Source organism: uncultured Ruegeria sp., from assembly GCF_947504215.1.
GTDB lineage: Bacteria > Pseudomonadota > Alphaproteobacteria > Rhodobacterales > Rhodobacteraceae > Ruegeria.
In genome coordinates this window covers 283,389-338,291 of sequence record NZ_CANNGO010000002.1, presented here as the reverse complement: position 1 = coordinate 338,291, position 54,903 = coordinate 283,389, and the positions used below count along the sequence as shown (strand labels likewise).

Here is a 54,903-nt window from a genome sequence, read left to right as displayed (position 1 = left end):
TTGGAGGCTGCAGGATGGGCAGAACCCGGAATTCAACTCGGTGGCGCATGACCGGTTGGAGCTGCCAACATCACTGACGCGCGAACGCATTCTGGATACTCTTGGGCAACAAGACTCGGTCTCGGTCTATGACCTCCCACAGCTGATATCGGATCTGCGCGAGGCCGGGTTTTCGACCAAGCAATACGAAGTCTGGCTGCAGGCCCAACTGGCCCGCCCCTTCTTCCTGGTCGCAATGGTCTTGATCGGAGCAGCCTTCACCATGCGCCATGTCCGTTTCGGTGGTACGGGAATTGCCGTGCTGACGGCCGTTCTGTTGGGCTTTGGTATCTATTTCATCCGCAATTTTGCGCAAATTCTCGGGGAAAACGGACAATTGCCCATCTATGTCGCTGCCTGGGCGCCGCCCTTTGCCGCAATCTTACTGGCTCTCGGCTTGCTCTTACATGCGGAGGATGGCTGATGCGGCACATTGTTGCTCTGCTGCTGACAAGCGCAATTGCCTTGTCGGTCGCCGCTGGTCTTGTTGCGCAAACGACAACGCTGCAGGCGCAAGGATCGCAGGAACAGCAGGAACCGGCTCTTCTGGTCGCCGACAAGGTGTTTATCACCTCAGATCGCGACCTTGTGGCCGAGGGCAATGTCGAGGCGTTCCAGGGCGACATCAAATTGTCTGCGCGGCGCGTTGTCTACAACCGGGAAACCGGCGAGCTGACACTAGAAGGCCCCATTCGCATCGACCAGGGTGGTCGGTCTACGGTTCTTGCCGATTCCGCACAGCTGGACAGCGGCATTCAAAACGGCTTGCTGAACGGCGCGCGGATGGTGTTTGACCAGCAAGTTCAAATTGCGTCGGTGCAAGCCAAAAGGGCATCGGGCCGCTATACGCAATTCAGTAAGGTCTCGGCCACCTCATGTCATGTCTGCGACAATGGGAAGCCGCCGCTGTGGCAAATTCGGGCCCGCAAGGTCACGCATGATCAGCTGGAACGACAACTCTATTTCGAAGGCGCGCAGCTTAGGGTGCTGGACTATCCGGTATTCTATTTCCCTTACCTGCGCCTGCCTGATCCGACACTAGACCGCGCGACAGGCTTTCTGGTCCCGTCGATCCGGACAACCTCGCAATTGGGCACAGGCGTGCAGGTCCCGTATTTCTTCAAGCTGGGAGATCACAAAGACCTGACGCTGACGCCCTACCTCTCGCCCAAAACCACAACACTGGGCTATAGATACCGTCAGGCGTTTGTGAACGGCCGCATCCAGATCGAAGGCGCCTATACACGAGATGATGTGCAGCAGGATCAGGACCGCGGCTATCTGTTTGCCAACGGCTGGTTCACCCTGAAGAACGACTACCGTTTTACCTTCAATCTTCAGACCGCGTCGGACGATGCATATCTTGCCGATTACGGCCTGCCGGATCTGGATCGCCTGCGCAGCGAAATTGCGTTAGAACGGATCAAGCGCGACACAGCGTTCAGAACCAGTCTCATTCACTACAAAACCCTGCGCGACAGCGAAAATCAGGACGAGATTCCGTCGCGCGTGTTTGATCTGAACTACCAGAAACGCTTTTTTCCAAGCACACTTGGGGGCGAAGTCCGGCTCAGCTTTATCGGTCACGCCCATGAACGTACCAGCGACGAAGATGTCGTCGGGCGGGACATAGCCCGGGCAACGTTTGATGCAGAGTGGTTGCGCAGCTGGACCTTTGCCTCGGGCCTGCGGGCAGATGCCCAGCTTGGGGCGTCGATTGACACGTTCAACATTCGCCACGACAGCAACTTTCCCACGGAAGTCACCCGTTCGACCCCGCGCGCGGCCCTCACCCTGCGCTATCCGATGACCCGGCGTGAGAAATCCGGCGCGACCCAATTCCTTGAACCGATTGCGCAATTTGGCTGGACAGATGTTTCTGACACCGACGTCCCCAATGACGAAAGCACCTTTCAAGACTTCGATCAGGGCAACCTACTATCGCTGTCACGGTTCCCCGCAGAAGACCAACGAGAAGATGGTGCGACAGCGGTCGTGGGCCTCAATTGGGCCCGGTATGCTGCAAATGGCTGGCAGGCGCTGGCTACGGTTGGTCAGGTGTTCCGGGCGGATGCCGATCCGAATTTCAATCTGACGTCCGGACTACAGGGCACATCGTCAGACCTGTTGTTGGCGGGCCAGATCCGCACCGCCAATGGCTGGTCACTTGCCGGGCGCGGCTTGTTGGATAGCGATCTGAGTTTTGTCAAAGCCGAGGTTCGCGGCGCTTGGGAGAAAGATGGTGCCGGCGTGTCAGGCAGTTACATCTGGCAGGAAACAGACCCCGCTGAAAATGCTACCGATGAGATCTCTGAGATTTGGCTGCTTGGGCGGTACCCAATCGATCAAAACTGGCTAACAGAAGCCGAAGCTCGCTATGATTTCGCCGAATCCGAACCCATCCGCCTTGGGCTCGGTGTGACCTACCAGAACGAATGTGTTCAGGTTAACATGTCCGTAACGCGACGCTTTACTTCAACATCAACTATTGAGCCTTCGACCGAATTCGGCTTTACCCTGTCGCTGACAGGTTACGCCCTCGAAGGTGGTGGCAAAACATACAAGAGAAAATGCAGTTGATATCAGGTTTCTTCAGGTTTCTTCGTTCCGGTTGGCTTAAACCGGTTGCTCCGGCTTTGATCGCCGCGTCGCTTAGCTTCGTTGCGCCGCATGTCAGTGCCCAAGGTTTGTTCTCACCTGCGATACGCGTCAATCAGGACATCGTCACGTGGTACGAATTGGACCAAAGGCTTCAGTTTCTGACTGTGCTGGGCATTCCCGGCGGCTCGGATGAGGAAGTCCGACAGGCTTTGATCGATGACAGGTTGCGTAAACAAGCGATGAACGAGGCTGGAATTCAGGTTGCCCCCGAAGATGTGCAATTGGGAATCGATGAATTTGCAGCGCGCGGACAATTGACGACAGAACAATTCCTGCAACTGCTCGGCGAGGCCGGCGTTGCACCTGAAACCGTTCGGGACTTCGTGGCAGATCAATTGTCCTGGCGCGACTACATCAGTTCTCGCTACCTGTCTCAGGCCCGCCCGACGCAAGACGAAATCAACCGCGCTTTGGGACAGGCAGGTGGTGGCGGGCTGCAAGTTTTGTTGTCCGAGATCATTATTCCCGTAAACCCCCAGACTTTGGCCCAGACCGAGCTTTTGGCAGAAGAAATTGCCCAATTACAGGGGTTTGATGCGTTTTCTGCCGCAGCCGCGCAATATTCCGCAGCGTCCACCCGCGACAATGGCGGACGCCTGGATTGGCTCAATATCTCCAACCTGCCACCTGCTCTGCAACCGGTGATTCTGGGCCTGCAGAATGGCGAGGTCACTGATCCGATCTCTCTGCCAAATGCCGTCGCTCTGTTTCAGCTACGTGGTCTACGCGAAGTTGCAACAGGCGCACCCAGATACTCCAAGATCGACTACGCCATTTACTACCTGCCCGGCGGCCGCAGCGCCGACACGCTGGCAACTGCTGCGCGTTTGAAAGAAGAGATCGACACTTGCGATGACCTCTATGGCATCGCGAAGGATCAGCCGCGCGAGGTTCTGGATCGCATCGACGCAGCCCCGTCCGAGATTCCCCGCGATGTGGCCGTCGAACTGGCCAAACTTGACCGAAACGAAGTGTCGACAACGCTAACCCGCAACAATGGCCAAACGCTGATGTTCCTGATGCTGTGCAACCGAACTCGCGACCTGGGTGAAGACACGTCACGCGAAGATGTGGCCAATGCCCTGACCCAGCAGCGCCTGCAAGCCTTTGCCGACAGCCTGCTGGAACAGCTACGGGCCGACGCAACCATTACCGAGCAATGACGGCTCCTATCGCGCTTAGCTGCGGTGATCCGGCTGGAATCGGCCCGGAAGTCGCAGCCAAAGCGTGGAATCACCTGCGTGACGCCTGCCCGTTTGTCTATATCGGCGATGCCGCTCACCTGCCGGATGAAACGCCCACGCAAGTGATCGAAGACCCGTCGCAAGCGTCACGAGTCAGTTCAACCGCCTTGCCAGTGCTGCAACTAGAGTTCCCGTCCGCGAACAGACCCGGCGATCCCGATCCAGCAAACGCACCGTCGGTCATTGATGCCATCGAACAGGGGGTTGCTTTGGTGCAATCCGGCAAAGCTTCGGCGCTGTGCACCGCCCCGATCCATAAAAAGGCGCTCATCGACGGGGCCGGGTTCGCCTATCCCGGCCATACCGAGTTTCTCGCCGCGCTGGCCGGGCGTAACCGCGTGGTGATGATGCTCGCCAGCGATCAGCTGCGCGTGGTTCCTGCGACCATCCACATTCCGTTGTCACGCGTTCCTCAGGAACTCACCCCAGGGGTGTTGCGCGAAACTATCGCGATCACCGCTGAAGGCCTGCGGCAGTATTTCGGCATCCCTCACCCGCGACTTGCCGTCGCCGGTTTGAACCCCCATGCCGGCGAGGGAGGCAAAATGGGCACCGAGGAGCTGGATTGGATCGCGCCGCTGCTGTCGGACCTGACCAGCGACCACTACACGGTTACCGGCCCGCTGCCTGCGGACACCATGTTCCACAGCGCCGCCCGCACCCGCTATGACGCGGCGATTGCGATGTATCACGATCAGGCCCTGATCCCGATCAAAACGCTGGATTTTGACCGCGGTGTCAATGTGACGCTGGGTCTGCCCTTCATACGCACCTCACCTGACCACGGCACTGCACTGGATATCGCGGGAAAAAACATCGCCAACCCCACCAGCCTGATCGAAGCTCTGAAACTCGCCCAACGGATGGCACAGACCCCTTGATGCTTCATCTGGTCAAAAATATCCCCGCCGGAGGCAAAAAACCTCTGGCACCACGCTGCCTTTCCGCGCCACGGTAGTCGGATCATGAGCGCCATCGACACACTTCCCCCATTGCGCGAGGTTATCGCGTCACACCAACTGTCCGCCCGCAAGTCGCTGGGTCAGAACTTTTTGCTGGACCTCAACCTGACTGCCAAGATCGCCCGCCAGGCCGGTGATTTGCAAGACTGCGATGTTCTGGAAATCGGCCCAGGCCCCGGAGGTCTGACACGCGGCTTGTTGTCCGAAGGCGCGCGCAAGGTTGTCGCCGTGGAAAAAGACACCCGGTGTATCGCCGCCTTGAATGATATTGCCGCGGCCTATCCCGGCAAGCTTGAGGTGATCAACGGTGATGCGCTGGAAATCGAACCTCTGGCTCATCTGACGCCGCCGATCCGGGTCGCAGCCAACCTGCCATACAATGTCGGAACCGAGCTTTTGGTGCGTTGGCTGACGCCACCAGAATGGCCACCGTTCTGGCAAAGCCTGACGCTGATGTTCCAACGCGAGGTGGCCGAGCGCATCGTTGCCCAACCCGGCAGCAAAACCTACGGGCGTCTGGCCATTCTTGCTCAGTGGCGCGCCGAGGCGCGTATTGCCATGTCCCTGCCGCCGGGCGCGTTCACTCCGCCGCCCAAAGTCTCCAGCTCGGTCGTTCATCTGACTGCCCTGCCCGAGCCGCGCTATCCTGCAGATGCCGCCACTTTGTCCCGCACAGTTGCTGCGGCCTTCAACCAGCGGCGTAAGATGCTGCGCGCGTCCCTGAAGGGCGTCGCCCCGGACATCGAAGACCGCTTGGTCGCCGCCGGTATCAAGCCTACAGACCGCGCCGAGCAAATCTCGCTCGAAGCGTTTTGTGCATTGGCCCGCGAAATTCGAAAAACCTGATACAATAAAAAGAAAACCCCGGCGCATATACCGGGGTTTCTTAACTCAAAGCCTGTTGGGCTGACTATTCAGCAGCCTCAGGCGTATCGCCATTGTCACCGGTCGTTTCCGGTTTGGGTGCCGGTTTCGGCTTGCGGGCGCGAGGTTTGCGCGCTGGCTTTTCCTTGCGCTCTGGCGCCTCGGAACCTTCTGCAGGCGCATTGCCCTGGCTTTCGGGGGTTTCGACCAGCCCGCTTTCAGGCGCAGTTGCCTCGGACCCGAAATCCATGACGTCGGGCTGCGGCGTCTCGGCCGGATCAGACTGACGGGCGGCTTCGCGTTCCTGACGCTCGGCGCGTTCACGATCGCGTTCTGCCTGGCGTTCGCGGTTCTGGCGCTCCTGCTCTTCGCGGCGCGCTTCCATCTCTTTCTGCGCTTCGCTGAGCAGTCGCAAGTAATGCTCAGCATGTTGCTGAAAGTTCTCGGCCGCAACGCGGTCATTGCTGAGCTGGGCATCGCGCGCCAACTGATTGTACTTATCTATGATTTGCTGCGGTGTGCCACGCACCTTTCCTTCCGGACCCGAGCTGTCAAAAACCCGGTTTACGACGTTGCCGCCAGAAGGACGATTGCGGTTATTCTTGGCCCGCGAGCGGGATTTGGAAGATCTCATCTACTTTACGTCAGCCTTGTCATTCGCTGTCGATCAACCCGTACCTTACGCTGCTCAGAGGCTTGTGCCGTAACGCGTCATCGACTTTTTGGGCTTGGCGTCAGGGGCGCGCTGAAACAGCGTCTACCTCGCCGACTAATCCTGAGTAAACATGTCCTGCGCGTACAGACAAGAGGATTCTCGGAATTTTCTCAGCTTTTTTACCGAGATCGGCGTTTTTCGGCCTCAGTTTTGCGTTTACCCTGGCATTCTGGCACCAACCACGCGGTCGCGCCTATCCAGATCGGGGATTATCCGGATGTCAGCCAGACCTGATGCATCCAAAAGGGCGGACACTTGCGCGGCTTGTGTGGGGCCAATTTCAACCAATATACGCCCACCAGGCATCAGAAAGTCAGGCGCGCCTGCGGCAATGTGGCGATACGCGCCCAACCCATCGCCCTCGTCCGTCAAAGCCAACCGGGGTTCGTGCTCACGAACCTCCGGCGATAATTCGTTCATCTCGGCCAACGATATATAGGGCGGGTTCGACACGATCAGATCAAACGCGCCGTTAACGCCGTCAAACCAATTGGATTTGCGAATATCGATCCGCTCCTGAACATTGTGTTTCACGGCATTTGCGCTGGCCTGCAGGCAGGCGGCTTCGCTCACATCTACACCCACCCCTGTTGCACTGGTACGCTCAGCCAGCAAAGTGACCAGGATACAGCCCGAGCCTGTTCCCAGGTCCAAAACATGATCAAAAGGCTCGCTCAGCGCCGCCTCGATCAAGGCCTCGGTCTCAGGCCTTGGGTCCAAAACATCACTGCTGACGCGGAATCCGCGGCCATAGAATTCGCGTTCACCCAATAGATGCGAAACCGGCACCCGGATGGCGCGCAGTGAGATCAACTGATCATAACGCTCAGAAATCTCAGGCGACAGTTCTTCGGGCGCGATCAACGTAACACGGCTGGCTTCTATCCGGGCGGCATGAGCCAGCAACACACGCGCGTCCCGCGCCGGATCGTCCACACCAGCTGCGCGCAGCCGCGCCGTTGCGGCCACCATCGCGTGCGCGGCTGTCTGCATTCCTGTCATTGCGCCATCTCAGCAAGCAAACGCGCCTGATCGTCGGCGGTCAGCGCGTCGATCACCTCATCCAGATCGCCCTGCATCACCTGATCCAGCTTATAAAGCGTCAGGTTGATACGGTGATCGGTCATGCGGCCTTGCGGAAAATTATAGGTTCTGATGCGCTCGGACCGATCACCCGATCCCACCTGACTGGCCCGATCGGCCGAACGTTCGCTGTCAATCCGCTGACGTTCCTGATCATAAAGGCGTGTTTTCAGCACCTGCATGGCAATTTCACGGTTGCGGTGCTGCGACTTCTCGGAACTGGTCACCACCAGACCACTGGGCAAATGCGTGATCCGCACCGCCGAATCGGTGGTGTTCACATGTTGCCCGCCAGCGCCTGACGATCGCATCGTATCGATCCGTATGTCATTGGCGTCGATCTGGATGTCTACGTCTTCCGCCTCGGGCAGGACCGCAACCGTCGCGGCTGAGGTATGAATGCGCCCGCCGCTTTCGGTTTCAGGCACCCGCTGCACCCGGTGCACGCCGGATTCGTACTTCATCCGGGCAAAGACATTTTCGCCTTTGATATGGGCCACAACCTCTTTGATACCACCCAGATCAGAGGCCTGTTCCTCGATGATCTCGAATTTCCAGCCGCGCGCCTCGGCATAGCGCTGATACATCCGCAGCAAATCTCCGGCAAACAGAGCGGCCTCATCCCCGCCGGTTCCGGGCCGGATTTCCAGCATCGCTGGCCGGGCATCCGCGGCATCTTTGGGTAAAAGCACCAGTTGCAGCGCATGTTCTGCCTCCGGGATACGCGACTGCAACGCAGGAATTTCTTCCTCGGCCAGTTCTTTCATATCCGGGTCGGTCAGCATAGCCTCGGCATCGGCCAGATCGGTGACCAGCTGACGCCAGGCCATGATCTGATCGACCACCGGTTTCAGATCAGAATATTCTTTCGCCAGCGTCGCGATGTCTCCGCCCGAGGCACCATCGGCCATGGCTGCTTCGAGGTATTGAAAACGCTGGGTGATCTGTTCAAGTCGTTCTTCGGGGATCATCCGGGCGGTGTCTATCAATCCGGGGCTATGGTCAAGGCCCCGCCTTATGCTAACCTGATCATATGAAACGGCTCATTCTAGCCCTGACCCTTTGCGCAACCCCTACCTTGGCCGATGTATTTGGCCCCGGAGGCAAGGTTCAGGATTGCTATTGCACTGACAAATCCGGCAGCCGGATCGAATTGGGTGAGATGATCTGTCTGCAGGTCGATGGGCGCATGTTCACAGCGCAGTGTCAGATGTCCCTGAACGTCCCCATGTGGCGCGAGGTTCAGGAAGGGTGTTTGTCGTCAGGGCTAGAACAAAGCAAGCCACCCGTCGACCCGGTGTCGATTGACGTCAAAATCCTTCCGGCCAAAACGTAACCGGCCGTAAATGCGTAGAATGTCACCGTCCTGCTGCACCGTCGTGTAGTCGGGAAAGCCGATCCATCTTGTGCGCGTGACGTAAGTGATCATCCCCTCATCGACCGAACCGGCCAGAACCGAGGTGCGCGGTGAAACACGCGCGATCTTGTCCAACTGAGCCAGACCCTCAGGGCCTGTTTCGACCAAACGGTAAACGCCGCCCTTCATATCGCGGTTTACGTCACCGTTCGGGGGCACATGCCAAAGATCGGGATCAGATGGGGCAAGGCGGATATAGCCACCGACCAAAATGACCAACGCGACCAGCAGCCAGATCATATATTTCATTGCCCCATACCTTCTTTGACCCAAAACCTAGCTGCTACGAACAGTCAAACAAGCCATTGCGACGGCCCCTACCGCAACGTCACGCCGGGAAGAATGCACAACATCTCGAACAACAGATTGGCGGCCGTCAGCGCCGTGTTTCCCGACGGATCATACGGCGGAGATACTTCGACCAAGTCGCAGCCCACCACATTGACCCCACCCAGGGCATGGATCAGTTGCAAGGCCTGCGGCGTTGTAAGCCCGCCAATCTCCGGTGTGCCGGTGCCCGGGGCAAAGGACGGGTCCAGGCTGTCAATATCATAGGTGATATAGACCGGATGATCGCCGATCGTTTTGCGGATTGTCGAGCCAATCTGGGTCAGGTTCTGCTGCCACAACTCCCACGCCGGGAACTGACGAAAACCCCAGCCCTTGGCCTCGGTAAAGTCAGACGCCGCATAACCGGACCCTCGGATGCCGATCTGAAAGGCCTTGTCAGGCACAATCAGTTGCTCTTCGTAAGCGCGGCGAAACACGGTGCCGTGGGTCTCACGCTCGCCAAACATTTCATCATTTACATCCGCATGGGCGTCTACATGGACCAGCGCCACGGGCCCGTGTTTTGCGGCTATCGCCCGCAGGATCGGCAGGGTGATCGAATGGTCACCACCCATGGCAACCGGCGTGACGCCTTGCGTCAGAATGGCATCATAGCTTTCCTTGATGATCTTCAGACTGTCCGCCAACGAAAACGTATTGATCGCCAGATCGCCAATATCGGCAATCTGAAGCTTATCAAATGGTGCTGCGGTTGTGGCCATGTTGTACGGCCGGATCATCGCGCTTTCAGACCTGATCTGCTTTGGTCCAAATCGCGTCCCGGACCGCCACGAGGTACCGATATCCATAGGGATGCCCAGAACCGCGACATCCAACCCGACAAGCGAGGCCGCCTGAGGCAAGCGCATAAAGGTATTCGGCCCCGAAAAACGGGCCAGATCATTGCCGCTGATCGGTTGGTTGAAATCTGTCATGCCTGTTGTCTCTCCCATCCGGTCACTTGGTTAAGCACATATCGGAGGTATGGCTAATCAATAGTTAACGTCAGACCAGCTTGCTCCATCCCAACAGGCAAATGATCTGAGTCGCCACATGTGCACCCGCAATGGCCGTCGCACCGGATGTGTCAAACGGGGGCGATACCTCGACCACATCGCCACCCTTGATATTGATCCCGGCAATATCGCGCAGGATGATTTGCGCCTGAATGGACGAAAGCCCACCCCAAACAGGCGTGCCGGTTCCCGGGGCAAAAGCCGGGTCCAGCCCGTCGATATCAAAGCTCAGATAGACCGGGCTGTCGCCGACGATTTCCTTGATCCTTTGCGCCACGGCGGCCGGACCGGCCTCATACACCTCGCGCGCGTCGATTATGTTGACGCCCAGCGTGTCTTCGTTGGTTGTTCGTATCCCCACCTGAACCGATCGCTTGGGATCCACGATCCCGGATTTCACGGCCTTGTAGAACATCGTCCCGTGATCTACCCGGGACATGTCATCATCGGCCCATGTGTCGGTATGCGCATCGAATTGCACCAGGGACATCGGTCCATATTTCTCGGCATAAGCTTTGAGGATCGGAAAACTGATGTAATGATCCCCGCCCAGCGTGACAGAGGCGACATCCGCCGCCAAAATCGTCCGAATATGATCGGTCAGCGTGTCGGGAAAAGCTGGGATATTGGCATAGTCAAAGGCCATGTCGCCATAGTCCACGATGGCCAGCTCGCTTAACGCATCAAAAGGCCAGCCATACGGTTCGTCCGGGGATTGCAGTGTACTGGCTTCTCGGATCGCACGCGGGCCAAGACGGGTGCCCGGACGGTTGGTGACCGCCTGATCGAAGGGCACGCCTGTCACTGCAATATCCACATCCTTCAGGTTCTTGGTATAAAGGCGGCGCAGAAAAGATGTTGCCCCACCAAACGTATTCTCGTGAGAAACCCCTTTCAACTCGGGGTTCGTAAACGCCTCATCCACGAAGTTCTTTGAATCTTCCAAAGCCATTTGGTCCGCTCCCCCTTTGGTATTTTCAGCTCAGCGGCTGCGCTTTTTCGACAACCCGCGCAAAGAACGACGCGCCGACTGGCGCAATGTCGTCATTGAAGTTGTATTTTGGGTGATGCAGCCCGGCACCGTCGCCCTGCCCCAGAAACAGATACGCGCCCGGTCGTGCCTGCAGCATGTAGGAAAAATCCTCGGCCCCCATATCGCGCCCTATCGAATCCACCACGCGATCTTCACCGGAAACTTCCCGCGCAACATCAGCCGCAAAGGCGCACTTGTTGGCGTCGTTGATAGTCGCAGGATAACCGACGTCATACACCAGTTCTGCCTCAACCCCGTATGAAGCCGCCTGACCTTTTACGATCTGTTCCATCCGTTCCATCACCATCTTCTGAACCGCAGGATCGAAGGTCCTGACAGTTCCGTTCAGATAGGCGGTATCGGGGATCACGTTGTTGACCGTCCCGGTGTGGATCTGCGTGACCGAGACCACAAGATCTTCAACCGCATAGTGATTGCGGCTGACGATCGTCTGAATGGCCTGGGCAATCCCACAGGCCGCCATCACCGGGTCGCGAGTCTGATGCGGCATCGCCCCGTGGCCTCCGACCCCTTGAATATGGATGTGAAACGTATCCACGGCCGCCATGATCGGCCCCGGTGTCGTATAGAACGCGCCTTCGGGATTGCCGGGGTCGTTGTGCAACGCGTAAACCTCAGAGATATCGAACCGGTCCATGATGCCTTCTTCGACCATCACGCCTGCGCCGCCGCCCTCTTCCTCGGCGGGCTGAAAGATCAGCGCGACGCGGCCTTTGAAGTTGCGCGTCTCGGCCAGATAGCGCGCCGCGCCCAGCAACATCGTTGTGTGCCCGTCATGCCCGCAGGCATGCATCTTCCCGGCGTTTGTCGAGGCATAGTCCAACCCCGTTTCCTCGGGGATCGGCAGCCCGTCCATGTCGGCGCGCAGGCCAATTGTCGGCCCGTCGCCCTGACCTTTGATGATCGCAACGATTCCGGTTTTGGCAATGCCTTCATGCAGCTCGTCCACGCCAAATTCACGCAGCCGCTCGGCCACAAATGCCGCCGTTTCGTAGCATTCGAACTCGAGTTCAGGGATCGTATGCAGATGCTTACGCCATGTCGCCATGTCAGCGGCATAGTCGGCAATACGGTTCACAACGGGCATATGGGGTGGACTCCTGATCCAAGCTGCGGGATGTCTGCATCAGACACTGGAACAAGGGGCTTCGCAATGGCTGAAAATCCACTGATCCACGACCCGGACGCCGGGATCGAACGCTTGCTGGAAATCATGCGCCGCCTGCGCGACCCACAATCCGGCTGCCCCTGGGATATCGAACAGGATTTCGGCACCATTGCGCCTTACACCATCGAAGAAGCGTATGAGGTCGCAGACGCCATCGAACGGCAGGCCTGGGATGAGCTGGAGGGTGAGCTGGGTGATCTGTTGTTTCAGTCGGTGTTTCATGCGCAGATGGCCGAAGAGGCCGGCCATTTCGCCTTTCAGGATGTCGTGCGCACAATGTCCGACAAGATGGTGTCCCGCCATCCGCACGTCTTTGGTGATGAATCCCGTGACAAATCGGCCGACCAGCAGACGCTGGACTGGGAAACAGTCAAAGCAGCCGAGCGTGCCGGCAAAGAGCAAAAAGGCGCGTTGGACGGCGTAGCGGCCAACCTGCCCGCCCTGTTGCGGGCGCACAAGCTGCAAAAACGCGCTGCGCGTGTGGGCTTTGACTGGCCTGACGCCAGCCATGTCCTTGCCAAGATCACCGAAGAAGCGGCTGAGTTGGAAGAGGCGCGTGATCGCAAGGATGCCGATTCGTTGGAAGATGAATTCGGCGATCTCCTGTTCGTGATGGTCAACCTTGGCCGCCATTTGGGCATTGAACCCGAGGCCGCCCTGCGCCGCACCAATGCCAAGTTCACACGCCGCTTTGCGCAGGTCGAGGCACGTCTTGCTGACCGTGGCAAAACCCCCTCGGAAAGCGATCTGACCGAGATGGATGCGCTGTGGGATGAGGTGAAGATTGCAGAGCATCGCGCCAACGGCAAACTCCCGCCTGTGGACGCCGCAACCAGCGGCTGAAACTGCTGGACAAGTCCGACGACACTTGCCAGTGTCCGCCCTTCACGACCCCGGAGGCCTGCAATGTCAGCGCGCAAGATCATAATCGATACCGACCCCGGACAGGACGACGCTGTCGCAATCCTGCTGGCACTGGCCAGCCCGGACGAGATCGATGTGCTGGGTATCACGGCCGTTGCGGGCAACGTTCCGCTGGCGCTGACCGCCAAGAATGCGCGTATCGTCTGTGAACTGGCCGGCCATACCGAAATACCGATTTATGCCGGATGCGACCGCCCGCTGACCCGCCCGTTGATCACCGCGGAACATGTGCATGGTAAAACTGGGCTCGACGGTCCCGATCTGCCCGACCCGCAAATGCAGCTGACCGACGGACACGCGGTCGATTTCATCATCGACACCCTGCGCGCGCATGAGCCTGGCTCCGTCACGCTCTGCCCGCTGGGTCCGCTGACCAATATCGCCACTGCTTTCCAGAAAGCCCCCGATATCGTCGACCGCGTTCAGGAAATCGTCCTGATGGGTGGGGCGTATTTCGAAGTTGGGAACATCACGCCCACGGCTGAGTTCAACATTCACGTCGATCCCGAAGCCGCTGATATTGTGTTTAAATCGGGAAGACCAATTGTGGTCATGCCTTTGGACGTCACTCACAAGGCGCTGGTCACCAAGCCCCGCAACGATGCGTTCCGCGCCCTGGGCAACAAAGCTGGCATTGCCACCGCACAGATGACGGACTTCTTCGAACGTTTCGACAAGAACAAATACGGCAGCGAAGGCGCGCCGCTGCACGACCCCTGCGTGACCGCCTACTTGATCCGACCCGAGCTGTTCTCGGGCCGTCACGTCAATGTGGAAATCGAAACGACATCAGAACTGACGTTGGGCATGACCGTCGCTGACTGGTGGGGTGTCACTGAACGCGCGCCGAACGCGCTGTTCGTCGGCGACCTCGATGCCGATGGTTTCTTTGCCCTGCTCACTGAACGTCTGGCCCGGTTATGAGCGCCGCACTTCGCCTTGCCCGCCCGGACGACCTTGACCGTTTGATGAGCCTTGTCGGGGCTTTTCATACCGAGACAGGCATTGAACAAGACTCGGATCAACGGCGCGATGCACTGCTGCCGCTGCTCGAAGGTCTCCCGCATGGGTGTATCTACCTGATTGGCCCTGGGCGCGCGCCACTGGGTTACATCATCCTCACCTTCGGCTGGTCAGTCGAGTTTGGCGGCATGGATGGATTTGTGGACGAGATCTACATCCGGCCCGCTGTTCGGGGTCGCGGCATCGCGACTGAGGTCTTGTTGGATCTGCCCAAAGCGCTGGCAGGTGCCGGTCTGACGGCTTTGCACCTGGAAGTCGATCGCACCGATGAGGCAACACAAAAACTGTACCTACGCACCGGGTTCAAAGCCCGCGAGCGTTACATGCTGATGAGCCGGAAGCTCTGATCCGATATTTGTTAATCATCGATCTGGTTTCAGCGACCAAATCTCTGTTTTCTAAGACCTTTCCCCTTAGCGGGCTTTTCTGTTGCGACTTTCCCCCTGATCAGCATTCCTTTCAGCACCTAGGCAAGGCGGTGCAAATAAAACAGAAAATTCCAGAGTTACGAAAACGGAACAATTGATCGGGTAACTGGTCGGTGGTCCACTCAGCGGCATCGGAGGCGGAAAACGCGTCAGGGGCTGAACATCTTGAGCATACCTAGAAAACGGGGCCATCGGTCCCCGTTTTTTAGCACTCGGCTTCTAGGTTCATTTCAAAAAAGACCAATCCGTCCAGAATTGACTTTGGCAACGCGCTGTAGGGTCCGCGCGGCACAAACCCCAGCGACTGGTATAGCTTCTGGGCCGCCGTCAGTGCGCTTCCTGTGTCCATGAGTATCCGCCTGAACCCCAGTGCCCGACAATCAGCGATCAATGCCTCCATCAGCGCGCGCCCAGCCCCAGTTCCGCGCGCGATGTCGCGCACGAAAACACGCTTAATCTCGGCGGTCTGGTCGCCAATGCGCTGGAACATGCCGCACCCAACCGCTGACCCATTCACCAGCGCAAGTCGAATGCCCCCATCGGGCGGCGCATGCTGGGCCTCCAACGATTGCATCAACCTTTCGAACTTGTCCTGAGGATAGGCATACAACACGACCTCTGCATCCCGGCCACCCAGGCTGACCAGAAAATCCCGATATTCCCAACACAAAGCTCTAACGGTATCAAATTGTTCGGGTGTTTTCGGCCTAACAATTGTCAGCATGGTCACCCCCTTTTTCAGCAGATGACCATAACATGGTTCGAGACCTTAACGAAGGATCGACGACCCAGCATATTCCGCTACTTCACCCAGCGTTTCTTCAATGCGAATCAACTGGTTGTACTTGGCCAACCGGTCAGAACGCGCCAGCGAACCGGTTTTGATCTGCCCGCAATTGGTCGCAACTGCCAGATCGGCAATTGTTGCGTCCTCGGTCTCGCCCGAGCGGTGGGACATAACATTGGTGTACCGCGCGCGGTGGGCCATATCGACGGCGCGCAGGGTTTCGGTCAGCGACCCGATCTGGTTCACCTTGACCAGCATCGAGTTGGCACAGCCACGCTCGATCCCCTCGGCCAGACGTACAGGGTTGGTCACGAACAAATCGTCACCGACCAGTTGCACCTTGTCGCCAATCGCATCGGTCAGGGCTTTCCAGCCATCCCAGTCATCCTCGGACATACCGTCTTCGATCGAAATGATTGGATAGTCTTTGACAAGCGCCGCCAGATAGGCTGCGTTTTCTTCTGAACTCAGGGTCTTGCCCTCACCGGACAGAACGTACTTGCCATCCTTATAATACTCGGTGGCCGCGCAATCGAGCGCCAGGTGGATCTCTTCGCCCGGTTTGTAACCCGCTTTCTCGATTGACTTCAGGATGAAGTCCAACGCCTCGCGAGTGGATGCGATATTGGGGGCAAAGCCACCTTCATCGCCGATGCCTGTGTTCAGGCCAGCGGCAGACAGCTCTTTCTTCAGCGTGTGGAATACTTCTGAACCCATGCGGACCGCTTCGCGGATATTGCTGGCCGAGACCGGCATGATCATGAATTCCTGAATGTCGATCGGGTTATCCGCGTGCTCGCCGCCGTTGATGATGTTCATCATCGGTACCGGCAGAACGCGGGCCGAAGTGCCGCCAACGTAGCGGTACAGAGGCTGCGTGGTGAAATCCGCCGCAGCTTTGGCAGTTGCCAGCGAGACACCAAGTATAGCGTTCGCGCCCAGACGGCCTTTGTTTTCGGTCCCGTCCAACTCGATCATCGCGGCGTCGATGGCCACTTGCTCGGTCGCGTCAAAGCCGACCAGCTCTTCGGCGATTTCGCCGTTGACCGCCGCCACAGCCTCCAACACGCCTTTGCCCAGATAGCGTGCCTTGTCGCCATCGCGTTTTTCCACCGCCTCGTAGGCGCCTGTCGATGCGCCCGAGGGCACTGCAGCACGGCCCATGGTGCCGTCTTCGAGGATCACGTCCACCTCGACCGTCGGGTTCCCCCGGCTGTCCAGGATTTCGCGTGCGTGGATGTCGATGATGGTGCTCATGATACCGGTTCCTAAAGATGCCTTCGGTTGCAAGCCTCATACCAGCCCGCGCCGAAAAGTAAACCAGCTCCGTTATCGCTAACACTCATATTTTCCGGCGTTTAGGGCTAACAGTCTTCTGTTTGCGCCAACATGTTCAGGCTGCGGTCATGGCCATGTCGCGCGCCAATCTGCGTTCGCGGATAAAAGTGTACAATCCGGATCCAATGATAAGAGTCGAACCGGCTAAGGTCATCAGGTCAGGCCGCTCGTTGAACACCAAAACCCCTGCGAGAATCGAGAACAACAAACGCGTGTAGCGAAACGGCGTCACGGCCGAGGCCTCGCCCACTCGCATCGCCGTAACGATCCCGTAGTATCCAAGAACACCAAAAACAACCGCGCCTGCATAGGGACCGATCTGTCCCGCTTGCAACGGCTCAAGGGGATGCGCGCCCAGGATCATCAGGACGGCCCCACCGACAACAAGTGCAAGATAGGCCTGCGATGACACCACCGCCGATGATATGCGGGGGTCTAGCCGGCGTGTGATCAAATCCCGCGCGGCCACACCGATGACCGCCACGACGACGAACAAGGATTCAGGGCGAAACCCCTCGAGTCCCGGACGGATGATCATCAGAACACCGATGAAGCCAACGCCAATGGCACTCCAGCGGCGCCACCCGACATGCTCGCCCAGGAACAAGGCCGCGCCCATGGTCACCGCCAAAGGCATGGCCTGAAACACAGCCGCCACCATCGACAGATCCACCATCGACAAAGCAGTCACAAACGCCACTGCTGAAACGGCTTCAGCCATCGCCCGGATCATGGGCAAAGGCTGCCACGCGACCGCAACAAAGATGCGCTGTCGCGAAAAAAGCGCCATGCAAAAGAAGACACCGGCGCAGATCAGGCCCAGCACAACCAGAATCTGACCCGGTGCGGCCGACGCCGTCAGTTGCTTGATGAACATATCCTCAAGCGTGAACGCAGCCATAGCCGCAATGACCAGCAAGATGCCATTAACGTTATTCATATTGATGTCCGTTGGAACTGGCGGCACCGATTACCGCTGTTACCTTCAGCAAAAGCCGAAGGACATCGCTGTGGCAAGCATTTTCAGCATTCGATTGATGAAATGATTTGAGGCGACCTATCGCGTTTCGTGATAGGTCAGTCCTTGTCCAAAGGAACGCCGTACAGTTCCAACCGATGGCCAATAAGCTTGTACCCCAGCTTGGCCGCGATTTTTTCCTGCAGTGCTTCAATCTCGGGGTCGACGAATTCGATCACCTCACCAGATTGCATGTCGATCAGATGGTCGTGGTGATCGCGTTCGGCATCCTCATAGCGCGCGCGCCCGTCACCAAACTCCAGCCGCTCCAAAATCCCGGCCTCTTCGAACAGCTTCACGGTGCGATACACGGTGGCAATCGAAATGCCCGAATCCAACGCCGAGGCGCGTGTATACAATTCCTCGACATCCGGATGGTCTTCACTCTGCTCCAGCACATGCGCAATGGTGCGGCGCTGTCCGGTCATGCGCAGGCCTTTGCCTTCGCACCGCGAGATGATCGTGTCCGACATGATGCCCCTCAGGAATTGCTCGGGTTTCTGTCTTAATCTGTCCGCGCTCCCAGCGCCACAGGGATTCGTTGGCCGGTGCAGGTTTCAGACCATGCGTCGCAGATCTGCCCAGATCGGCAGATGGTCCGAGGCGATATGCGCCGGACGCTCTACATGCACGCCGTGATCAGCCGCCTCAACGCCATACCCCAGCGCAATCCTGTCCAGCGCGCCCAATGGCTGCGCCGCCGGATAACTTGGTACTGGTGGTAGAAACTGCATTTCCGGCGCCAGATTGTCTAGAACGGGTTGCCGGGACCACTCGTTAAAATCACCTGCCCAAACAGTCGGCATCTGTTCCAGAGACGCGTCGCAATGACGAATATGCGTGATCTGCTGCCTCCGGGATGCAGGCAGCAATCCCAAATGCATCCCCATCACCCGCAACGGGCCGATCTGAGTGTCAAACTCCACGCGCACCGCGCCCCGAGGCTCCAGCCCCGGCAAATCGTGATGCCCGGTCTGCCTAACCTTGATGTGATCGCCGCGCCAGATCACGGCGTTGCCATGCCAGCCCAAGCTCCCCGCACCGCCCAGATCGACAATTTGCCACCCGGCTTCATCCAGCATGAAATGTGGCAGCGCTGCCGGCCGGGGAGGCAATCGCTTGTCGGCTTCCTGTAACACCACAATCTCGGCCTGCATGCCATGCAGCACCTGCATGATGCGTTGCGGCTGCCGCCTGAAATCCAGCCCGATACATTTCTGGATGTTGTAACTGCCGATACGCAGGGTCGAAGGTTTTGTCATGACTCTCCGGGTCTTAAACTTGCCCAAGGATCACCCTGCTGGGCCTTGGGTGCAAGCCCGCGTTGCGACCAAGCCGGCAATAACCTGATCCTTTTGAACAGGTGCCGTTTCCTGGGGCACCGAACCGGGTAACTCGCAGCGGTTGGTTCCTATGTTGATTGTGCAAGAATGAGTGATCATTCACGGCAGCGCAGCGTACAAAATCGAGCGGAACGAGTACTAAGCGGGACAAAACTACCGCTTGACCTTTGTCGTGGAACGGCAGCTTTGCGCAATCACACGAATAAGTGCTAATCTTCAGTGTTTGACGTCAGCGTTAATGGAACTATGCATCTACTCATCTTCGTCGAATTTGATTACAGGCATTGAGCAATTTACAAATATACCACCAAATTCAATTTGGTCAGGGACATACAAATTCACAGTCGGGTAATCATCGTAGTCGCAAATATACACTTCACCAATGTCGATTGGTTTAGACAGAATTAAATGCGAACTGCGTTCCCACCAAGCCTGTGCATTGCACCATGATCGAACTGACAAGTTGGTTATCCCGACCGCCCAATATGCCGCCTGCTCACGCAGGCACATAAGTTCAAGAACATCTTCGTCAGCCGTATCGGCGGCGCCGGATTGCAATAACCAATCGTGAACGCCTTTGGTGGATAGCCCCTTTGGCATGGCTAAAGTTTCTTCCAAAGACGTTTCTTTGCTCGGTAAGCGAGCATAGCGCAGGACGGCCTCACCTGCCATTCGGGTTCGCAACGATTTTCCTGAAGATGTGTATGAGACAATGCCAGAATTCGAATCGGGTTCAATCAAAACCCGAAAAACCACTTCTTGGTGGGCATACCTATTAAGGGCTTCCTCCAAGGCAATGTGATGAGCAGGTAACCAGTCATAATGTAAAAGTGCTTTTGCCAATTCAAGCGCATCTGGGTCTGTAGGCATACAATTATCTGACGGTTGATCATTTTCGTCATACCCGATGCTATAGACAAGCGTCTCTTTTGGAACGTCATACACGGCAGAAGGAACAGGCCCGACTGTGTATATTGTTTCTACACTTGCACCAGGCTCAATGAACAGTCTCCAAACTACTTCTTGGTCGGTGTAAAAGATAAGATGGGCTGGATTCTGGTCTTTTTTGATTACGACATTTAGTTCAGTTCCTGGCTCTCGACGGCCAAGAAAATTGACAACGTGTATTTCCCCAGACTGAAGGTGAACCTGTTCTGGAACGCACTTTTCAGTGAGCATTCTTGTGCGCTCTAGCGCCTGTTCGAACTCAGGCCACTCCTCGCGCAAGTTTCCCGCCGCTACGCCAACAGAACATACAATTAACAACAAAAGCGCGATCAAAGCCGGTTTCAAAATATGTCCATTCGTTTTCTTAAGGTGCTGCACAGTATTGCGACTATGCTACTTATGCGTGTGAGATTCATAGGCGTTCTTGTCAAGTCGGATTTGTTCACGTTTCGGCCCTTTTACAAAGCTTCGAAGCGCTGTTGCCGATGCCTACACTGACGTAACACGCACCCACCAGCCTCACGACCCGCGAATCAGGACTTGCTGATAGATCAAGTGCTCAGAACCGCATTCATAGACAATATGCGCAGCTTCTCATCCTTTGTGGCCTAAGCTTAGTAACAAGAGCAACTGAAGCGTACGCCTGCAATCGAAACTTCAGCCTGACTTTGCCGTAGAAGCAGACCCTGAATCCGAGCGCAGCATCTGTCACTAAGGGCTCGAAGCCGACTTGCGCAAGCGCAGCGTGGCGGCCAGCCCAGTAGGGTTCCGTTGTGCGGACGAAGCTATCGTCGGTAGCTCGCGGCTCAATCTCCGCTTTTGGAAGTTCATGGGAGAAAGCAACGAATACAACGCATCGAAAATCTAGGCATGAGTCTTCGACTTCCGTGGATCATGGATCGGCATCGAAATCACCTTTGCTTTTGTTTCGATATCATCTCCGGCAACATTCAGAGTTGTGCCAATCTCGATCGAAGGATGCAGATGAGCAAGTGCGAGTGACTTACCGAGGCGGCGCGAATAACAGGGAGAATTAATCACACCAACTTCGTTTCCATCGAGGTAAAGCGTCTCGCCGCCTGCCATCATGTCGGAATGGTCAATGTCGAGGCAGACGTTTTGGGTTGCCTCCTTCCCTTTGGCAGCCATGACGGCCGTCTTACCGCGAAACTCCCCTTTGGACCCGCTGACCGTAAACCCAAGCCCAACCTCCCAGGGTGTGTTGTCCTCAGTCATGTCGTATCCGTAGAACAAAAGCCCCGCTTCGATGCGAACCTTGTCGAGCGCAGTGAATGAGCACGGCATGACGCCAGCCTCTACAAGCTTGTCCCAGATATCGCCAATGACAGACGCGTCCGCAAATATCTCGTAGCCACGCTCCCCCGAATAGCCGGTGCGTGAAATCCGACATGGATGGCCGAAGAGCCGCGCCGATGCGTGCTCGAAATAGGCGAGATCGCCAAGATTGATATCACACTCGGTGTCGAGAATATCGAGTGACTTGGGCCCTTGCACTGACAGATCATGCAGGTCGTCGGAAAACTCGATCTGCACATCGCGGCCTTTGGCAGATGCCTTGAGCAAAGCCATGGTATCGCCGGACCCATGCACGATCATCCACTCATCGTTTCCGTTGTTTGACACGATAGCATCGTCGGCAATGCCACCATTCTCTGTCAGAATACAAAGATAGGCAGCCTTACCCGGATCGATTTTCGAGATGTCGCGTGTCGTCAGGTGATCGAGCGTTGCGACGACGTCCGACCCACGCACGAACACCTTCTTGAGAGGGGACATATCGAACATCCCCACTGCCTCACGAACAGCATCGTGTTCATCATTGGGATCGGAGTTGTAGGTCCAAGCCGTGCCCATCCCGTTCCAGTCTTCTAGGCCTGATCCAAGCGCGGTGTGCCGCGACGCAAGGGCGGATGTGCGGCTTAGTTCTTCAGTCATGTACGATCTCCAGTGGTTCTCTCCGAAGTGGGACAAGTTCATCAGTACCACTCGTCTTTCATTGAGGCTTGGCGTTCGGCCACGAAGTCTTGCAGCCTGGACCGAATATCTTCGTCCATCGACGGTGCCTGATAGCCTGCGAGCATGGATTTCCACCGCGCGGTAGAGCGTTGATCCGCCCGGAGGCTCCCGTTTTCGGACCATGTCTCGAATGGCCCAGCCTCCGGGATGTCAGGTTGAAAGTTAGCCGTCGCAAAATGGCGTAGCGTATGCGCAGTCGATAGGAAGTTCTCGCCCGGACCTGTTTCGAAGTATGCGTCGCGGCCAAAGACTTCATCACTCACATCGATACCCTGGAGCATCTTTAGCATTGCCCCGCAATGGTCGATATCCATGATGAATTTCTCATAGGACATAACCAGCCCGCCTTCGAGCCAGCCCGCAGCGTGCCAGACTTGGTGCGCGCCCGAAAGAAGCGTGGCCCACATCGCCCCGACGCTGTCTTGCATGGCTTGTCCGTCGGCGGCGTTGGAACCGGAAACATGGCCGCCGCCTGATCGAACAGGCACACCTAAGCGGTGACCCAGCTGGGAAAGAACCATGGATGCCAGATTTGCCTCGGGTGAACCAAAAGTCAGCGCTCCGGACTTCAAATTCATAGTTGAATGAAAACTGCCGAAGACCACCGGACAGCCAGGCCGCACCAACTGCGCCAGTGCAATCCCTACCATCCCCTCGGCGAGCGTCTGCGCGGCAACCGCAGCAGGTGAAAGAGGCCCCATAGCGCCAGCAAAGATCGCCGGCGAGACACAGACACATTGACCGGCGCTGGCGTAAACGCGCAAGGCGCCGGACATTGTATCATCGTACATAAGTGGGGAGTTGACGTTGATGTTGCCTTGAATGACAGCGTTCTCGTCCATGAATGCCTCACCGAACACGAGCCGCGCCATATCAATGCTGTCTTGAGCGCGAACAGGGGATGTGACACCCCCCATGAATGGTTTGTCCGAGAGCGTCAGGTGCGACAGCACCATATCCAAATGGCGTTTGTTCACCGGAATATCTGTGGGTTCGCACACAGTACCACCAGAATGGTGCAGATACGGAGTGGAGTACGTCAACTTCACAAAGTTTTGGAAATCTTCGAGCGTGGCATAGCGGCGTCCTCGCTCAAGGTCGCTCACGAAGGGGGATCCATAGCCGGGCATAAGCACAACGTTGTTGCCACCCAGTTCAACGCTCTTGGCCGGGTTGCGCGCGTGAAGCGTAAATTGATTGGGCGCAGAGGCGCACAGCTGGCGCGCGTGCCCTGGCGCAAATGTAACACGCTGGCCATCGACCCATGCGCCTGCATCTCGGAACAGGTCCAGAGCCGTCTCGTCCCCGCGAAACTCAACCCCGATGTTTTCAAGTATCCAATCGGCTTGCGTCTCGATGGCACCAAGCTCCAGTTCGTTCAAGAGCTGGTACGCCGGAGTCTTTCGTTTCGTGTAAGACACAACGCTGTCGGGTGCACCACGGCGCGCGGAACGACCCCGCCGCGCCGCCTTTCGCAACTTTGGCTGAATGTTTATGTCTAAATTTTCCAACCCGGATGTTCCTAACATCTCCTCTTCTTTGTCATAATAGTTGAGAAAAAGAGTTCAGAGGATCGAATAATTCTACACTCTTCGTTCAAAAACTTTGTACGATAGCCCCATGGCAATGCCCTTTCGAAGACATGATACCTTGCGCCTCTTCGTTGAGATTGCGCGCTATCCAAGCCTGTCCGCCGCTGCGGATGCCCTCAACATGACCAAAGGTGCCGTAAGCTATCAGGTTAAAGTGCTAGAGGACGAACTTCAGACGACGCTTCTAAGCCGTGAACCACGCGGGATCACCCTGACCAAGCAAGGACGAGCCTTACTTGAGGCATGCCGTCCGGGGTTCGAGGCTCTCGAGACAAGTCTGCACGAGTTTACCAAAGCACGCGACGTGGGCCTTACGGTCGGGCTTTCTAGCTATTTTGCAGCACGGTGGTTATCACCGCGTCTCACGGGTTTCATGCAAAGACATCCGGACATCCGGCTGCGGCTACAACCCATGACGCAGCTTTTTGACCTTGAAAACCAGGGCATCGACATTGCCATCAGATGGGGAAATGGCCAGTGGGACGATGCCACGGTCGAACCCTTCCTCAACATGCCAACTTGGCCGGTTGGGAATAAAGCATCTCTGGAGAAAGTGGCTCGGCTTGGAATTGAAGCCGCATTCGCCGAGTTTGTGCTTCTAAGGGACCATGATGACAGCAATGCCTGGACAGATTGGAGGCAAGAAGCTGGGTTTGAGACGGACCCGCGCCGCGACACGCTTATTATTCCAGATCCCAACGTGCGCGTGCAGGCCGTCGCGAACGGACAGGGGGTGGCTCTCATGGATGATCTTGTTGCTCAGGAACTCGATGATGGCTGTCTTGTACGGCTCTCAGAAAAAGAGCTGTCCGACTACGGGTACTTCATTGTTGAACCGTTTGGCAGCCGACACAGTCAGGCCGTGCGGGAATTCAGTGACTGGCTTCAAGGCGCAACACATCTGTAGCGGCTGCAAAAGCGATCATTCGAGAGGTCTCCAGCATCGGACAAAGTAGGCTCAAAGGTGCCAGCACTCATTCGAGCCACGACGCCATCTCAGAAACAACAGCGCCCGAAATCTCCATCATGTCCCGCAGAGTGTAGCCTGTACCACTTCGCTCTGCGACGGCGGGCGGGTCAGGTCGGCATTGTCCGGCTGATCCAAGAAAGGCTGCCCCAGCACGCTGTTCAGGCGATGAAAGGGCGTGTAATCCCCCTGCACCGCCGCCTCGATCATCTGTTCGACCCGATGGTTGCGCGGGATGAAAACCGGGTTGGCCGCGTGCATTACCTGGGTCGGGGTTTCTTCGTGCGCCAACCGCGCTTGCCAACCTTCGGCCCATCCGTCAAATGCTATTGGATCAGTGAATTGATCCCGTGCCTTGTCCGTGCCCAGCGCGCGGAACGTGTTGGTGAAATCCGCATGATTCTGCGCCATGCACACCAGCAGGTCCGAGATCAGCTCAGAATCTTCGTCACGGGTCGTCGTCAGACCAATCTTGGCCTGGAAGCGTGCCATCCAATTCCGCTGCAATAGATCGGGCATCGCGTGTAAAATCTCGGTCGCCTCTTCAACCGCCGCTTCCTTATCCTCTATCTGCTGGATCAACGCGGTGGCCAATTGTGCCACGTTCCAGACGGCAATATCCGGTTGATTGGAATAGGCATAGCGCCCTGCCCGGTCGATCGAGCTGTAGACCGTGTTGGGGTGATAGCTGTCCATGAAGGCGCAGGGCCCATAGTCAATCGTCTCACCGGCAACCGAGCAATTGTCGGTGTTCATCACCCCGTGAATGAACCCCACGCTCATCCAACTTGCAATCAACTGGGCCTGAGCGTCACGCACAGCACGCAACAAGCCCATCGGCCCCTCAGCCTGCGGATAGTGGCGCGCGATGGCATACTCCGTCAGGCGGCGCAAACTCTCGATCTGCCCCCGCGCTGCAAAGACCTGAAACGTCCCGACCCGCAGATGGCTGCGCGCCACACGGGTCAGCACCGCACCAGGCATAGGCCCTTCGCGCAGGACGACCTCTCCGGTCTCGACCGCGGCCAATGCGCGGGTGGTCGGAATGCCCAGCGCGTGCATCGCCTCGGACACCACGTATTCGCGCAGAACGGGCCCCAGCCAAGCCCGCCCATCCCCCTGCCGCGAGAACGGCGTCGGACCAGAGCCTTTCAACTGAATGTCACGACGCACACCATCGGTGCCCACGGTTTCCCCAAGTAAAACCGCCCGCCCATCCCCAAGTTGCGGATTATAGTTGCCAAACTGGTGCCCGGAATACAGCTGCGCCAGCGGCTCCGCACCGGCGGGTATGGCATTGCCGGCAAAGGTCTCGGCCAGCTCGTGCACATCCCCCGGTGCGATATCCAAAAGCCGCGCGAGATCTGCGTTGAACGCAATCAGCTGCGGTGCGCGAACAGGGACCGGCGCCTGACGTGCATAAAACGCATCTGGCAGGCGGGCATACGAGTTATCAAACGGGATTGTCAGTGTCATGCGGCAAACATATGACCTGCGCGCATGATTGCCATAGCGGATCGCGCCATCCCGTGCATAATCGGCCAAAACATGAGGCACCGATGACCGGACAAGAGATTATCGACCACCTGCAACTGCAGCGACACCCAGAAGGTGGCTGGTTCAAAGAAACCTGGCGCGCCGACAATGCTGGCCGCGCCACTGGCACCTGCATCTACTTCCTGCTGCAAGCCGGGGAAAGCAGCCACTGGCACCGGGTCGATGCGACCGAGATCTGGCTTTATCATGCCGGCGCACCTCTGGTCCTATCGCTCAGCGAGACGGATCAGGGGCCCGCACAAGAATTCCAGCTGTGCCCGGACCTGACGGAAGGCGCGCCCCAGGTGATCGTTCCGAAAGGCCATTGGCAAGCCGCCCGCAGCACCGGAGACTACACGCTGGTCAGCTGTACCGTCTCCCCCGGGTTTGAGTTTTCTGGGTTCGAACTATCGGACCCGGGGTTCGATATCCCAAAAGTCTAGCGTCAGTGGTTGAAAGTTTAGGGCAGATCAGATGCGTGAAGACCTGAAAAAAGCGTTCGAGAACCATGATTGGTCAGGGAAAAGAGGCAAAGCCCCGCGTTCTGGTCCGGGATCGACATTAGCCGCCACCGAGCGCTTGCGCACTGCGTTGCCGCAGATCTTCGAGCAACTCAAAATCCGGCGGTTCCTGGACGCACCATGTGGCGATTGGACTTGGATGCAGACTGTCGATCTATCGCAGCTTGAAACCTACCACGGTGCGGACATCTCAACGTCAGTGATACAAGACGTTTCACAGAAATTCACATCTGACAAAGTGTCTTTTTCCGTATTGGACGTGTGTTCCGATCCATTGCCGGCCGCCGATTTGATTATGTGCCGCGAGTGTTTGTTTCATCTCAAACACGAAGCGAAATGGGCCTTCTTTCAAAACGCCCTGGCGGCGGACATCGCGTTCATAATGTTTTCGATTGATCATATTCGCCTCAATCACGACCTCCTGAGGAATGGCGGGTTTAGACGGTTCAACCCCATGATGGAACCGTTTAACTTCCCGCTGCCGCTCTACTATGTTCACGAAACAACGAACCAAGACATGTTCGACGTGTACGATCCGGATCTGGGTCACCGTCAGCACCGCTCGATGGGGATTTGGACACGCGAGATGATTGCCAACGCCATGCCACAGTCGCAGCCCCAGCAAACATCGAACTAACGGCTTGCCTCATCGGGCAACACGATTAGTGCTACAGACAGATCGCTCACCAACTTGCCAGCAACGCTCGCACGGGCCACTCTGGCTGCTATGGATCACCGCTCCCTCATTGCGTCTATCCCGCCTAAGATCAAAGACGATCTCCAGCGGCGCTCTGACGCTGCCGGGCTCAGGCATCTGGCACTGTATCTTCTGGCACTGACGGTAACGTCAGCCGGACTGATCGCACAGGTTCCGTTTTGGCCGCTGTTGATCCTGCCACAGGGCATTCTGCTGGTGTTCCTCTTCACCCTCAGCCACGAATGCACCCACAAAACACCGTTCAGAACCAACTGGCTCAACGATGTAGTCGGACATTTGGTCTCAGTTCCCATTGCCCTGCCCTTTACGTGGTTTCGTTACTTCCACTTGGCCCATCACAAATGGACCAATCACCCGGAAAACGACCCCGAACTCGACGGCAAACCGCGCCCCAACACCTGGCGCAGCCTGATCGTCTACCTCATCGGCTGGCCATACTGGTCCGCAATGGCTCGGGTGCTCATGCGCAACGCCTTGAGACGGATCGATGCCCCTTACCTGCCCGAGCGCCAACATCGCGCTATCAAAACCGAGGCGCGCGTCCTGTTGGCCACCTATGGCCTCGCAGCCCTCAGCTTGGTTTTCACACCTGCGCTGGTCTGGCTCTGGCTGCTGCCAGTGCTAGTCGGACAACCCTTCCTGCGCCTGTATCTTCTGGCAGAACATGGGCTCTGTCCGCCGGTGGCCAACATGCTGGAAAACTCGCGCACAACATTCACCAACCGTATCGTCCGGTTTGTGGCCTGGAACATGCCATACCACGCCGAACACCACGCTTTTCCGAATGTTCCGTTCCACCAGTTGCCAGCGTTTCATGCCTGGACCCAAACTCACTTGAAATCCACATCAGACGGTTACGCAGAATTCGCGGCTGACTACATAGAACACCTGCCAGCCGAGGCAGGCTCTTCATCTGGCTGAAAATATCCCGGGGGAGTCGCGCTTGCGCGATGGGGGCAGCGCCCCCTACGACTTGGCCGCCTTTCCGCGGTTCGGGGCTGACACGACACCGCCCCCAACCAGCACCTTCACACCTGTGGTTCCCGGGCACGAGGTGGGCAAACCACGCGCCACCCGGACCGCCAGATAGGCAAAGGCCTGCGCTTCCAGCATGTCACCGTCCAGCCCCACCGCCTCAACCGGCTCGACAGGACAATCCAGCGCAGCCCGCAGCATCTCCATCAAAACCGGATTGTGTCGCCCTCCACCGGTTACCAGCATACGCGAGGGCGGTTTTGGGCAGTACTCCATCCCCTGCACAACTCCGGCAGCGCACATCCCGGTCAGCGTCGCCACCGCGTCCGCATCCGGCAAGTCACGAACCAGCCCGATCATCTCGGCAAAGTCGTTCCGGTCCAGCGATTTTGGCGGCATGCGCGCGAAGAAAGGCTCGCTCAGGAACAACTCCAAAGCGCCTGTCTCTACCGTTCCTTCGCGGGCAATGGCGCCATCTTTGTCCATAGACAATCCAAAGCGGCCCTGCATCAGATCATCGACCGGTGCATTGGCGGGGCCAGTATCGAAGGCCACAAGCGCGCCGGGGATTTCAGGCCGTTCAAAAGACGGATCAACATAGGTCAGATTGCCAACCCCGCCGAGGTTCAGAAAGCACAATGGCTCATCTGCCTCGATCCACTTGGCACAAGCAAAATGGAAAAATGGGGCTAACGGCGCTCCTTCGCCCCCCATCTGAACATCATCGCTGCGAAAATCCCAAACCACCGGCACGCCCAGCGCCTGCGAAAGGCCATTCCCGTCGCCAACCTGCAAGGTGCCCCGCCCACGCGGTTCATGCGCCAGCGTCTGCCCGTGAAATCCGATCAGATCGATATCTTCAAACTCACACAGCGCCTCGCAATGGGCCATAGTGACTACGTCGCCAGCCGCCTCGACCTCATCCCCGTGCCAATGCCCCATTCCGGACCGCAAAACTGCGCGCTCTTCGTCTGAATAGGCACGATAACCGCTTTCACCAAAGCCAAAAATCGCGACCCCGTCGGTTTCGATCACCGCCGCGTCCACCCCATCCATCGAAGTTCCTGACATCGCCCCAAGCGCGCGCAGGGCCCCGCGTTTTGCTACGGCCTTATTCATGGCCTTTTCCTTCTGCCACTCGACGCCTATAAGGTGCCCCGCATTACAACCCTGAGGCAAGACATGACCTACCATCCCAAATCGGATTTCATCGCAACGATGATGGAGCGTGGCTTTTTGGCCGATTGCACCGATTATCAGGGCCTTGATGAGGCGCTGATCAGCGGGTGTAAACCGGCCTATATCGGCTTTGATGCAACGGCACAGTCATTGCATGTGGGCAGCCTTATTCAGATCATGATGCTGCGCTGGTTCCAGAAAACCGGCCACAAACCGATCACCCTGATGGGCGGCGGCACCACTAAAGTGGGCGACCCGTCCTTTCGTGCGGATGAACGCCCTTTGCTGGGCCCCGAACAGATCGATGCCAATATTGCGGGCATCAAAAAGGTGTTCTCGGCCTATATCGACTATGACACCGACGCCGAAAACGCGGCGCTGATGCTGAACAACGCCGAATGGCTGGACAGCCTGAACTACCTCGATTTCCTGCGCGATATCGGGCGGCACTTCTCGGTCAACCGGATGTTGGCCTTTGAATCAGTGAAGTCCCGGCTGGATCGAGAGCAGTCGCTGTCATTCCTGGAATTCAATTACATGATCCTGCAGGCCTATGACTTCCTTGAACTGAACCGACGCTATGGCTGTGTTCTGCAGATGGGCGGCAGCGACCAGTGGGGCAACATCGTCAACGGCATCGACCTGACGCGTCGCGTACTGGACCACGAGATTTATGGCCTGACGAGCCCCCTGCTGACCACCAGCGACGGCAAAAAGATGGGCAAGTCTCAGGACGGTGCCGTCTGGCTGAATCCCGAGATGCGCTCGCCCTATGAATTCTGGCAGTTCTGGCGCAATACCACCGACGCGGATGTCGGACGTTTTCTGAAACTCTACACCGAACTGCCGGTAGATGAATGTGATCGTCTGGGAGCGCTTGCAGGGGCTGAGATCAACGAAGCCAAGATCCGTCTGGCCAATGAGATCACAACGCTACTGCACGGGGCCGAAGCGGCGACAACCGCCGAAGCAACCGCGCGTGAAGTCTTTGAAAAAGGCGGCGTAGGGGGCGATCTACCTACCCTGACCCTCAGCGCGGCGGATCTGGGTGATGGCATGTCCATCGTACAGCTGATCGTCAAATCCGGTCTAGCCAAATCTGGCAAAGAGGCCAAGCGCCTGATTGCCGAAAACGGTGCCAAGATGGACGACGCACCGCTAACGAATGCCGGTCTGATGATTGATGCGGGCACGCTGTCGTCCCCGATCAAGCTGAGCGCTGGTAAAAAGCGCCACGCTCTGGTCCAACTGGGGTAACAACTCGACGAATTCGAAAACAAGAACGGCCACCCAAATCGGGTGGCCGAACTCTTTATGCCAACGTTTCTGGATGGCCTTTGGCGTTACCGTTTTCCTTTACCCCCCTTGCCACCATTTTTACCGTCGCCGCCGCCGTTTCCGGAACCATTGCCTTGACCGTTGTTGTTACCGCCATTGCCGGTACCCGGTCCGGAGCCATTGTTGTTTCCGCCCCCGTTTCCGGGGTTTCCGGCGTTCCCGTTACCGTTACCTGGGCCGTCGCCGCCTTTGCCGCCACCTTTACCGGGGCCGTCGCCGCCTTTGCCTGGGCCGTTGCCTCCACCTTTGCCCGGGCCATTGCCGCCTTTACCTGGGCCATTGCCACCGCCTCCGTCACCGCCGTCACCGGGACCGTCGCCACCGCCATTGCCGGGATCATCATTGCCGCCATCACCGGGATTGCCACCGCCGCCATTGCCCGGCCCGGTGCCGCCGCCATTCCCTGGGCCGCTGCTGCCATTGTCGCCCGGATCAGCCGGGCTGACCTGCGCGAATTGGTCCGAGCCCCGATCCTCACCCCGGCTGCTACCGGCCGCCGTGCCAATAGACGCGGTTGGCAAATCGGTCAGCAATGACGCCAATCCGGGGCACATCGCGCCGGTGTTTTGCAGTGTAGTTGAAAAATCCGACCGGTTCTGAAGGCGTTGCAAGAAACTAGGGGTGACATGCGTGCAGTCGCACATCGTCGTGTAATCCCCACTATTTGCCGCATCCCGTGCGGTTTTCCAGTTGCAAACCTCGGGCGCCGCAGCTGCACTGCCAGCCGCCAAAACCCCAAAGATGGGCGCGGCAACCCATGCGGCCATCCCTACTCTCTTACTCTTTTGCATAGCGTATCACTCCTCTCGCTACGTCGCTTGTTCGCGACATTGCATCCGCAGTCGATGTGGGGCCCCAACATTAAAACCAGATGAGGACCGCCTGATCTTGTCTTGAGAAAGCACAGCGAAGATGTAGACACGCCCGGCAACATCCGCTTAAATGAACACTTGTTCAAATCACTCCAAAGGGAGCCTGCCATGCAATTATCCTCAACCGCAGCTATCATCACCGGCGGCGCATCGGGTCTGGGTGAGGCTACGGCCCGCCATTTTGCCGCGCAGGGCGCTCAGATCACAATCCTGGACCGGGATGCAGATCGCGGAACGCAGGTCGCTGCCGAAATTGGCGGGCACTTTGCACAAACCGACGTGACTGACGAGGGGTCCGTCGCCATCGCCATGGCAACAGTGACGGACAAAATGGGCCGGATCACGGCAGCGGTGAACTGCGCAGGCATCGCTTACGGCATCAAGACGGTGGGCAAGGATGGCCCCCACCCTTTGGACGCATTCCAGCGCACCATCGACATCAACCTGGTCGGCACCTTCAACGTGTCGCGCCTGGCCGCCGTCGAAATGGCCAAGAATGAACCGGAACCAGACGGCGCGCGCGGAGTGATCATCAACACCGCCTCGATCGCAGCCTTTGACGGCCAGAAAGGCCAAGCCGCCTATGCCGCGTCGAAAGGCGGAGTGGTTGGCATGACCCTGCCGATGGCCCGCGATCTGGCCTCAACCGGTATCCGGGTGATGACCATAGCGCCCGGCATCTTCATGACCCCGATGCTGGCCGGACTGCCAGAAGAGGTGCAACAGCAGCTCGCCGCCGATGTTCCCAACCCCGCTCGTCTGGGTGATCCGCACGAATACGGACGACTGGCCGGGTTCATCGTCGAGATGGGCTATCTGAACGGAGAAGTCATCCGCATCGACGGTGCATTGCGGATGCGCTAGGCGTTAATCATGACCGAGCGGGAAAAAATGGAAGCCGGCGACTGGTATAGCTGCCTGGACCCGGAACTCGATGCGCTGCGTGCCCAAGCGCGCCGCGCGGTGCATGCACATAACAGCTGTGACCCGGACACAAGGGGCGCGATGGCACCGGCCCTGCACGCCCTGTTTGCGCGCACCGGTGCCGATTGTTTTGCCGAAGCGCCCTTTCATTGCGCTTATGGCGTGAACATCCACCTTGGGGACCGGGTCTATTTCAATGCCGGTTGCGTTATTCTAGATACGGCCCGCGTGCAAATTGGCGACGACACCATGTTCGGACCCAAAAGCCAAATTTATTGCGCCCAGCATGCGAAAGACCCGATCGAACGCGCCAAAGGTCTTGAGATCGCACTGCCCATCACAATCGGCAGCAATGTCTGGGTCGGTGGAGGTGCCATCATCCTGCCTGGTGTCGCCATCGGCGATAACGCAATTATTGGCGCAGGCAGTGTCGTGACCAAAGATGTGGCAGCAGATCAAACCGTTGTTGGGAACCCTGCGCGCCCTATCGACTAAACAGTCGACCTGCGACCATCAGAGTACTGTGCACCTCGAAAGATCCGGGTGTTTCAAGACGTACAAGTTATACCTATTGCCCTTCGGCCTTCTCTTCCAGCGCCAGCCATTCCTCTTCGCTGGCCGATAGTTTTTCTTGCCGCTCGACCAGCGCGTCTGTCGCTTTCTGAAACTTGACCGGTTCGCGGGTAAACAATTCCGGGTCCGACATCAGCTCTTCCAGCTTGGCAATCTCAGCTTCCAGACGGGCGATTTCGGATGGCAATTTCTCAAGCCGATGCTTTTCTGAGAATGACAAGCCGGTTTTGGGCTTGGCATCTTGCTTTATCTTTGGCTTTGAACTCTTTGTTTTTTCTTCTTTTAGTTCTGTATGATCTCCGCGCTGCACTATGTAATCCGACCACCCGCCAGCATACACCGTCGCACGGCCATTCCCCTCCATCGCGATGGTTGTCGTCGCAACACGGTCCAGAAAATCACGATCGTGACTCACCAGCAGGACCGTACCGTCGTAGTCATCCAGCAGTTCCTGCAACAAATCCAGTGTCTCGACATCCAGGTCGTTGGTCGGTTCATCCAGCACCAGCATGTTCGAGGGTTTTGCCATCAGCTTAGCCAACAACAAGCGCGCTTTTTCCCCTCCGGACAAGGACTTAACGGCCGCTCTTGCCTGCTGTTCGTCGAACAGGAATTCCTTGAGATAACCCACAACATGTTTGGGCTGACCACCAACCATCACCTGATCAGCCTTGCCAGATACTCGCATCTCGGGGTCTCCGGTCAAGCTGTCCCACAGGGTCATTTCCGGGTCCAGCTGCGCGCGGGTCTGATCAAAAACCGCAACTTCCAGATTGGTTCCCAGGTTGACTGAGCCCTCATCAGGGCTTTCCTGTCCCAGCAGGATTTTCAGCAACGTGGTTTTGCCCACGCCATTCGGCCCGACAAAGGCCACGCGATCCCCGCGCTGCACCAAAAGGTCAAAGTTGCGCACAATCTGATGATCGCCGAAGGCCTTGGAAACGCCCTTGGCTTCAATCACCTTGCGCCCGGATTTCGGTCCCGATTCCAATGCCATGGCGGCGGATCCCTGCCGCTTGATTTGCGATGCCCGCTCGGCCCGCAGCGCCTGCAGCGCCCGGACACGCCCTTGATTGCGCTTGCGACGGGCGCTGATGCCTTCAACAGCCCAACGTGCCTCGGATTTGATCAGGCGATTCAGCTTATGGCGCTGCTGGTCTTCTTCATCCCAGACCTTGTCGCGCCAGGCCTCAAAGCCCTCAAACCCCTGCTCTTGCCGCCGCACCGCACCCCGATCAATCCACAAGGTGGCGCGAGTTAAGGCGCGCAAAAACGCCCGGTCGTGAGAAATCAGAACAAAAGCCGCCCGCGTCGCGCCCAACTCACGTTCCAGCCACGCAATCGCTTCGATGTCCAGATGGTTGGTTGGTTCATCCAGCAACATCAAATCGGGTGCCTCGGCCATCAGCTTGGCCAATGCCGCGCGTCGCCGCTCCCCGCCCGAGGCGGTGTCGACTGGTCGAGCTGGATCAAACTTTAACCCCTCACCCGCACGCTCAACCTTGTAAAGCTCACCGGGCTCCAATCCGCTCGAGGCATAATCGCCAAGCGTCGCGAACCCCGCCATGGTTGGATCCTGCTCCATATACCCAACCGATTTGCCCGGCGGAATCACGATATCCCCCTGATCCGCTTCAACCAGACCGGCCATCACTTTCATCAATGTGGATTTTCCAGAACCGTTGCGCCCCACCAGAGCGACGCGATCACCCGGTTGTACCACAAGGTCCAAGCCGGAAAACACTGGATCACCCCCGAAAGTCAGAGAAATGCCAGACATCTGCAACAAAGGAATTCTCGCCATGCCCGCCAGCTAAACTGGCGCGATCTAAGCGTCAACGCTTTGCCTTCACCTTTTTACAAATACTCAAATTACCCGGCCACGGCCCGCAGCAAACGCTTGCGTGCCGGCGGAATCGTCCCGATTTCCAAACCCGTGAACACGTGCAACGTATTCATGTGCCGATCCACCACCGCATGATCGCTGACCCAGCCGCCCATCATCAGGTAGGTGCGCAACAACGGCGGCATTCTCAGCATCGCCTTTTTAGCGTCGGGCCTGCGACGCAACCGAGAGGCAAACCGAAACACATCAGGCGCTTTGACCCGCGGTAACCAGCGCGTGGGGCCAAGGTGGCGATCTCGAAGCATCGCAAAAGCGTCCAGATACTCGGCAGTTTCAGTTCCGGCAAAGGAGGAACAGCCAAACAGCATTTCCACCCCATTCTGATCCACATAGGCGGTCATCGCGCCCCACGCGACCCGCAATATATCGGGATCTTTCCAATCAGGGTGAACGCAGAACCGGCCCATTTCCACCATGCGACCGCTAAAATCAGCAAGGGTCGTCAGGTCATAGTATTGGGCCGAATAGCTGCACCCGATCTCGGCACCATCTTCTATCGTCAACATGCGAAAGCAACACACCAGTTGACCGTCCGAGCGCATGTCCTCAACCAGAACATGGGCGCATAACGTATCAAAATCATCCTGATCGGGTTGCTTTGTGCCAAAGGCCAGCGTGCGCAGCGCTTGTGCTGCCGCAACATCCTTGGCCGATCGCGCCAAACGGGCCTGGTATCGCCCTTTGCTCAGCAAAACTGCCGTTGCCATGGTCGCATCCTCCGCGGTTGCTGACCGATTAGATCCTTGCGTGTTCCGTATCACACGACATGTGAATGCCGTGTGACCATCGCAAGATGTTGGCCTGAATTAGTTGGACCCAATGACATTAGCCGGATTGAAGTTCCCGATGTTGCCCAGCAGCTGACGCAAGAAGCCTTTGTCCTGCACATTCGAATCCGTCACGCGGCGCTCAAGCGGAATCACGATCCCGTCTTCCAGGCCAAACCGTTCAATGTTCCGTACAACTCCGCGCTGGTCAAAGCTGATGGCTACAAGTTCGCGGGATACAACTTCGGGCTTTTTCGGGCCGTAATGACGGACACGCGACCGGACGTAATAAAAACCCGAATCCTGAACGACGCCTGACGCGCCCGGCGCGCCGATGGCTTCGGTTACGCTGTCACGCGTATCCTTGCCGACCTGGATTTCGGCCAATTCATCGGCAGGTGGCACATATCCATGATTCTTGAAGATCGGCGTACATGCGCCGACAATTGCCAGGCAGGCACCAAAGACAAGCGATTTCGTCGCCGGTTTCACCTTATTCACAACCTTCAACATGTACACCCTCTTGCCTTGGCCTCTTGCGGCTTCTATCCGATTACAGAAACCGCTGCCACGGTTCAACACAGGAAAGACTCTCGAATGAGCGACGTTACTTCATTGCGGGTGGTTGATTTGCCGCAAAACGCCCCAACAGCCTTTAACCTGCGCCCCGACGCAGAGGTGCTGAACGACATTAAGAACGAGCTTGAATTGCTTGGCCTGCGCAAACTCAGTTTTACAGGCGAGCTGCACAGTCAGGGCAAGCGGGACTGGGCTTTGACCGGCAAATTGGGGGCGACCGTTATTCAACCCTGTGTCGTGACGCTGGAACCGGTTACGACCCGGATCGACATTCCGGTTTCCCGCGTTTTTGTCGCCGAATGGAGCAACCCAGACGAGCCCGAATACGAAATCCCCGAAGATGACGAAACCGAACCTTTGGGTGCAGAAATTGACCCACACCAGGTTATGATCGAAGCATTGTCGCTGGCCTTGCCACAATATCCGCGCAAGGATGGTGCCGAATTGGGGTCGACTGGTTATACCGAACCCGGCAAACAGCCAATGACAGACGCGGATGTGAAACCCTTTGCCGGATTGGCAGGATTGCGTGACACGCTCAAAAAAGACGAGTGACAGGGGTCTGATTTCCTGTCATAGCAGGCGGTCAGAAAAAGCGCTTGAACATGTCGAGAATCGCAGTATTTTCGCGCGCTCATCGGATTTTGGGTTGGACATTGCGGGGCTCGTCCCCTAAACGCGCGTCAAACCTCGATAAAACGGAATATGAAACCCGGCTGGCAGCGAATCTGCTCGCCCTTAGTAGACAAAGGTTGAGACCATGGCTGTCCAACAGAACAAAGTTTCCAAGTCGCGCCGCAACAACCGCCGCGCGCACGACGCTCTGGTTGCTGCAAACCCGAACGAATGCGCCAACTGCGGTGAACTGAAGCGCCCGCACCACGTGTGCGCATCCTGCGGCCACTACGACGATCGTGAAGTCGTCGCACAGGCCGACGAAATCGACCTGGATGAAGACGCGGCCTAAGCCTGATCGAGCACAGACCAGGGAATGACTGAGCAGCCCACGCAACCCGATCGGATCACCATCTCGGTTGACGCTATGGGTGGGGACGCTGGTCCATCGGTCGTCATTGCAGGGCTTGCGCGATCCGCTAAGAAAAACCCGGAGATCGGGTTCCTGCTGCACGGTCCAGAAGCTGCGCTGCGCAAACTAGTTGCCAAACGACGTGTCCTTGATGGGCGCGTCGTTTTTCGTGATTGCCCCGACGTCGTCACGATGGAGGACAAACCCAGCCAAGTTGTGCGCAATGGCAAGCAGACCTCGATGTGGTCAGCATTGGAGGCCGTGCGCGATGGTGAAGCTCATGGCGCGGTGTCCTGCGGCAATACCGGAGCGTTGATGGCGCTGTCGATGATGCGCCTGCGCAAGCTGCCGGGCGTGAATCGACCTGCAATTGCGATTCTGTGGCCGTCGCGAAACCCGCAGGGTTTCAATGTCATGCTGGATGTCGGCGCTGATGTGCGCGCTGATGCCAAGGACCTTCTTCAGTTTGCACTAATGGGCGCATCCTACGCCCGTAATGGCATGGCGCAGCACCGCCCTCGTATCGGCTTGCTGAATGTGGGCACGGAAGAACACAAAGGTCGGCCCGAGCTTAAGGAAGCGCACGGCATGATCTCGGAATTCGCGGATCAGGCAAATTTTGACTTCGTGGGTTTTGTCGAAGGCAGCGACATTCCCGGCGACAAAGCAGATGTCATTGTGACCGACGGGTTTACCGGCAACGTCGCAATCAAAACCGGCGAAGGCACAGCGAGCCTGATCGGCGATCTGCTGCGTCAGGCCTTCAAGTACAGCCCCCTGTCGCGCCTGGCATCCGTTCTTGCGATCACGTCACTGGGACGCCTAAAAAAGCGCATTGATCCGCGCCGTGTAAACGGTGGCGTATTTTTGGGGCTGAACGGCACGGTCGTGAAATCCCATGGTGGGGCCGACGAGACAGGTGTGTCAGCGGCGGTCAAGCTGGCCTTTACCCTGGCTGAGTCCGGATTTGCGGAAAAATTGGCGGCACGGGTTGCATCGACTGCCCAGCTTGCACAAGATGCCGCGCAGGCTGCGCCGCAGACCGAAAAATAACAAAAAAGGCAGTACCCCAGAATGGCAAGCCGTTCAGTTGTTGTAGGTGTCGGGCATTACTTGCCGGAACGTGTCGTCCCCAATTCCGAGTTTGAGAAAACCTTGGATACAACGGATGAGTGGATCCGCACCCGCTCGGGGATTGAGCGTCGCCACTTCGCTGCCGAAGGCGAAACAACGTCCGATCTGGCAACCAAAGCAGCCGAGGCCGCGTTGGAAGACGCGGGTCTTCAGGCCGATGACATCGATGCAATCGTTCTGGCGACGTCGACGGCTGATCTGACATTCCCGTCCGCGTCGACAATGGTTCAGGCGCGTCTGGGCATGACAAAGGGGTTTGCCTTCGACGTACAAGCAGTTTGCGCTGGTTTTGTCTTTGCCCTCAGCAACGCCAACGCACTGATCCTGTCCGGTCAGGCCAAACGCGTTCTGGTGATCGGCGCCGAGACGTTTTCGCGAATCATGGACTGGACCGACCGCTCTACCTGCGTTCTGTTCGGGGATGGCGCGGGCGCATTGGTGCTGGAAGCGCAAGAGGCTCAGGGAACCGCCGAAGACCGGGGTATTCTGTCCACCGATCTGAATTCCGACGGTCGGTACAAGGACTTGCTATATGTCGATGGCGGCGTGTCCACGCAATCAACTGGCCATTTGCGGATGCAAGGCAATCAGGTGTTTCGCCATGCGGTGGAGAAGCTGTCGAAGACCGCGGAAACGGCCCTTGCCGGCGCGGGCCTAAGCAGCGCCGATGTGGACTGGATTGTCCCACATCAGGCCAATATCCGCATAATTCAGGGCACGGCCAAGAAAATGGGCCTGCCGATGGAAAATGTCGTGGTGACGGTTCAGGATCATGGCAATACGTCGGCCGCGTCGATTCCTTTGGCCATGTCTGTCGGCAAAGAGCGCGGACAAATAAAGCCCGGTGATCTGATCGTGACCGAAGCGATTGGTGGGGGTCTGGCCTGGGGTGCCGTAGTTCTGCGCTGGTGACAGGCACTTTCCAGCTTACACAGCCGCTTGCAATTCATTGATATTGACAGCGAATTTCGCATCACCCTATGCTTTGATATCAACAGGGGAAAAAGCATGGGCGACAAAACACTGACCCGAATGGATCTGAGCGAGGCCGTCTTTCGTGAAGTCGGTCTTTCACGCAATGAAAGCGCGCAACTGGTTGAAAGCGTTCTTGATCATATGTCTGACGCGCTGGTGCGTGGGGAACAGGTCAAGATTTCATCTTTTGGTACATTCAGCGTTCGGGACAAAACCGCCCGCATCGGCCGCAACCCCAAAACCGGTGAAGAAGTTCCTATTCAGCCGCGTCGCGTGCTGACCTTCCGCCCGTCGCATCTGATGAAGGATCGCGTCGCAGCCGGGAACCGCAAGTAAGTTCAGGACATAACGGTTATGAGCAAGTCGCCCGACGCCTTTCGCACCATCAGTGAAGTTGCGGATTGGCTCGGCGTTCAGGCACATGTGCTACGATTCTGGGAAAGCCGGTTCACGCAGGTGAAACCGGTCAAACGCGCTGGTGGACGTCGGTATTACCGTCCGAATGACATGCGCCTTCTGGGCGGTATCAAACGTTTGCTGCACGAGGAAGGGATTACAATCAAAGGCGTTCAACGCATTTTGCGCGAACAGGGTGTGGCTCATGTGGCCTCGCTGTCTCCAAGCCTCGATGACATGCCGGAAACGTCAGACGCAGTTGTTGTGCCCTTTTCATCCGAACAGAATGCGGCCCGAGCGGCTGAGCAAATCCATATGGATCTTGAGAATACGGATGAAACAACGGCAGTGTCTGAGGCTCGGAAACCCGCCGCCCGGGGATACCTGGACGAGGCCCCCCTGCTGGGTGGAATCGCCACGCAAGCCTGGAGCAAAACCGAGTTTGACGATCAGCTTTTGCGCCAGATTGCACCGGTTGCCAAAGAATTGCGTACCCTGTTGAATCGAATTGAGAACCGGGCGGCAGGATAGGTACAAAGGCTTTGTTTTCCTCTTGCCCCTGCCGGGAAAGTCTTTATGAACACCTCAACGTCGGGCTATGGCGCAGCCTGGTAGCGCGTCCGTCTGGGGGACGGAAGGTCGCAGGTTCGAGTCCTGCTAGCCCGACCAAATCACACCGACGTTTATGGCAGACAGGCCAGATCCTCTTCTGTCGCAGAGGGGGAATAGAATGACAGGCGTGTGCCCTAACCAGCAGATCGAAGCAATGATCGGGCGTGGCGAAATCTCGGCCAGCCCAGACGTTTTGCCTGCGCAAATTCAGCCGGCCAGCCTTGATCTTCGTTTGGGAACAGTGGCTTACCGGGTGCGCGCCTCGTTCCTGGCTGGCGAAGGCCGAACGGTTGCAGATCGCCTGACAGAGTTTGAGATGCATCGCATCGATATCACCGGCGGGGCCGTTCTGGAAAAGGGCTGCGTCTATCTTGTGCCGCTTATGGAGTCGCTCGCGCTTCCATCCGGCACAAATGCTGTGGCCAATGCCAAAAGCTCGACCGGTCGATTGGACTTGCTGACCCGCACGATCACCGATGGCGGCACCGAGTTTGACCGGGTGCCCTCGGGATACACCGGCCCGCTATATGCTGAGATATGTCCGCGTTCCTTCTCGGTTCTGGTGCGGCCCGGCATGCGGCTGAACCAGATCCGGTTCCGTCAGGGTCAGGCCGTTTTGTCAGATGATGAGTTGAATACACTACATGCAGACTCGCCCTTGGTGGACGGACCCGCCGTGATTCACGACGGGTTAGGGTTTTCGGTAGACCTGCAATTGCCGGGCACCGATCTGGTTGGATACCGCGCCAAACCACATACGGGTGTGATCGATCTGGATCGCATCGGTGGATATGATCCGCAGGATTACTGGGAAGAAGTGCGCACCAAGGACGGGCGTATCATCTTGGACCCCGGTGCTTTCTACATCCTTGTCAGCCGCGAAGCCGTGCATATCCCACCCTTGTATGCAGCCGAAATGGCCCCCTATCTGGCGATGGTTGGCGAGTTTCGCGTGCACTATGCAGGCTTCTTTGATCCCGGTTTTGGCCATGCCGAAGCAGGTGGCGCAGGATCGCGCGGCGTGCTGGAAGTACGCTGTCACGAAGCGCCCTTTGTGCTGGAGCACGGGCAAGTTGTTGGCAGGCTGGTTTATGAACGCATGGCCGAAATGCCAACGCAGCTATACGGTGCGGGCATTGCCTCGAACTATCAAGGCCAGGGTTTGAAACTGTCTAAACACTTCAAAGCTCCAGGCTGACCTTCAGAACCTCATGAATCGTCGCATCTGACGTGTCAGTTGCTGCACCTGTTTCATGTTCTGTTTTTGCCGCCCTGAGCTGTCTGCCATTTGGCGCTTGGCTTCAGAATCGCTGGGTGGCGCGGATGTCTGGCCAGGTTTACGGGTGGTCCGATCAGCCAGATCAAACCCTTTGTCCACACCCCGTGTGACTAGGCGGCGTACCACCTGTCGCACGATCATGTCGATGATCCGATTTGCGTTCATCTGTTCAACTCCGGTTCCCTGACCCACAACATAAGCGATCTGTGCGGCAACAAAAGGGCCGTGCGATCACTCTTCTTCGAACAGTTCGGTTTGATCCTCGTCTGCTTCGTCGTCGCTTCCCTCGCCAATGGGCATCGCGCCCGGAGGCGGCCGGTTTTCCAGCAGTCCAGCGGCACGCAATTCCTTGAGACCCGGCAAATCACGCGCGTTTTCCAACCCGAAATGGTCCAGAAATTGCGGGGTAACCACAAACGTCACCGGACGGCCCGGTGTCATGCGACGGCGGCCCAGACGAATCCACTCCATTTCAAGGAGTTGATCAATGGTTCCACGCGACACCGACACGCCCCGGATCTCTTCGATTTCGGCCCGGGTACAGGGCTGATGATAGGCTACAATAGCCAAAGTTTCGATCGCGGCCCGGCTAAGCTTGCGGGTCTCAACGGTTTCCTTTTGCATCAGGAACCCCAGGTCGGGGGCGGTTCGAATGGCCCAGGCCTCACCCACCTTGACCACACGCACACCGCGCCCTTCATAGCGCTTTTGCAGAACTTCCACCGCTTGCGCCGCGTCGCTGCCATGAGGCATCCGTACTTCGAGATCGGCAATCGTCACGGGTTCAGCGCTGGCAAATAACACAGCCTCGACCATACGCTCCTGCTCAGCCAGCGGAGGCGCCTCGAACAGGGTGCCGGTGCCATCTTCTTTGGGGGCGTCAGTCAAGTCTCGGTCCTCTTGCGCAGTTGGATCGGCGCAAAGCTCTCGCTTTGCTTCATCTCCATATGTCCTTCTTTCACCAACTCCAGCGAGGCTGCAAACGTCGCCGCAGTGGCCGAGCGCTTGCGCACCGGATCAGCATCCCAGCCCTCGGGCAGATAGGTTTCCATATCAGTCCAGGTTCCGGCGAATCCGATCAGCGGGCGCATCCGTTCAAGCGCCTGTTCCATCGTGAACACCGCGTCACGGTCCATAACAAAGGGTCTGAATTCATCGCGCGTGCGAATGCGGGCATAGCCCTGCATCAGGTCCAACAACGTGGCAGAATACGTTACTGTGCGGATGCGGGTGACATCTTCGCCCTGCCCGCGCCGGAAGAAATCTCGCCCCAGTTGATCGCGCGCCATCAGGCGCGCCGCCGCATCGCGCATGGCCTGCAGACGTTCCAGTTGAAATGCCAGATGTGCGGCCAGTTCTTCGCCAGATGGGCCTTCGTCATCCGGGTCAGGCGGCAGCAACAAGCGCGATTTCAGGAAGGCAAGCCATGCTGCCATTACCAGATAATCCGCTGCCAATTCAATCCGCAACGCGCGGGCCTTTTCAACAAAGGCCAAATACTGCTGAGCCAGGGCAAGAACCGAAATCTTGCGCAGATCAACCTTTTGCGTCCGTGACAATGTCAGCAGCACATCAAGCGGGCCTTCGAACCCGTCCACATCGACAATCAGCGCCTCGGCTGCAAGCCGATCCGCAACCGAGACCGGGTCTTCACTGAAAAGGTTATCGTTCATACACCTGCCCGCCCATTAGGCGGGATAGTTCCGCCTCGGCGGCCTGTATGTCAAGTTCCTGAGGGGCTTTGCGCATGGCCAAAGCCCGTTCCGCGCGGGATTGCGCCGTGTCGGTCATTTGACCAGCGGCCTCCATGACTTCGGAGCGTTCGGACAAAGTTCCGTTACAATGAAGCACCAGATCACACCCCGCCTGCAACGACAGCCCTGCCAACTCGGACAGTGATCCGCTGAGCGCTTTCATCGAGATGTCATCGGTCATCACCAGACCATCGAACCCGATCTTATCGCGGATCAAGTTCATCATCGGGGCAGATATCGTCGCTGGCTGCGGGTCGATCTGATCGTATACCAAATGCGCCGTCATACCCATTGGTAGATCATTCAGCGCGCGAAACGGGGCGAAATCATTGTGCTCCAGCTCATCCAGCGACAGATTCACATGTGGCAGATCATGGTGACTGTCCAACGTCGCGCGGCCGTGGCCCGGGATGTGCTTTACAACCGGCAAGACGCCGCCATCCAGATGCCCTTGTGCAACGGCGCGGCCGATCCGAGAGGCGGCCTTGGCATCTGACCCGTAACAGCGGTTGCGCAAAAACGCATGTGTTTCCGGCTGGGCGATATCCACCATTGGGGCGCAATTGCTGTCGATCCCCAGAGAAAAAAGTTCATCCGCTATCAGACGATACCGCAGGTACATGGCCCTCTCGGCTTCATCCCCAGCCTGCCTGGCATGATCCAGCGGCGGTCTCCATTCGCGCGCTAAAGGTGCGCGCAGGCGCTGTACCCGTCCACCTTCCTGATCAATGGTGATCGGGCAATTGCGCCCAACCGCCTCGCGGAAGTCGTCGCACAAGGCCCGCACCTGATCCGCGCTTTCGATATTGCGAGTAAACAGGATAAACCCGAACGGGTTCATCTGGCGAAACAAGGCCCGTTCTTCCGGATTTAGACGCAGACCCTCGGCATCGGTGATCGTGGCACCGAATGTCACCGTACGGCCACCGGGATGCAATCAGCGCCTTGGGCAACCAGAGCGGCACAGAATTGGCGCGAGTCGCTCAGGTCTTCGAACCCAAGCACGCGCAGTCGGTAGAAGGTGCGACCGCCACTTGAAGTTTGCTGAATAACGCGCTGTTTTCCATCCATATATTCACCAAATCTACCGTCAAACCGCGCCCATTCCGCCTTTGCAACTTCCGCGCTTTCATACGCGCCGAGCTGCGCCATGCGTGTGCCCTTGCTTAGGGTGTCGGGATCGACATCCAGACCAGCAGCGGCTTTGACGGCTGCGTTGATCGCGTCTTCAGAACTTTCGCTTGGCGACACGCTGCCGCTGAGCGCACGGGCCGGACGGTTATGTGGTCGCAAGGACCGCCGCACGCCCGGCAGCGCTGCAATAGCTGGATCAGGGAGCGATGCTGCCAGATCCGCCGGATCAATGGCCGGCTCTTCTTCGGGTGTTACCAGTGCGGCTAGTTGAACCCCTTGCTCTGCCGGGTGACCAGATGCATTGGCTTGTCCAGCCAGCTCTGCAACCAGAGCATCCACGGCATTCTGGCGCAATTCGGCAGCCTCATTGTTGGAAATCGGCTCCTCAACAACATGCAGCGCGGGCGTCGGCTTCAATTCACCCGCTGGCAAATCTTCATCTGTGAGAGAGACCGGGCGCGGCGCGAGGATCAAACGATCCGCCGGGGCCGCGGCCGACCCTTCCGCGGCGACCGCGTTAACTGCAAGACCTTGATGATCGGCGGGTGTTCCACCCGGGTTTTCCGGTTGAATGCGCATCGGCCCTTCCGCCGCGCGCACAACGGGCACCCCGCTGACATCGCGCATCACCAGTTGGTATCCCCAAACCGCAACACCTGCGACCAGCGCCAGCGAGGCAACGGCGCCCAACATATTAATAGCGCGTGCCAGCCCGACTGCGCCGCGCGGGGCCTCATAATCCTGCATATCTTCGGGATAACCATACGCATCGTCAGAATACGCTTGATTCGTGTATTGCATCTGCTCGGGGCTCGCTTGCCCCGAGTAATCGTAACTCGACATATCCGCCTCACTGCCCGGTTGCGCCTTAAAAAACGGTGCGCGGGTCATTTCTTGTCTGCCTCAGACCGGCGGTTCGGGCGGTATTGGTTACCGCATCTCCTGCGCCGGAGTAACGCCAAGAATACCCAAGCCCGCTGAAATCACAACAGAAACGGAGCGGGCCAGTGCGATTTTTGACTGACTTGTGGCCACATCGCCATCCTGAATGAAGCGCAATTGGGTTTCTTCGTTGCCCTTATTCCACAATGCATGGAAATCCCCTGCAAGTTCATACAGATAGAAGGCAATGCGGTGCGGTTCATTAGTGCGCGCGGCGATCTCGACCAGCCGTGGCCATTCGGCCAGTTTCTTGGCGACAGTTAGCTCAGACGCGTGATCAATCTTGCCAAGGTCGGCGCCTTTAAGTGTGGTATCCTCCGCGTCTATCCCAGCCTCAGCCGCGCGACGCAGCACGCTCATGACCCGGGCATGGGCATATTGCACGTAGAACACAGGGTTCTCGCGGCTCTGCTCCAGCACCTTGTCGAAATCGAAATCCAGCGGCGCGTCGTTCTTACGGGTCAGCATGACAAAACGCGTCACATCCGGCCCGACCTGATCGACCACGTCGCGCAGGGTGACGAAGTTCCCTGCCCGCTTCGACATCTTGAACGGCTCGCCGTTCTTCCACAGTTTCACCAGCTGGGTCAGCTTGATATCCAGCGATACCTGACCATCGGACAGGGCTGACACAGCCGCCTTCATCCGTTTGACATAGCCACCATGGTCCGCGCCGAACACATCGATCAGCGCGTCAAAACCACGGCTTACCTTGTCGTAGTGATAGGCGATATCCGGGGCGAAATAGGTCCAGCTGCCATCCGACTTCTTGACCGGGCGGTCTACGTCGTCACCGTGTTCAGTCGATTTGAACAGTGTCTGCTCGCGCGGTTCCCAATCTTCGGGCTTTTTGCCTTTGGGTGGCTCCAGCACGCCTTCATAGATCAGCCCCTTGTCGGTCAGTGACTTCAGCGCAGCCTCGATCCGGCCCGTGCCATAGAGCGACTTTTCCGAGAAGAACACGTCCATCTCGACACCCAGCGCCTTCAGATCGGCGCGGATCAGGTCCATCATCGCCTCGGTTGAGAACTCACGCAGATCTTCCAGCCAGTCGCTTTCGGGCTTGTCGACCAGGCTGTCGCCATATTTCTCTTTCAGCGCCTCACCGATCGGGATCAGGTAGTCGCCGGGATAGAGCCCTTCGGCAATCTCGGGGCTTAGACCATTGGCTTCGCGGTACCGCTCATACGCTGATCGTGCCAACACATCCACCTGTGCGCCGCCATCGTTGATGTAGTATTCGCGTGTCACGTCATGGCCCGAATAGGCCAGAAGGCTTGCCAGCGCATCGCCAAACACAGCACCCCGCGTATGACCTACATGTAAAGGACCGGTAGGGTTGGCCGAAACGTATTCCACGTTGACCTTTTGCCCATGCCCCATGGTCGAGCGACCATAATCCGTGCCTTGTTCCAACACCGCGGCCAGAACGCCTTGCCAAACCGATGGCGCAAGCCGCAGGTTCAGAAAGCCGGGCCCTGCCACTTCGGCGCTGGTGATCCGGTCATCCGCCGCTAGTTTCCCGGCCAACAGATCGGCAATGTCGCGCGGCTTCATCTTGGCAGGCTTCGCCAACACCATCGCGGCATTTGTCGCCATGTCTCCATGTGCCGCGTCACGCGGCGGTTCGACCGCCACGTTGTCAAAGCTAATCCCTTCGGGCAGAGCGCCTTCGGACTGCATCTGTGCCAGCGCGTCCAGCACCAGGCCGCGGATCTCGGAAAACAGGTTCATTTCGGATGTCCTTTTGCTTGCCGGGCGGTTTACCACGCAAGGCGGCAAGGTCAATGCAAGCGATCGGTTTGGGCTTGGTTTCGCGTCAAAGCTCGCTAATCTCGGCATAAACTCAGGAACCGGAGATCGATCCATGCGCCTTACACTGCCGCTAAGCCTACTGCTGACCGCTGCGACACCGGTATGGGCTGACATGCCCGCCCCGCAAGGCCACGTGTTGTTAACGCTGGGCGGCGCCGTGACCCAGACAAACCTGCCCGCGCGCGACGAAAATGATGGCGGATTGCTTGGATATCTTGAAGTCCAGCATAACGGCGGCGCGGGGTTTGACGCCGCGATGCTGGATCAGCTTGAGCAAGTCGAGATCACCATCACCTATGGCCCAGAAGGCAACCAACGCGACATCGCCTTTTCCGGCCCACACCTTTCAGAAGTTATGAAAGTGGCAGGGGCCAAGGGCAAAACGGCCATGCCTATGGCCATGGACGGCTATCAGGCGGAAATTCCATGGGACAGCATCACTGCACATCAACCGATTGTCGCAACCCATGCGGATGGTGCGCCTATGGGAATCGGTGGCTACGGCCCAACAATGATTGTTTTTCCACCCACTGATGACGCCGATCTTGCGCAAGAACAATCCGGGCAACAGGTGTGGGCACTAGCCTATATCGGGGTTGAGTGATCAGCCCCCAATAAGCCGCGCATGATCCTGCAACGCGAAGCGATCCGTCATACCCGCAATATAGTCCGAGACAATTCGCGCCAGCGCCGTCTCACTACCTGCCGCCTCAATATCGCTATGCCACCGCGCAGGCATTTGTTTGGGGTCGCTGAGGTAGATGGGAAATAGATCTTCGACGACTTTGCTCACCTCGTCCCGAACGGTCATGACGCTGGGCGCCCGGTACATCCGCGTGAACAAAAAGGCCCTGATTTCTTTCAGTTGCACCCAAAGGTCATCGGAAAACCGGATCACCGGGTAGCCAATGTTACGAATTTCTTCGACCGTTTGCGCACCTGAACCGACAAGCAAATCGCTCGATGTGTCGATAACGTCAGCCACCATAACGCCGAACACGCGGCGCAACGCCTCGTGACGACGGCGGTAAGCTTCTAAATCGGGGTATTTTCGGTCCACTTCAGCATAACAATCCCCAACAATAGGCAATTGCCGGATATCATCATCCGAGAACAGCCCAGCCCTCAGCCCGTCCAGCAGATCGTGGTTGTTATAGGCGACGTCATCTGACAACGCCGCGACCTGCGCCTCAGCACTGGCATGCGAGAGCAATTCCAGATCAAAGTGTTCATTGAACTCCGCCAGGGCCCAAGGCAGTTCACCCAGCACCGGGCCGTTGTGTTTGGCAATACCCTCAAGACACTCCCAAGTCAGATTGCAGCCATCGAAACCGGCATAGTGACGTTCGAGTTTGGTCACGATTCGAATGGCTTGGGCATTGTGGTCGAACCCGCCATAAGGCGCCATCAGCGCGTGCAACGCATCTTCACCAGTGTGGCCAAATGGTGTGTGCCCAAGGTCATGCGCCAAGGCAACCGCTTCGGTCAATTCGGGGTTCAGCCCCAACGCACCCGCAATCGTACGCGCCACCTGTGCCACTTCGATCGAATGGGTCAGCCGCGTGCGGTAGTTATCGCCTTCATGTTCCACAAACACCTGCGTTTTGTGTTTGAGTCGTCGGAAGGCACTTGCGTGGATGATCCGGTCCCGGTCGCGCTGAAAGCATGTCCGGAAACTGCTTTCTTCCTCTGGTACAAGCCGCCCCCTTGCGCGGCCTGGATCAGAGGCAAAACCTGCTCGCTCCAATGGTCTTGTCCTTGTCGCCTGTCCTTGCACTTTCTATATTGTAGAGCGTAGAGGAAAGAAACCTTTGGAGTCCGGCATGAATCTGCCCCCATCAGTCACAGAACGCGCCTTTGAACGCCTTGCCGAAATCGGCGCAGCGGATCAGGGTCAGGCCCTGCGCGTCGCAGTGGAAGGCGGCGGGTGTTCCGGATTTCAATACGAAATCGCGCTGGATGAGCCGAAAGAGGATGACCTTGTGCTGGAAGGCAAAGGTCAGAAGGTGATCGTAGATTCGATTTCGCTGCCATTTCTCGAAAACGCCGTCATCGATTTCACCCAGGAACTGATCGGCGCGCGCTTTGTGATCAACAATCCCAATGCCACCTCCTCCTGCGGCTGCGGCACATCCTTTTCCATGTGATCACCAATTGGGGGCTTTGCCCCCAAACCCCCAGGATATTTTCAGCCAGATGAAGCAGGGGGCCGCTCTCCGACTTTTACGCCGGAGAGCTTCACCTGGCGCGGTCATCGGCGTCCCCGGCTGTACCGCATACACTTGGTCAAATAAATTGGTTAAGAATGCGTTTCTTCATCTGGCCAAAAGTATCCCGGAGCGCGAGGCAGAGCCTCGCAACATCGCCTAGCAACTTGCCGTTGGTCCTAATCTGGGCGATAGGTTGCCATAGTGTTTCGGAGGATTGCGCATGAAAATCGCCACATTCAACATCAATGGCATCAAGGCGCGGGCCGAGGCTCTGCCGCGCTGGTTGGATGATGCGCAGCCCGACGTCGTTCTGCTGCAGGAAATCAAGTCGATTGACGAGAACTTCCCCCGCGAGCTGTTCGAAGAGCGCGGGTACAATGTCGAAACCCATGGGCAGAAAAGCTTTAACGGTGTGGCGATCTTGTCGAAATTCCCGCTGGAGGATGTCACGCGCGGCCTTCCCGGTGATGACGAAGATGAACAGGCGCGCTGGATCGAGGCGACGGTCATTGGCAAGCAAGCTTTGCGAATTTGTGGGTTGTATCTGCCAAATGGCAACCCTGTGCCTGGACCAAAATACGAGTATAAACTGGCATGGATGGAACGCCTGTACGAACGGGCGCGCGACTTGCTGGCCAGCGAAGACGCAGCTTTGATGGCTGGCGACTACAATATCATTCCGCAAGCCGAGGACGCCAAACGCCCGGATGCGTGGCGTGAGGATGCGTTGTTCCGGCCCGAAAGCCGCGCGGCGTTTCGCATGATTTTAAACCTGGGGTTCACCGAAGCCTTCCGGGCGCGTACCAACGGGCCTGGTCACTATTCTTTCTGGGACTACCAGGCGGGTGCATGGAACAAGAATGACGGTATTCGCATCGATCATTTCCTGCTGACTCCGCAGGCCGCAGACCTCATGCGGGATTGTCAGATCGACGCTGAGGTTCGAGGGCATGAGAAACCCTCAGATCATGTTCCCGTTTGGGTCGATCTCGATCTGTGATCGCTCAGGCGGTTGCGTCGTAGCTGTATATCCAGTCGTATCGGCGTCCCAATCGACCTCCGAACGCCGTCAGAGCCATTTGGGCTGCAATGCGCGCGGGTCCGCGCAAGTGAAAGTTCCGCGCATTGGCTGAGGCCGCTTCGACAACCTTCCGAGCCCGTGCGGTGCGTGCGACCACATAGGCGCTCAATGCATCGGCAACATCGTTGCCTTCAAAAGACCGCGCCAAAATCCATGCATCCTCAAGCGCAAGGCATGCGCCCTGGGCCATGAACGGCAACGTCGGATGCGCCGCATCCCCAAGCAGAGCGACGCGCCCGTTCTGCCATTTTCGCGCAACCGGACGCAGGAATAAAGCCCAGAGATAAGTATCCTGAACCTCCTGCAATACGTCGTTCACTTTGCCGCCAAAATCCGAAAACCGCGCGCGTAGATCGTTCGGATCGCCTTTCAAACGCCAGCCTTCGCCTTGCCAATCCGACCTCTCTTCGATGGCAACGATATTGAGAAGGCTCTGATCGCGCAGCGGATAGGTTACCACGTGGCGCCCCGGCCCCATGGTCAGATGCGCTTTGGGCAGTTTCGACACGCGATCCCACGGTATCGTCGCACGCCACGCCACCTGGTTGGTGAAACCAAGGATTTCCTCTCCGTTCAGGATGGGGCGGATCGCGCTGCGGCCACCATCTGCTGCAACCACAAAATCCACCGGCAGGATATCCCCAGTGGCCAATTGTATTTCGGCTCTTTCAGGGTGTTCATTGATTTCCTGAACTTTGCTGCCAAGGCGAACCTCAACACCAACTTCACCTGCGGATTTGAGCAGCAGGTCAATCAGATCCGCCCGGTGGTAGTAATATGTGGGACCGGCAGCGGGCTCTCCGATCCGGCTGATAAAGCGCCCGAATTTGTAGTCGCGCAGGATCGTACCGTAGGACCGTTGCCCCATATCAGGGCCATCTCCGAGAACACCCAGCGCCTTGAGAACGGTCAGGCCGTTTGCACTGATCTGTAAACCAGCCCCGACTTCAGCGATTTCAGGCGCCTGTTCCAGAACAACAACATCGGCACCCTTTTGACGCAACGCAATCGCAGCCGCCAAGCCGCCTATTCCGGCGCCAACAACGCCGACTTTCAGACTTTCAACATTCATAAGGCAAACTTATCGCACAAAAAACGCCGGAGCCATAAGCCCCGGCGTATTTGCTTCGCCAAATCCGAGCGATCAATCGTCGCGGTGGACTTTCTCGCGGCGTTCATGGCGTTCCTGTGCCTCAAGCGTCATGGTCGCGATCGGACGCGCATCCAGACGCTTCAGCGAGATAGGATCGCCCGTTTTTTCGCAATACCCATACTCACCCTCGTCGATCCGACGCAGTGCGGAATCAATCTTGGACACAAGCTTGCGTTGACGATCCCGCGTACGCAGCTCCAGCGCACGGTCGGTCTCTTCGCTTGCGCGGTCAGCTACATCGGGAATGTTGCGGGTATTGTCCTGCAATCCTTCGATCGTGTCGCGGCTGCCTGCTAAAAGTTCAGTCTTCCAATCAAGCAGCTTGCGACGAAAATACTCAAGCTGTCGATCATTCATGAACGGTTCATCTTCGGCCGGGCGATAATCTTCCGGCAGAAAAACTTCCTGCTTCATATTGGCTCCCTTGGTATGGCCAGAAACGTCGGTCGCGGTCGTTTCACCTGACATTTGGCACCCCCTTCTGCGCAGCGTTTATCCGACGCGCGTAAGAATGTCACTACACAAACGTCGCACCGATACGCCGTTAGTCGGGCCTGTCTAAATATGAGACTTAAAACAACAAAACCTTGTTTTTCTGTGAAATTCAGCAGGCGATTTCAAGGCAATTTTCATGTGCTGCATGAGCGGATTCTCACCGAATCAAACCAAACAGATTGGACTTGTTACAAAAATTCGCTTCATCCGACGCAGGGGCCTGGGTTGTCAAAAACGTTGCCCCTCTGTAACCCGGACACCACACTCTTGCTCGTTCATCGCGCATAACCACACGAGGGGCCCATGACCGCACGTTTCCAAGGCACAGCTGAATATGTTGCCACCGACGACCTGACCATCGCTGTAAATGCCGCTGTGACATTGGAACGCCCATTGCTGGTCAAGGGGGAACCCGGCACCGGTAAAACCGAGCTGGCCAGACAAGTGACCGGTGCGTTGCGGTTGAAAATGATCGAGTGGAACGTCAAATCCACCACCCGTGCGCAGCAGGGCCTATATGAATATGATGCGGTCAGCCGGTTGCGCGATAGCCAGTTGGGTGAAGAACGCGTGCATGACGTGTCGAACTATATCCGCAAGGGAAAGCTGTGGCAGGCGTTCGAAGCGGATGAAAAGGTGGTTCTGCTGATTGATGAGATCGACAAGGCCGATATCGAATTTCCCAACGACCTGTTGCAGGAACTCGATAAGATGGAATTCCACGTCTATGAGACCGGCGCGACTGTCCGGGCCAAAAACCGTCCGATCGTGATTATTACCTCGAACAATGAAAAAGAACTGCCGGACGCGTTTCTGCGCCGCTGTTTTTTTCACTACATTCGCTTTCCCGATGACGCCACGATGCGCCGGATCGTCGAGGTGCATCACCCCGGCATCAAAGATGCGCTGTTAACAACCGCGCTGACGCAGTTTTATGAAATTCGTGAGACTCAGGGGCTGAAGAAGAAACCGTCGACATCCGAGGTTCTGGACTGGTTGAAGCTGCTACTGGCCGAAGACCTGACTGCCGAGGACCTCAAGCGCGACGGAGTCAACGCGTTGCCAAAACTGCATGGTGCCTTGCTGAAGAATGAGCAGGATGTGCATCTTTTTGAGCGTCTAGCCTTTATGGCACGCCGCAAAGGCTGAACCCGCTTGAACATCTGGTGATCGCGGCTTGCCTTGGCGCAGACCGGATGTCAGCATCAGAAAGATTGTGTTCAGCTCGAACACACAAAACAGGACGTGTCCCGTGGCCCACGCAATAAAGATTCGCGCCCTGCGCACCGAAGACAGGGACGCATGGGCCGAGATGTGGCGGGACTACCTCGCCTTCTACGAAACCACCGTTCCTGAAGCGATCTATGCCACGACCTTTTCGCGGTTGATTGGCGACGACCCGCAAGACTTTTCCTGTTTCGTCGCCGAGCAAGATCGCAAACTTGTTGGCCTGACGCATTTTCTGTTTCACCGACATGCCTGGAAAGTGGAACAGGTTTGCTACCTTCAGGACCTGTACGCCCGACCCGAGACCCGGGGGACAGGTGTCGGACGCGCCCTGATACAAGCGGTTTACGACCAAGCAGATCGAAAAGGCGCGCCATCCGTTTATTGGCTGACACAAGAGTTCAATCATACGGCGCGTCAGCTTTATGATCGCATCGGAACACTGACACCGTTTGTTAAGTACAACCGCTCATGATCCGGCGGGGCGCTCTTGTTCTGGCAGTGGCACTATGCGGTTGCACGTCTGTTGAGACGATCGAGTTGCCGGCCGAGGTCAAGGTTATCGAGGCCTCGCTGCCCCCGACAAAAACCTTCCCCGCCCCCCGACCTGCCCCGCCCGCACGATCCAACAAGAACATTGCCGCTGACTTTGTATCCTTGCATTTCGAACTGGAAAGCGGTGCGCAACTGCCTGTTTTCACCCGGTTCGAAATGCCGATCACGGTGCGGTTGACCGGCGCGTCAACCGCCAGTATGCGGCGCGACCTTGGCCAGTTGCTTGAACGACTGCGCCGCGAGGCAAGGCTCGACATTCGGCAGATCA

59 protein-coding genes and 1 tRNA gene (2 of these 60 running past the window's edge) are annotated in these 54,903 nt (G+C 57.4%); 30 read left to right on the top strand and 30 right to left on the bottom strand.

What is annotated here, in order from left to right; translation table 11 throughout:
- From lptG to rsmA, 5 genes are all read left to right on the top strand, one after another.
- Positions 1 to 463 carry the end of an LPS export ABC transporter permease LptG gene (gene lptG / locus Q1B21_RS06975; protein WP_298934985.1) on the top strand. Its footprint begins 638 nt before the window's first position, so the window shows 463 of its 1,101 coding nt (coding positions 639-1,101); its start codon lies off the left edge, out of view; its stop codon occupies positions 461 to 463.
- A complete protein-coding gene (locus Q1B21_RS06970) occupies positions 463 to 2,619 on the top strand; it encodes an LPS assembly protein LptD (protein WP_299887509.1) in 2,157 nt (718 codons plus the stop codon). The genes lptG and Q1B21_RS06970 overlap by 1 nt, the downstream gene beginning before the upstream one ends.
- Positions 2,610 to 3,863 carry a peptidylprolyl isomerase gene (locus Q1B21_RS06965; protein ID WP_299075834.1) on the top strand — a complete coding sequence of 418 codons (1,254 nt, stop codon included), beginning with the start codon at positions 2,610 to 2,612 and terminating at the stop codon, positions 3,861 to 3,863. The genes Q1B21_RS06970 and Q1B21_RS06965 overlap by 10 nt, the downstream gene beginning before the upstream one ends.
- A complete protein-coding gene (gene pdxA, locus Q1B21_RS06960; protein WP_299075837.1) occupies positions 3,860 to 4,825 on the top strand; it encodes a 4-hydroxythreonine-4-phosphate dehydrogenase PdxA in 966 nt (321 codons plus the stop codon). The genes Q1B21_RS06965 and pdxA overlap by 4 nt, the downstream gene beginning before the upstream one ends.
- A gap of 84 nt (positions 4,826 to 4,909) precedes the next feature.
- Positions 4,910 to 5,752, top strand: coding sequence for a 16S rRNA (adenine(1518)-N(6)/adenine(1519)-N(6))-dimethyltransferase RsmA (rsmA, locus tag Q1B21_RS06955; RefSeq protein WP_299887504.1), 843 nt, complete (start codon positions 4,910 to 4,912; stop codon positions 5,750 to 5,752).
- Between the two features lie 64 nt (positions 5,753 to 5,816).
- Here rsmA and Q1B21_RS06950 read toward each other — a convergent pair whose 3' ends face one another.
- The 3 genes from Q1B21_RS06950 to prfA form a co-directional block, all read right to left on the bottom strand.
- Positions 5,817 to 6,404: a DUF4167 domain-containing protein gene (locus Q1B21_RS06950; protein WP_299887501.1), complete on the bottom strand. Its 588-nt coding sequence runs from the start codon at positions 6,402 to 6,404 to the stop codon at positions 5,817 to 5,819.
- Positions 6,405 to 6,641: 237 nt separating this feature from the next.
- Positions 6,642 to 7,487 (bottom strand): peptide chain release factor N(5)-glutamine methyltransferase, encoded by an 846-nt coding sequence (gene prmC, locus Q1B21_RS06945; RefSeq protein ID WP_299887498.1) that lies wholly within the window; start codon positions 7,485 to 7,487, stop codon positions 6,642 to 6,644.
- Positions 7,484 to 8,539: a peptide chain release factor 1 gene (prfA, locus tag Q1B21_RS06940; RefSeq protein WP_298934984.1), complete on the bottom strand. Its 1,056-nt coding sequence runs from the start codon at positions 8,537 to 8,539 to the stop codon at positions 7,484 to 7,486. The genes prmC and prfA overlap by 4 nt, the downstream gene beginning before the upstream one ends.
- A 62-nt stretch (positions 8,540 to 8,601) precedes the next feature.
- On the opposite strand from prfA, the gene Q1B21_RS06935 reads away from it, so the two are divergent.
- Positions 8,602 to 8,904, top strand: coding sequence for a hypothetical protein (locus Q1B21_RS06935; RefSeq protein ID WP_299887494.1), 303 nt, complete (start codon positions 8,602 to 8,604; stop codon positions 8,902 to 8,904).
- On the opposite strand, the gene Q1B21_RS06930 is transcribed toward Q1B21_RS06935, so the two are convergent.
- From Q1B21_RS06930 to Q1B21_RS06915, 4 genes are all read right to left on the bottom strand, one after another.
- Entirely contained in the window at positions 8,836 to 9,234 is a 399-nt protein-coding gene (locus Q1B21_RS06930) for a DUF1499 domain-containing protein (RefSeq protein WP_299887491.1), read from the bottom strand. The genes Q1B21_RS06935 and Q1B21_RS06930 overlap by 69 nt on opposite strands.
- A gap of 68 nt (positions 9,235 to 9,302) precedes the next feature.
- Entirely contained in the window at positions 9,303 to 10,250 is a 948-nt protein-coding gene (gene speB, locus Q1B21_RS06925) for an agmatinase (protein WP_299887488.1), read from the bottom strand.
- Between the two features lie 70 nt (positions 10,251 to 10,320).
- Complete coding sequence (gene speB, locus Q1B21_RS06920) at positions 10,321 to 11,283, bottom strand: agmatinase (RefSeq protein ID WP_298934796.1); 963 nt, start codon at positions 11,281 to 11,283, stop codon at positions 10,321 to 10,323.
- Positions 11,284 to 11,308: 25 nt separating this feature from the next.
- Complete coding sequence (locus Q1B21_RS06915; RefSeq protein ID WP_298934795.1) at positions 11,309 to 12,472, bottom strand: M20 aminoacylase family protein; 1,164 nt, start codon at positions 12,470 to 12,472, stop codon at positions 11,309 to 11,311.
- Between the two features lie 66 nt (positions 12,473 to 12,538).
- Here Q1B21_RS06915 and mazG point away from each other — a divergent pair, with 66 nt between their 5' ends.
- From mazG to Q1B21_RS06900, 3 genes are all read left to right on the top strand, one after another.
- Positions 12,539 to 13,396, top strand: coding sequence for a nucleoside triphosphate pyrophosphohydrolase (gene mazG, locus Q1B21_RS06910; RefSeq protein WP_299887484.1), 858 nt, complete (start codon positions 12,539 to 12,541; stop codon positions 13,394 to 13,396).
- Positions 13,397 to 13,459: 63 nt separating this feature from the next.
- The gene (locus Q1B21_RS06905; protein ID WP_299887481.1) at positions 13,460 to 14,401 is read left to right on the top strand and encodes a nucleoside hydrolase; all 942 of its coding nucleotides are present in this window, start codon (positions 13,460 to 13,462) and stop codon (positions 14,399 to 14,401) included.
- Positions 14,398 to 14,847 (top strand): GNAT family N-acetyltransferase, encoded by a 450-nt coding sequence (locus tag Q1B21_RS06900; RefSeq protein WP_298934792.1) that lies wholly within the window; start codon positions 14,398 to 14,400, stop codon positions 14,845 to 14,847. The genes Q1B21_RS06905 and Q1B21_RS06900 overlap by 4 nt, the downstream gene beginning before the upstream one ends.
- 286 nt (positions 14,848 to 15,133) lie before the next feature.
- Here Q1B21_RS06900 and Q1B21_RS06895 read toward each other — a convergent pair whose 3' ends face one another.
- The 8 genes from Q1B21_RS06895 to Q1B21_RS06860 form a co-directional block, all read right to left on the bottom strand.
- Positions 15,134 to 15,652, bottom strand: coding sequence for a GNAT family N-acetyltransferase (locus Q1B21_RS06895; protein ID WP_299887477.1), 519 nt, complete (start codon positions 15,650 to 15,652; stop codon positions 15,134 to 15,136).
- 45 nt (positions 15,653 to 15,697) lie between these two features.
- The gene (eno, locus tag Q1B21_RS06890; RefSeq protein ID WP_299887474.1) at positions 15,698 to 16,972 is read right to left on the bottom strand and encodes a phosphopyruvate hydratase; all 1,275 of its coding nucleotides are present in this window, start codon (positions 16,970 to 16,972) and stop codon (positions 15,698 to 15,700) included.
- 136 nt (positions 16,973 to 17,108) lie between these two features.
- Positions 17,109 to 17,993, bottom strand: coding sequence for a DMT family transporter (locus Q1B21_RS06885; RefSeq protein WP_299887471.1), 885 nt, complete (start codon positions 17,991 to 17,993; stop codon positions 17,109 to 17,111).
- A 137-nt stretch (positions 17,994 to 18,130) separates the two neighbouring features.
- Positions 18,131 to 18,544, bottom strand: coding sequence for a Fur family transcriptional regulator (locus Q1B21_RS06880; protein ID WP_298934788.1), 414 nt, complete (start codon positions 18,542 to 18,544; stop codon positions 18,131 to 18,133).
- Between the two features lie 84 nt (positions 18,545 to 18,628).
- Positions 18,629 to 19,333, bottom strand: a complete 705-nt coding sequence (locus tag Q1B21_RS06875; RefSeq protein WP_299887468.1) for an endonuclease/exonuclease/phosphatase family protein — start codon at positions 19,331 to 19,333, stop codon at positions 18,629 to 18,631.
- Between the two features lie 333 nt (positions 19,334 to 19,666).
- Positions 19,667 to 20,740 (bottom strand): hypothetical protein, encoded by a 1,074-nt coding sequence (locus Q1B21_RS06870; RefSeq protein WP_299887465.1) that lies wholly within the window; start codon positions 20,738 to 20,740, stop codon positions 19,667 to 19,669.
- A gap of 486 nt (positions 20,741 to 21,226) precedes the next feature.
- The gene (locus Q1B21_RS06865) at positions 21,227 to 22,318 is read right to left on the bottom strand and encodes an aminomethyltransferase family protein (RefSeq protein ID WP_299887463.1); all 1,092 of its coding nucleotides are present in this window, start codon (positions 22,316 to 22,318) and stop codon (positions 21,227 to 21,229) included.
- 41 nt (positions 22,319 to 22,359) lie between these two features.
- Positions 22,360 to 23,877 (bottom strand): trimethylamine methyltransferase family protein, encoded by a 1,518-nt coding sequence (locus Q1B21_RS06860; protein WP_299887590.1) that lies wholly within the window; start codon positions 23,875 to 23,877, stop codon positions 22,360 to 22,362.
- Positions 23,878 to 24,019: 142 nt separating this feature from the next.
- Here Q1B21_RS06860 and Q1B21_RS06855 point away from each other — a divergent pair, with 142 nt between their 5' ends.
- Positions 24,020 to 24,898, top strand: coding sequence for a LysR substrate-binding domain-containing protein (locus Q1B21_RS06855; protein ID WP_299887461.1), 879 nt, complete (start codon positions 24,020 to 24,022; stop codon positions 24,896 to 24,898).
- A 117-nt stretch (positions 24,899 to 25,015) separates the two neighbouring features.
- Here the strand turns inward: Q1B21_RS06855 and Q1B21_RS06850 are convergent, their stop codons facing one another.
- Positions 25,016 to 26,434, bottom strand: coding sequence for a YdiU family protein (locus tag Q1B21_RS06850; protein ID WP_299887459.1), 1,419 nt, complete (start codon positions 26,432 to 26,434; stop codon positions 25,016 to 25,018).
- An 83-nt stretch (positions 26,435 to 26,517) separates the two neighbouring features.
- Here Q1B21_RS06850 and Q1B21_RS06845 point away from each other — a divergent pair, with 83 nt between their 5' ends.
- The 3 genes from Q1B21_RS06845 to Q1B21_RS06835 all read left to right on the top strand — a co-directional run bounded on the left by Q1B21_RS06845 (position 26,518) and on the right by Q1B21_RS06835 (position 28,654).
- A complete protein-coding gene (locus Q1B21_RS06845) occupies positions 26,518 to 26,937 on the top strand; it encodes a cupin domain-containing protein (RefSeq protein ID WP_299887457.1) in 420 nt (139 codons plus the stop codon).
- A gap of 31 nt (positions 26,938 to 26,968) precedes the next feature.
- Positions 26,969 to 27,652, top strand: coding sequence for a class I SAM-dependent methyltransferase (locus Q1B21_RS06840; protein WP_299887454.1), 684 nt, complete (start codon positions 26,969 to 26,971; stop codon positions 27,650 to 27,652).
- A 90-nt stretch (positions 27,653 to 27,742) separates the two neighbouring features.
- Entirely contained in the window at positions 27,743 to 28,654 is a 912-nt protein-coding gene (locus Q1B21_RS06835; RefSeq protein WP_299887451.1) for a fatty acid desaturase, read from the top strand.
- A gap of 45 nt (positions 28,655 to 28,699) precedes the next feature.
- Here the strand turns inward: Q1B21_RS06835 and Q1B21_RS06830 are convergent, their stop codons facing one another.
- The gene (locus Q1B21_RS06830; protein WP_299887448.1) at positions 28,700 to 29,827 is read right to left on the bottom strand and encodes an anhydro-N-acetylmuramic acid kinase; all 1,128 of its coding nucleotides are present in this window, start codon (positions 29,825 to 29,827) and stop codon (positions 28,700 to 28,702) included.
- A gap of 63 nt (positions 29,828 to 29,890) precedes the next feature.
- Here Q1B21_RS06830 and tyrS point away from each other — a divergent pair, with 63 nt between their 5' ends.
- Complete coding sequence (gene tyrS, locus Q1B21_RS06825; protein ID WP_299887445.1) at positions 29,891 to 31,144, top strand: tyrosine--tRNA ligase; 1,254 nt, start codon at positions 29,891 to 29,893, stop codon at positions 31,142 to 31,144.
- Positions 31,145 to 31,230: 86 nt separating this feature from the next.
- Here tyrS and Q1B21_RS06820 read toward each other — a convergent pair whose 3' ends face one another.
- The gene (locus Q1B21_RS06820) at positions 31,231 to 31,992 is read right to left on the bottom strand and encodes a hypothetical protein (RefSeq protein ID WP_299887442.1); all 762 of its coding nucleotides are present in this window, start codon (positions 31,990 to 31,992) and stop codon (positions 31,231 to 31,233) included.
- 213 nt (positions 31,993 to 32,205) lie between these two features.
- Here Q1B21_RS06820 and Q1B21_RS06815 point away from each other — a divergent pair, with 213 nt between their 5' ends.
- Together Q1B21_RS06815 and Q1B21_RS06810 are read left to right on the top strand one after the other, a co-directional pair.
- Positions 32,206 to 32,961, top strand: a complete 756-nt coding sequence (locus tag Q1B21_RS06815; RefSeq protein WP_299887440.1) for a 3-hydroxyacyl-CoA dehydrogenase — start codon at positions 32,206 to 32,208, stop codon at positions 32,959 to 32,961.
- A 9-nt stretch (positions 32,962 to 32,970) separates the two neighbouring features.
- Positions 32,971 to 33,516, top strand: coding sequence for a sugar O-acetyltransferase (locus tag Q1B21_RS06810; RefSeq protein WP_299887438.1), 546 nt, complete (start codon positions 32,971 to 32,973; stop codon positions 33,514 to 33,516).
- Between the two features lie 73 nt (positions 33,517 to 33,589).
- Here the strand turns inward: Q1B21_RS06810 and Q1B21_RS06805 are convergent, their stop codons facing one another.
- The 3 genes from Q1B21_RS06805 to Q1B21_RS06795 all read right to left on the bottom strand — a co-directional run bounded on the left by Q1B21_RS06805 (position 33,590) and on the right by Q1B21_RS06795 (position 36,780).
- Positions 33,590 to 35,398, bottom strand: a complete 1,809-nt coding sequence (locus Q1B21_RS06805) for an ABC-F family ATP-binding cassette domain-containing protein (RefSeq protein ID WP_299887435.1) — start codon at positions 35,396 to 35,398, stop codon at positions 33,590 to 33,592.
- 68 nt (positions 35,399 to 35,466) lie between these two features.
- Complete coding sequence (locus Q1B21_RS06800) at positions 35,467 to 36,207, bottom strand: GNAT family N-acyltransferase (protein WP_299887433.1); 741 nt, start codon at positions 36,205 to 36,207, stop codon at positions 35,467 to 35,469.
- Between the two features lie 99 nt (positions 36,208 to 36,306).
- Positions 36,307 to 36,780, bottom strand: coding sequence for an outer membrane protein assembly factor BamE (locus tag Q1B21_RS06795; RefSeq protein ID WP_299887430.1), 474 nt, complete (start codon positions 36,778 to 36,780; stop codon positions 36,307 to 36,309).
- 84 nt (positions 36,781 to 36,864) lie between these two features.
- Here Q1B21_RS06795 and Q1B21_RS06790 point away from each other — a divergent pair, with 84 nt between their 5' ends.
- From Q1B21_RS06790 to Q1B21_RS06755, 8 genes are all read left to right on the top strand, one after another.
- The gene (locus Q1B21_RS06790) at positions 36,865 to 37,401 is read left to right on the top strand and encodes a DUF177 domain-containing protein (protein WP_299887428.1); all 537 of its coding nucleotides are present in this window, start codon (positions 36,865 to 36,867) and stop codon (positions 37,399 to 37,401) included.
- Between the two features lie 205 nt (positions 37,402 to 37,606).
- Entirely contained in the window at positions 37,607 to 37,813 is a 207-nt protein-coding gene (gene rpmF, locus Q1B21_RS06785; RefSeq protein ID WP_037316137.1) for a 50S ribosomal protein L32, read from the top strand.
- A gap of 24 nt (positions 37,814 to 37,837) precedes the next feature.
- Positions 37,838 to 38,926, top strand: coding sequence for a phosphate acyltransferase PlsX (gene plsX / locus Q1B21_RS06780; protein ID WP_299075929.1), 1,089 nt, complete (start codon positions 37,838 to 37,840; stop codon positions 38,924 to 38,926).
- A 21-nt stretch (positions 38,927 to 38,947) separates the two neighbouring features.
- Positions 38,948 to 39,919: a beta-ketoacyl-ACP synthase III gene (locus tag Q1B21_RS06775; RefSeq protein WP_299887425.1), complete on the top strand. Its 972-nt coding sequence runs from the start codon at positions 38,948 to 38,950 to the stop codon at positions 39,917 to 39,919.
- A 96-nt stretch (positions 39,920 to 40,015) separates the two neighbouring features.
- Positions 40,016 to 40,318 (top strand): integration host factor subunit alpha, encoded by a 303-nt coding sequence (ihfA, locus tag Q1B21_RS06770; RefSeq protein ID WP_120633007.1) that lies wholly within the window; start codon positions 40,016 to 40,018, stop codon positions 40,316 to 40,318.
- 18 nt (positions 40,319 to 40,336) lie between these two features.
- Positions 40,337 to 40,909: a MerR family transcriptional regulator gene (locus Q1B21_RS06765; RefSeq protein WP_299887423.1), complete on the top strand. Its 573-nt coding sequence runs from the start codon at positions 40,337 to 40,339 to the stop codon at positions 40,907 to 40,909.
- Between the two features lie 61 nt (positions 40,910 to 40,970).
- A tRNA-Pro gene (locus Q1B21_RS06760) sits at positions 40,971 to 41,047 on the top strand.
- Between the two features lie 61 nt (positions 41,048 to 41,108).
- A complete protein-coding gene (locus Q1B21_RS06755; protein WP_299887421.1) occupies positions 41,109 to 42,188 on the top strand; it encodes a 2'-deoxycytidine 5'-triphosphate deaminase in 1,080 nt (359 codons plus the stop codon).
- 3 nt (positions 42,189 to 42,191) lie between these two features.
- Here Q1B21_RS06755 and Q1B21_RS06750 read toward each other — a convergent pair whose 3' ends face one another.
- From Q1B21_RS06750 to argS, 6 genes are all read right to left on the bottom strand, one after another.
- Positions 42,192 to 42,434: a hypothetical protein gene (locus Q1B21_RS06750; RefSeq protein WP_299887419.1), complete on the bottom strand. Its 243-nt coding sequence runs from the start codon at positions 42,432 to 42,434 to the stop codon at positions 42,192 to 42,194.
- Positions 42,435 to 42,500: 66 nt separating this feature from the next.
- Positions 42,501 to 43,157 carry an SMC-Scp complex subunit ScpB gene (gene scpB / locus Q1B21_RS06745; protein ID WP_299887417.1) on the bottom strand — a complete coding sequence of 219 codons (657 nt, stop codon included), beginning with the start codon at positions 43,155 to 43,157 and terminating at the stop codon, positions 42,501 to 42,503.
- On the bottom strand, positions 43,154 to 43,942 hold the full coding sequence (locus Q1B21_RS06740; RefSeq protein WP_298935971.1) for a ScpA family protein: 789 nt from the start codon (positions 43,940 to 43,942) through the stop codon (positions 43,154 to 43,156). Before Q1B21_RS06740 ends, scpB begins: the two co-directional genes overlap by 4 nt.
- Positions 43,932 to 44,939 (bottom strand): beta-N-acetylhexosaminidase, encoded by a 1,008-nt coding sequence (nagZ, locus tag Q1B21_RS06735; protein WP_299887414.1) that lies wholly within the window; start codon positions 44,937 to 44,939, stop codon positions 43,932 to 43,934. The genes Q1B21_RS06740 and nagZ overlap by 11 nt, the downstream gene beginning before the upstream one ends.
- Positions 44,936 to 46,048, bottom strand: coding sequence for an SPOR domain-containing protein (locus Q1B21_RS06730; protein WP_299887412.1), 1,113 nt, complete (start codon positions 46,046 to 46,048; stop codon positions 44,936 to 44,938). The genes nagZ and Q1B21_RS06730 overlap by 4 nt, the downstream gene beginning before the upstream one ends.
- A 39-nt stretch (positions 46,049 to 46,087) precedes the next feature.
- On the bottom strand, positions 46,088 to 47,833 hold the full coding sequence (argS, locus tag Q1B21_RS06725; RefSeq protein WP_299887410.1) for an arginine--tRNA ligase: 1,746 nt from the start codon (positions 47,831 to 47,833) through the stop codon (positions 46,088 to 46,090).
- Positions 47,834 to 47,966: 133 nt separating this feature from the next.
- Between argS and Q1B21_RS06720 the strand changes: the two genes are divergently transcribed.
- A complete protein-coding gene (locus Q1B21_RS06720; RefSeq protein WP_299887407.1) occupies positions 47,967 to 48,518 on the top strand; it encodes a hypothetical protein in 552 nt (183 codons plus the stop codon).
- Here the strand turns inward: Q1B21_RS06720 and Q1B21_RS06715 are convergent, their stop codons facing one another.
- Positions 48,519 to 49,661, bottom strand: a complete 1,143-nt coding sequence (locus Q1B21_RS06715; protein ID WP_299887405.1) for a deoxyguanosinetriphosphate triphosphohydrolase — start codon at positions 49,659 to 49,661, stop codon at positions 48,519 to 48,521. It abuts the gene before it with no gap.
- A gap of 76 nt (positions 49,662 to 49,737) precedes the next feature.
- On the opposite strand from Q1B21_RS06715, the gene Q1B21_RS06710 reads away from it, so the two are divergent.
- Positions 49,738 to 50,061: an iron-sulfur cluster assembly accessory protein gene (locus Q1B21_RS06710; protein WP_120632998.1), complete on the top strand. Its 324-nt coding sequence runs from the start codon at positions 49,738 to 49,740 to the stop codon at positions 50,059 to 50,061.
- Positions 50,062 to 50,344: 283 nt separating this feature from the next.
- The gene (xth, locus tag Q1B21_RS06705) at positions 50,345 to 51,124 is read left to right on the top strand and encodes an exodeoxyribonuclease III (RefSeq protein WP_299887402.1); all 780 of its coding nucleotides are present in this window, start codon (positions 50,345 to 50,347) and stop codon (positions 51,122 to 51,124) included.
- A gap of 4 nt (positions 51,125 to 51,128) precedes the next feature.
- Here xth and Q1B21_RS06700 read toward each other — a convergent pair whose 3' ends face one another.
- Positions 51,129 to 52,277 (bottom strand): FAD-dependent monooxygenase, encoded by a 1,149-nt coding sequence (locus Q1B21_RS06700; RefSeq protein ID WP_299887400.1) that lies wholly within the window; start codon positions 52,275 to 52,277, stop codon positions 51,129 to 51,131.
- Positions 52,278 to 52,349: 72 nt separating this feature from the next.
- Positions 52,350 to 52,772 (bottom strand): RNA polymerase-binding protein DksA, encoded by a 423-nt coding sequence (dksA, locus tag Q1B21_RS06695; RefSeq protein ID WP_120632936.1) that lies wholly within the window; start codon positions 52,770 to 52,772, stop codon positions 52,350 to 52,352.
- A 384-nt stretch (positions 52,773 to 53,156) separates the two neighbouring features.
- Here dksA and Q1B21_RS06690 point away from each other — a divergent pair, with 384 nt between their 5' ends.
- From Q1B21_RS06690 to Q1B21_RS06680, 3 genes are all read left to right on the top strand, one after another.
- Positions 53,157 to 54,002, top strand: coding sequence for a MoxR family ATPase (locus Q1B21_RS06690; RefSeq protein WP_299887398.1), 846 nt, complete (start codon positions 53,157 to 53,159; stop codon positions 54,000 to 54,002).
- Between the two features lie 163 nt (positions 54,003 to 54,165).
- Positions 54,166 to 54,555 carry a GNAT family N-acetyltransferase gene (locus tag Q1B21_RS06685; RefSeq protein WP_299887586.1) on the top strand — a complete coding sequence of 130 codons (390 nt, stop codon included), beginning with the start codon at positions 54,166 to 54,168 and terminating at the stop codon, positions 54,553 to 54,555.
- Positions 54,552 to 54,903 carry the 5' portion of a DUF2927 domain-containing protein gene (locus tag Q1B21_RS06680; protein ID WP_299887396.1) on the top strand. 1,007 nt of this gene lie beyond the right edge of the window, so only the first 352 of its 1,359 coding nucleotides appear in the window; its start codon is at positions 54,552 to 54,554; its stop codon lies off the right edge, out of view. The genes Q1B21_RS06685 and Q1B21_RS06680 overlap by 4 nt, the downstream gene beginning before the upstream one ends.

What these genes read in the sequence shown, in the direction of transcription:
- Q1B21_RS06970 (WP_299887509.1), top strand. Translation starts at nt 463, where the DNA reads ATGCGGCACATTGTTGCTCTGCTGCTGACAAGCGCAATTGCCTTGTCG.
- Q1B21_RS06965 (WP_299075834.1), top strand. Translation starts at nt 2,610, where the DNA reads ATGCAGTTGATATCAGGTTTCTTCAGGTTTCTTCGTTCCGGTTGGCTT.
- pdxA (WP_299075837.1), top strand. Translation starts at nt 3,860, where the DNA reads ATGACGGCTCCTATCGCGCTTAGCTGCGGTGATCCGGCTGGAATCGGC.
- rsmA (WP_299887504.1), top strand. Translation starts at nt 4,910, where the DNA reads ATGAGCGCCATCGACACACTTCCCCCATTGCGCGAGGTTATCGCGTCA.
- Q1B21_RS06950 (WP_299887501.1), bottom strand. Translation starts at nt 6,404, where the DNA reads ATGAGATCTTCCAAATCCCGCTCGCGGGCCAAGAATAACCGCAATCGT.
- prmC (WP_299887498.1), bottom strand. Translation starts at nt 7,487, where the DNA reads ATGACAGGAATGCAGACAGCCGCGCACGCGATGGTGGCCGCAACGGCG.
- prfA (WP_298934984.1), bottom strand. Translation starts at nt 8,539, where the DNA reads ATGATCCCCGAAGAACGACTTGAACAGATCACCCAGCGTTTTCAATAC.
- Q1B21_RS06935 (WP_299887494.1), top strand. Translation starts at nt 8,602, where the DNA reads ATGAAACGGCTCATTCTAGCCCTGACCCTTTGCGCAACCCCTACCTTG.
- Q1B21_RS06930 (WP_299887491.1), bottom strand. Translation starts at nt 9,234, where the DNA reads ATGAAATATATGATCTGGCTGCTGGTCGCGTTGGTCATTTTGGTCGGT.
- speB (WP_299887488.1), bottom strand. Translation starts at nt 10,250, where the DNA reads ATGACAGATTTCAACCAACCGATCAGCGGCAATGATCTGGCCCGTTTT.
- speB (WP_298934796.1), bottom strand. Translation starts at nt 11,283, where the DNA reads ATGGCTTTGGAAGATTCAAAGAACTTCGTGGATGAGGCGTTTACGAAC.
- Q1B21_RS06915 (WP_298934795.1), bottom strand. Translation starts at nt 12,472, where the DNA reads ATGCCCGTTGTGAACCGTATTGCCGACTATGCCGCTGACATGGCGACA.
- mazG (WP_299887484.1), top strand. Translation starts at nt 12,539, where the DNA reads ATGGCTGAAAATCCACTGATCCACGACCCGGACGCCGGGATCGAACGC.
- Q1B21_RS06905 (WP_299887481.1), top strand. Translation starts at nt 13,460, where the DNA reads ATGTCAGCGCGCAAGATCATAATCGATACCGACCCCGGACAGGACGAC.
- Q1B21_RS06900 (WP_298934792.1), top strand. Translation starts at nt 14,398, where the DNA reads ATGAGCGCCGCACTTCGCCTTGCCCGCCCGGACGACCTTGACCGTTTG.
- Q1B21_RS06895 (WP_299887477.1), bottom strand. Translation starts at nt 15,652, where the DNA reads ATGCTGACAATTGTTAGGCCGAAAACACCCGAACAATTTGATACCGTT.
- eno (WP_299887474.1), bottom strand. Translation starts at nt 16,972, where the DNA reads ATGAGCACCATCATCGACATCCACGCACGCGAAATCCTGGACAGCCGG.
- Q1B21_RS06885 (WP_299887471.1), bottom strand. Translation starts at nt 17,993, where the DNA reads ATGAATAACGTTAATGGCATCTTGCTGGTCATTGCGGCTATGGCTGCG.
- Q1B21_RS06880 (WP_298934788.1), bottom strand. Translation starts at nt 18,544, where the DNA reads ATGTCGGACACGATCATCTCGCGGTGCGAAGGCAAAGGCCTGCGCATG.
- Q1B21_RS06875 (WP_299887468.1), bottom strand. Translation starts at nt 19,333, where the DNA reads ATGACAAAACCTTCGACCCTGCGTATCGGCAGTTACAACATCCAGAAA.
- Q1B21_RS06865 (WP_299887463.1), bottom strand. Translation starts at nt 22,318, where the DNA reads ATGACTGAAGAACTAAGCCGCACATCCGCCCTTGCGTCGCGGCACACC.
- Q1B21_RS06855 (WP_299887461.1), top strand. Translation starts at nt 24,020, where the DNA reads ATGGCAATGCCCTTTCGAAGACATGATACCTTGCGCCTCTTCGTTGAG.
- Q1B21_RS06850 (WP_299887459.1), bottom strand. Translation starts at nt 26,434, where the DNA reads ATGACACTGACAATCCCGTTTGATAACTCGTATGCCCGCCTGCCAGAT.
- Q1B21_RS06845 (WP_299887457.1), top strand. Translation starts at nt 26,518, where the DNA reads ATGACCGGACAAGAGATTATCGACCACCTGCAACTGCAGCGACACCCA.
- Q1B21_RS06840 (WP_299887454.1), top strand. Translation starts at nt 26,969, where the DNA reads ATGCGTGAAGACCTGAAAAAAGCGTTCGAGAACCATGATTGGTCAGGG.
- Q1B21_RS06835 (WP_299887451.1), top strand. Translation starts at nt 27,743, where the DNA reads ATGGATCACCGCTCCCTCATTGCGTCTATCCCGCCTAAGATCAAAGAC.
- Q1B21_RS06830 (WP_299887448.1), bottom strand. Translation starts at nt 29,827, where the DNA reads ATGAATAAGGCCGTAGCAAAACGCGGGGCCCTGCGCGCGCTTGGGGCG.
- tyrS (WP_299887445.1), top strand. Translation starts at nt 29,891, where the DNA reads ATGACCTACCATCCCAAATCGGATTTCATCGCAACGATGATGGAGCGT.
- Q1B21_RS06820 (WP_299887442.1), bottom strand. Translation starts at nt 31,992, where the DNA reads ATGGCCGCATGGGTTGCCGCGCCCATCTTTGGGGTTTTGGCGGCTGGC.
- Q1B21_RS06815 (WP_299887440.1), top strand. Translation starts at nt 32,206, where the DNA reads ATGCAATTATCCTCAACCGCAGCTATCATCACCGGCGGCGCATCGGGT.
- Q1B21_RS06810 (WP_299887438.1), top strand. Translation starts at nt 32,971, where the DNA reads ATGACCGAGCGGGAAAAAATGGAAGCCGGCGACTGGTATAGCTGCCTG.
- Q1B21_RS06805 (WP_299887435.1), bottom strand. Translation starts at nt 35,398, where the DNA reads ATGGCGAGAATTCCTTTGTTGCAGATGTCTGGCATTTCTCTGACTTTC.
- Q1B21_RS06800 (WP_299887433.1), bottom strand. Translation starts at nt 36,207, where the DNA reads ATGGCAACGGCAGTTTTGCTGAGCAAAGGGCGATACCAGGCCCGTTTG.
- Q1B21_RS06795 (WP_299887430.1), bottom strand. Translation starts at nt 36,780, where the DNA reads ATGTTGAAGGTTGTGAATAAGGTGAAACCGGCGACGAAATCGCTTGTC.
- Q1B21_RS06790 (WP_299887428.1), top strand. Translation starts at nt 36,865, where the DNA reads ATGAGCGACGTTACTTCATTGCGGGTGGTTGATTTGCCGCAAAACGCC.
- rpmF (WP_037316137.1), top strand. Translation starts at nt 37,607, where the DNA reads ATGGCTGTCCAACAGAACAAAGTTTCCAAGTCGCGCCGCAACAACCGC.
- plsX (WP_299075929.1), top strand. Translation starts at nt 37,838, where the DNA reads ATGACTGAGCAGCCCACGCAACCCGATCGGATCACCATCTCGGTTGAC.
- Q1B21_RS06775 (WP_299887425.1), top strand. Translation starts at nt 38,948, where the DNA reads ATGGCAAGCCGTTCAGTTGTTGTAGGTGTCGGGCATTACTTGCCGGAA.
- ihfA (WP_120633007.1), top strand. Translation starts at nt 40,016, where the DNA reads ATGGGCGACAAAACACTGACCCGAATGGATCTGAGCGAGGCCGTCTTT.
- Q1B21_RS06765 (WP_299887423.1), top strand. Translation starts at nt 40,337, where the DNA reads ATGAGCAAGTCGCCCGACGCCTTTCGCACCATCAGTGAAGTTGCGGAT.
- Q1B21_RS06755 (WP_299887421.1), top strand. Translation starts at nt 41,109, where the DNA reads ATGACAGGCGTGTGCCCTAACCAGCAGATCGAAGCAATGATCGGGCGT.
- Q1B21_RS06750 (WP_299887419.1), bottom strand. Translation starts at nt 42,434, where the DNA reads ATGAACGCAAATCGGATCATCGACATGATCGTGCGACAGGTGGTACGC.
- Q1B21_RS06740 (WP_298935971.1), bottom strand. Translation starts at nt 43,942, where the DNA reads ATGAACGATAACCTTTTCAGTGAAGACCCGGTCTCGGTTGCGGATCGG.
- Q1B21_RS06730 (WP_299887412.1), bottom strand. Translation starts at nt 46,048, where the DNA reads ATGACCCGCGCACCGTTTTTTAAGGCGCAACCGGGCAGTGAGGCGGAT.
- argS (WP_299887410.1), bottom strand. Translation starts at nt 47,833, where the DNA reads ATGAACCTGTTTTCCGAGATCCGCGGCCTGGTGCTGGACGCGCTGGCA.
- Q1B21_RS06720 (WP_299887407.1), top strand. Translation starts at nt 47,967, where the DNA reads ATGCGCCTTACACTGCCGCTAAGCCTACTGCTGACCGCTGCGACACCG.
- Q1B21_RS06710 (WP_120632998.1), top strand. Translation starts at nt 49,738, where the DNA reads ATGAATCTGCCCCCATCAGTCACAGAACGCGCCTTTGAACGCCTTGCC.
- xth (WP_299887402.1), top strand. Translation starts at nt 50,345, where the DNA reads ATGAAAATCGCCACATTCAACATCAATGGCATCAAGGCGCGGGCCGAG.
- Q1B21_RS06700 (WP_299887400.1), bottom strand. Translation starts at nt 52,277, where the DNA reads ATGAATGTTGAAAGTCTGAAAGTCGGCGTTGTTGGCGCCGGAATAGGC.
- dksA (WP_120632936.1), bottom strand. Translation starts at nt 52,772, where the DNA reads ATGAAGCAGGAAGTTTTTCTGCCGGAAGATTATCGCCCGGCCGAAGAT.
- Q1B21_RS06690 (WP_299887398.1), top strand. Translation starts at nt 53,157, where the DNA reads ATGACCGCACGTTTCCAAGGCACAGCTGAATATGTTGCCACCGACGAC.
- Q1B21_RS06685 (WP_299887586.1), top strand. Translation starts at nt 54,166, where the DNA reads ATGTGGCGGGACTACCTCGCCTTCTACGAAACCACCGTTCCTGAAGCG.